This window comes from Coprococcus sp. AF102-57, assembly GCF_027686195.1.
Taxonomy (GTDB): Bacteria; Bacillota; Clostridia; order Lachnospirales; family Lachnospiraceae; genus Allocoprococcus; species Allocoprococcus comes.
This window is the reverse complement of record NZ_JAQCSY010000020.1, coordinates 1-57,671: the sequence shown is the minus strand read 5'-3', so window position 1 is coordinate 57,671 and position 57,671 is coordinate 1. Positions and strand designations below refer to the sequence as shown.

The following is a 57,671-nucleotide window of genomic DNA, read 5'->3' as shown; positions in this document are numbered from 1 at the left end:
TGTTTTCGATAAAAAACAGGATATTTCCTAACAGAACCTTAACGAACCCAGAAATCAGGTTCGTTAAGTATTGCATTTTATATGAATGCGTTCTATTTAGAATATAACTCGACGATCATCATTTCGTCAACTGGAACATCGATTGCTTCACGAGTAGGAAGTTCTTTAACTGTTCCTTTCAGGTTTTCGATATCTGATTCAAGCCATTCCGGAACAAGACGTCCACCTGTAACTTCTACGATATCTTTGTATCTCTGTGAAGATTTTTTACCTTCTTTAATCTCGATCACATCACCTGCTTTAATGAGGTAAGAAGGGATGTTAACCTGTTTTCCGTTAACAAGAACCTGTTTGTGATCAACGATCTGTCTTGCTTCACGTCTTGTTCTTGCAAATCCAAGACGGAATACTACGTTATCCAGTCTTGATTCAAGAAGAACCATCAGGTTTTCACCTGTCATTCCGCTCATCTGATCTGCTTTCTTGAAGTAATTCAGGAACGGTTTTTCTAATACACCATAGATGAATTTAGCTTTCTGTTTTTCACGCAACTGAAGACCATACTCGCTCATTTTTCTATTGGATCTCTTTAACTGTCTGTTAGACTTTTTATCAATTCCAAGATATACCGGATCCATTCCAAGGGAACGGCATCTTTTAAGAACCGGGACTCTATTTACTGCCATGTTCGTATCCTCCTATAATAATTCGACTAGACTCTTCTTCTCTTCGGCGGGCGGCATCCATTGTGTGGTACCGGTGTTACGTCTCTGATGCTTGTTACATCAATTCCGCATGCCTGAAGAGCACGGATTGCTGCTTCTCTTCCTGAACCTGGTCCTTTTACGAATACGTCTACTGATTTAAGACCATGCGGCAGAGCTGCTTTAGCTGCTGTTTCAGCTGCCATCTGAGCTGCGTATGGAGTAGATTTTCTTGAACCTCTAAAACCAAGACCACCGGCACTTGCCCATGATAAAGCATTTCCCTGTGCATCTGTCAAAGTAACGATTGTATTATTGAAAGATGACTGGATATGTGCCTGTCCGCGTTCAACGTTTTTCTTGACACGTTTTTTTGTCACTTTTTTTGTAACTTTCTTAGCCATTTAAACTAACCTACACTTTCCTTTTTATTATTTGTCGAAATTATTTCTTCTTGTTTGCTACTGTTCTCTTAGGACCTTTTCTTGTTCTTGCATTGGTCTTTGTCTTCTGACCACGAACCGGAAGTCCTTTTCTGTGACGGATTCCTCTATAGCATCCGATTTCCTGAAGTCTCTTGATGTTAAGAGCGATCTCTCTTCTAAGATCACCTTCAACTGTCTGAGTTTCATCGATCACTGCACTGATCTTTTTAACTTCGTCGTCTGTAAGATCTCTGCAGCGAGTATCAGGATTAACTCCTGCTTCTGCGAGAATACGGGTTGCACTTGTTCTTCCGATTCCATAGATATAAGTCAATCCGATTTCTACACGTTTGTCTCTTGGTAAATCTACACCTGCAATACGAGCCATTTGTGATTTCCTCCATTTTCTTTCTTTTTTTGGTTTCACATTGTCCTATAATGAGGCTGCGGGCATCCCGTTATCAAAAAGAGCCCTACCGGACTTTTCAAAATGTATCCAATGCCTCAGACACGTCCGATATCCCAGCCCAGATGCGGTTCGGTATCCGCATCCTTTCCGGCAACCGATCTCTCGGCTAATGACCGCCGGTTTTTAAGCAATATACTAGAAACCACTTGCCCGTGGTGTTCATGTATATTAAATAGTGGATAACGCTCTACACACACCCTGGCGTATCCTCTATCAGCCGCCTAATTAAGTTTACATAAATCTGTCTTTCGCTGCTCCGTGCGCCTAAGTTCCTCTGTCGCCTACGGCTCGTCGTCACTAAGGCTTGGGAGCGGTCTTCTCACTAAATTCAAGCTGCGCCTGTGGCTTGCTTTCATTAAGTGTTCAGAACCTATCCCTGACGCTGTTTATGTTTCGGATTCTCGCAGATAATTCTGACGCTTCCTTTTCTCTTGATAACTTTGCATTTTTCGCAAATCGGTTTTACTGATGATCTAACCTTCACGTCAAATCCTCCTTTCATACCTTGCCTGGTCTGCATTTTCCCCCTGTGCGCAGAAAAAGTCCTTCGCACAGTTCGCATAAAATTATATCACCTGGGTTTTATTTTTGTCAAGTAATATTTTATTTATCTCTCCAGATAATTCTTCCTTTAGATAAATCGTATGGTGACAGTTCCAGAGTAACTTTGTCACCCGGTAAAATCTTGATAAAGTTCATACGCAGCTTTCCGCTGATATGTGCAAGTACCTGATGTCCATTTTCCAGTTCTACCTGAAACATGGCATTCGGAAGTTTTTCTACTACTGTTCCTTCGATTTCAATTACATCTGCTTTAGACATTTATTTGTCCTCCTTCTTTTCTGACATCTTATATTCTTTTAATATCCGTTTCAGCTTTACATCATCCGCTTCGGAAATCTCATGCTGTTCTCTAATGAGCTGTACATGTTTCTTTTTCTTTTTCTTTGGACTCTGAAGCGTTTTCCTCTCCCCGTCTGCAAGATATGTAAACTGTTCATCCAGTCCGACGATCACATATACCTTATCTTTATCATGACCGGCCAGAGATTTCGCAAGCATTCCTGTTTCCCATCTATCCATTTTCTGTTCCTCTGTTCTGTTATACATTTCCATCTGCAATCGACAGGATCTTCGGTTCGTCTTTTGTGATCAGAATTGTATTTTCATAATGTGCTGATTCTTTTCTGTCTGCCGTCACCACCGTCCAGTTATCACTCATCCAGCGAATCCGCTCTGTTCCGAGATTGACCATCGGCTCAATTGCCAGTGTCATTCCGGCTTTCAGCTTCGGTCCTCTTCTTCGCATCTGGAAATTCGGAATCTCCGGTGATTCATGAAAACTGGTCCCGATTCCATGTCCGCACAGTTCCCTGACAACACCGTATCCAAAGCTTTCCGCATAATCACCGATTGCTCGGGATATATCATACAGATGATTGCCTTCTTTTGCGAACTTTATTCCTTCGAAAAAGCTTTCCCTCGTTACATCGATCAGTTTCTGAAGATCCGGTCTGATCTCACCGACAGCATGTGTCCTTGCAGCATCGGAATGATAACCTTTGTAGATCACTCCTGCGTCCAGGCTCACAATATCACCTTCTTTTATGAGGTGCTTTGCTGACGGAATCCCATGAACGATTTCATCATTTACAGAAACACAGATAGACGCCGGATATCCATTGTAATTCAGAAAAGAAGGTTCGCAGCCATAGCTGCGAATAACTTCTTCACCTAATGCATCGATATCCAGTGTACTCATTCCTGGTTTTAATGCCTTCTCCAGTTCCTTATGTACGATCCCCAGAATCCTTCCGGCTTCTGTCATCAGTTCAATTTCTCTTTCTGATTTAATCGTAATCGGCATCTGTTACTCTCCTAATATAGAAACAATGGCTCCGAATACATCTTCCATATCCACTGTTCCATCAACGCTTTTCAGAATTCCCGCTTTTGTATAATAATCGATCAGCGGCTGTGTCTGATCATGATATACATGCAGCCTCTTTTCAACTGTCTCCGGTTTGTCATCATCACGAAGGATCAGTTCTCCTCCGCAGACATCACAGATTCCGTCTTTCTTCGGTGCAGCATATACAAGATGGTAAGTTGCGCCACATCCTACGCATGCGCGTCTTCCACCCATACGCTTTACAATATTTTCATCCGGAACATCTACATCGATTGCATAGTCCATCTTCTGGCCCTTCGCTTCCAGTGCCTTATCAAGCGCCTCAGCCTGTGGAATTGTACGTGGAAAACCGTCCAGTACATATCCCTTCGTACAGTCATCCTGACTCACACGGTCTACAACAAGATCTACGACCAATTCATCCGGAACAAGAAGTCCCTGATCCATATAAGTCTTCGCTTTCTTTCCAAGTTCAGTTCCGTTCTTAATATTTGCGCGGAAAATATCTCCTGTTGAAATATGAGGAATTCCGTACTTAGCGGCAATTTTTTTTGCCTGTGTACCTTTTCCTGCACCAGGAGCACCTAACATAATGATTTTCATTTTACTATTCCTCCTTCAAATGTCATAATGGCAAAAGAGCCCGTTGTCTTTGATTATACTCTAAAAGACAACGGGCTACAATTGTTTTAATATCCAAGAAAACTATTTTTCATAGATTTTCCTTTGACATTCAAAAATCCTGTGTAATTACGAACGAGCATCTGAGACTCAATCTGTTTGAGTGTCTCAAGAACAACACCGATGATAATGATCAGAGAAGTTCCCCCGAATGATACATTCGCTCCAAACACACCATTGAACACAAACGGAATTACCTGTACAATTACAAGTCCGCATGCACCAATAAAGATAATATAATTCAATATCTTATTTAAGTAGTCCACAGTAGGTTTTCCAGGTCTGATACCTGGGATAAATCCACCGCTTTTTTTCATATTATTTGCAATTTCCAACGGGTTAAAAGTAATGCTCGTATAGAAATATGCAAAGAAAATCGTAAGTACGATATATACTATAAGTCCCCAGGAATAGTAAATCTTATTCGGATTACACCAGTTTCCTGAACTTAAGCCTCTGAGGATTTCACTTCCGATGCCTTTTCCGTTGCCCTTGCCCATAAATGAAGCAATTACAACCGGGAACTGCATAATAGATGAAGCGAAAATAACCGGAATTACTCCGGCGGTATTAACCTTCAGCGGAATGTTCGTTGACTGTCCACCTACTGATTTTCTCCCCTGTACTTTCTGCGAATACTGAACCGGAATTCGTCTCTCCGCATCCTGAAGTATTACCGTAAATACTACAAGTACGAGAATGATTGCAATGATGATGATTGCTGCAAGTCCTCCACTGGCAAGACCTTTGCCGCTGATGAACTTCTCATACAGTGAGGTCATATCACTTGGAATACGTGATAAAATGTTAATGAGCAGGACGATAGAAATACCATTTCCCACTCCTTTTTCTGTAATTCGTTCCCCGATCCACATAAGGAATGCAGATCCTGCAGTTAATGTAAGAACTACAATTGCAGCATTTACAAAATTGAACTTTTCCAGAAGTCCCTGACGTCCAAATCCAACAGCCATAGCTGTAGATTCAATCAGAGCAAGCACAACTGTCACATAACGAGTTAATGCGGTAAGCTTCTTTCTTCCATCTTCCCCTTCTTTCTGCATTTCCTCAAGCTTTGGAATTGCAATTGTAAGAAGCTGGATGATAATGGAAGATGTGATATACGGGGTAATACTCAATGCAAAGATGGACATCGTCTCAAACGAACCGCCGGTGAAAGCGTTAAAAAAGTTAAACGAATCACCGGTCTGGTTCGCAAAGAAATTCTGAATATAGGTCGGATCAACTCCCGGTGTCGGAAGCTGAGATCCGAGTCTTACTACAAACAGCATTGCAAGGGTATACAATATTTTTCTCCGTATGTCTTCAATCTGAAATGCTTTACGGAATGTTTGTAGCATTAGATCACCTCTGCTTTTCCACCAACAGCTTCAATCTTTTCTACAGCACCTGCGCTGAATGCATTTGCCTGAACAGTAAGCTTTTTGGTTAACTCTCCATTTCCAAGAATTTTAACACCATCTCTGGCATGTTTTACGATTCCTGCTTCAATCAGAGTTTCAACAGAAACTACTGCATCGTTGTCAAATACTTCAAGAGCACTGACATTGATTCCAACGATTTCCTTAGAGTTTCTGCAAGTGAAACCTCTCTTAGGAATACGTCTGTATAATGGCATCTGTCCACCTTCGAAACCTGGTCTCGGAGCTCCGGAACGAGCTTTCTGACCTTTGTGTCCCTTACCAGCAGTCTTACCATTTCCTGAGCCGTGTCCACGACCTCTTCTGAAATTATCGCTATGTTTTGATCCGTCAGCCGGTCTTAAATTAGATAAGTCCATTGTGACACCTCCTATCTAAGATTTATGCTTCTTCTTCTACTTTTACCAGATGTCTTACCTGCTGAACCATTCCTCTGGTTGCAGCGTTATCCGGAAGGACAACTGTCTTATTAACCTTCTTAAGGCCTAATGCTTCTACTGTTCTTCTGTGTTTCGGAACAGCACCGATTGTTGATTTTACTAATGTGATTTTTAAATTTGCCATTGTAATCTCCTCCCTAGCCTAAGATCTCTTCTACAGTTTTACCGCGAAGTTTAGCTACGTCTTCTGGAGCTTTCAGCTGACTTAAACCTTCGATAGTAGCAAGTACTACGTTCTGTTTGTTGTTAGATCCGAGAGATTTTGTACGGATGTTCTTGATACCTGCAAGTTCGATTACGGCACGAGCCGGTCCACCTGCGATAACACCAGTACCTTCCGGAGCTTTTTTCAGAAGTACAGAAGCACTTCCGAATTTTCCAATATAATCATGTGTAATACTGTCGTTTTCATCTAAAGTAACTTTGATAAGTTTCTTCATAGCATCTTCTTTTCCTTTGCGGATTGCTTCCGGAATTTCAGCTGCTTTTCCTAAACCTGCACCAACATGGCCGTTTCCGTCGCCAACAACTACTAAAGCTGTGAATCTCATGTTACGACCACCCTTAACAACTTTGGTAACACGTTTGATTGATACTACTTTTTCGGTAAGTTCTAACTGATTAGCATCAATACGTTCCTGTTTCATGTGTCCGTCCTCCTTCTAGAAATTCAAACCAGCTTCTCTTGCTGCGTCTGCTAATGCTTTGATTTTTCCGTGATAGATAAATCCTCCTCTGTCAAATACAACAGAAGTGATACCTTTCTCGATTGCTTTTTTTGCAATTACTGTTCCAAGGTATGCTGCTGCTTCAACGTTGTTGGTTTTTTCCAGTTCTGCTTTCACATCTTTCTGAAGAGTGGAAGCGGAAACCAGAGTGTTTCCAACTGTATCGTCAATAATCTGAGCATACATATGATTATTACTTCTAAACACAGCGAGACGCGGTCTTTCAGCTGTACCACTGAAACGGTTACGCAGTTTTCTATGTTTATTTACACGAACTTCGCTTCTTGATTTCTTACTAACCATTTGTTCACACTCTCCTTACTTATTTTTTACCAGTTTTACCAACTTTACGTCTGATAACTTCATCAGCATATTTGATTCCCTTGCCCTTATAAGGTTCCGGTCTTCTCTTATCTCTGATTTCAGCTGCGTACTGGCCAACTTTTTCTTTACTGATTCCCTTAACGATGATTTTGTTCTGTCCGTCAAGAACAGTTTCGATTCCTTCCGGATCTTCCATCTCAACCGGGTGAGAGTATCCCAAATTCAATGTTAATTTGTTTCCTGATTTGGAAGCTCTGTAACCTACACCGTTTACTTCAAGAACTTTTTCATATCCTTCAGTAACACCGATTACCATGTTGTTGATCAGTGTTCTTGTAAGACCATGAAGAGATTTCATCTTCTTGAGATCGTTCGGTCTTGTTACGATAACTTCTTCGCCTTCTTTTTTGATTTCCATTTCAACTGGAAGTTCTCTTACGAGAGTTCCCTTAGGACCTTTAACAGTCACTACATTCTTCTCTGCGATTTCAACAGTTACGCCTGCCGGGATCGCTACTGGATGTCTTCCGATACGTGACATACCTTTTACCTCCTACACTTACATTTTCGGAACAGCACCTTATGGCTGCTCTGTTTTCAGTTGCAATTTATTGAGTATCGAATGAAATCACAGGAAATATGATTTCATTCGTTTTCTCCATTTTATCTGGTTATTACCATACGAAGCAAAGAACTTCTCCGCCTACGCCAAGCTTTCTGGCTTCTTTGTCTGTAATCACGCCCTGGTTTGTAGAGATGATTGCAGTTCCAAGTCCTCCAAGTACTCTCGGAAGTTCGTCTTTACCAGCGTAAACACGAAGACCTGGTTTAGAAATCTTTTTGATTCCAGAAATAACTTTTTCGTTCTTATCTGCACCATATTTTAATGTGATGCGGATTGTGTTGAAGTTTCCTTCTTCTACGATGTCATATTTTGTGATGTATCCTTCGTTAACGAGAATGTCAGCGATAGCGATCTTCATCTTTGAAGCCGGAACATCTACTGTATCATGTTTTGCAGTGTTTGCGTTACGGATTCTTGTAAGCATATCTGCAATTGGATCACTCATAGTCATTGTGGATTATCCTCCTTTTCTACCAACTTGCTTTCTTTACGCCCGGAATTTCACCTTTGTATGCCAGTTCACGGAAGCATACACGGCAGATTCCATATTTTCTTAAATATGCATGTGGACGTCCACAGATTCTGCAACGATTATATTCTCTTGTAGAGAATTTCTGTTTGCGCTGCTGTTTCAGTTTCATTGCTGTCTTTGCCATGAAAATTTCCTCCTTATTTTGTGAATGGCATGTTGAACTGTGTTAACAATTCACGTGCTTCTTCGTCTGTATTAGCAGTTGTTACGAAGATAACATCCATACCTCTAACCTTATCTACTTTATCATATTCGATTTCTGGGAAGATAAGCTGCTCCTTGATACCAAGAGCGTAGTTACCTCTTCCGTCGAATGCGTTCGGATTAACTCCTCTAAAGTCACGTACACGAGGCAGTGCAAGGTTGATGAGACGATCAACGAACTCATACATCTTTTCTCCTCTTAAAGTAACTTTGCATCCGATAGCCATTCCTTCACGGATTTTGAAGTTAGCTACTGAATTTTTAGCTCTGGTCAGAACTGCTTTCTGTCCAGTGATCTTTTCCATATCAGCTACAGCTGAGTCTAATGCTTTTGCATTGTCTTTTGCTTCGCCAACGCCCATGTTGATAACAACCTTGTCGAGCTTCGGCACTTCCATAATATTCTTATAACCAAATTTTTTGATCATTGCGTCAATGATCTCGTTCTGGTACTGTTCTTTAAGTCTACTCAAAGCCTTTGACCTCCTTCCTAGAACTAATCAATTACTTCGCCTGTTGATTTTGCAACACGTACTTTTTTGTCTCCATCAAGTTTGAAGCCTACTCTTGTAGCTTTTCCCTTGTGAACATACATTACGTTAGATGCATCGATCGGTCCTTCCTGATGAAGGATTCCGCCTTCCGGATTAGAAGCGCTTGGTTTAGCATGTTTTGTTCTCATGTTAACGCCTTCTACCAGGACTGTACCGTTTTTCTGATCTACTGCGATTACTTTGCCTTCTTTGTCTTTATCTTTTCCAGCGATAACTTTAACGGTATCGCCTTTTTTGATCTTCATTGTTGACATACTCGAACCTCCTTACAGTACTTCCGGAGCCAGTGAAACAATTTTCATAAACTGTTTCTCACGAAGTTCTCTGGCTACAGGTCCAAAAATACGAGTTCCTTTTGGGTTTTTGTCATCTTTAATAATAACAGCAGCATTTTCATCGAATCTGATGTATGATCCATCTTTACGACGAGTGCTGTTTACAGTACGAACAACTACAGCTTTAACGACATCACCTTTTTTAACAACGCCGCCTGGTGTTGCATCTTTAACCGAAGCAACGATTACATCACCGATAGCTGCATATCTTCTTGTAGAACCGCCTAATACACGGATACAGAGTAATTCTTTAGCACCTGTATTATCTGCTACTTTTAATCTGCTTTCTTGCTGTATCATGCAGGTAAACCTCCTTATACTTTTATCAAAGTCAAACTATTTAACTTTTTCTACGATTTCAACAAGTCTCCATCTCTTATCTTTAGATAACGGTCTTGTCTCCATAACTTTTACTCTATCACCAATATTGCATTCATTATTTTCATCATGCGCTTTCAGTTTGTAAGTTCTTTTTACGATCTTATTGTAAAGCGGATGTTTTACATGGTCTTCTACTGCAACAACGATTGTCTTGTCCATCTTGTTGCTTACAACCTTACCAACTCTCGTTTTTCTCAGGTTTCTTTCCACGGTTATACTCCTTTCTGAATATCACCTAATTAAGCATTCTGGCTTTTTTCTGTGATCACTGTCTGGATTCTTGCGATATTCTTTCTTACTTCTTTGATTCTGCTTGTATTATCTAACTGATTTGTTGCGTTCTGGAATCTCAGATTGAAGAGTTCCTTTTTAGCAGCTACTAATTCTTCATTTAATTCTGCAACAGATTTTGCTTTTAAATCTTCTACAAATGTCTTAATTTTCACTGTTATCACCGCCTTCTAAGTCTGCACGAGAAACGATTTTACATTTACATGGTAATTTGTGCATAGCAAGACGTAATGCTTCTTTCGCAACTTCTTCAGGTACTCCTGCAAGTTCGAACATTACACGTCCTGGCTTAACTACAGCTACCCAGTATTCAAGAGTTCCTTTTCCAGAACCCATACGTGTCTCAGCCGGTTTCGTTGTTACTGGTTTATCAGGGAAGATCTTGATCCAAACTTTACCACCACGTTTGATGTAACGTGTCATAGCGATACGGGCAGCTTCAATCTGGTTAGATCTGATCCAACATGGTTCCATTGCTACAAGACCATATTCACCGTTCGTGATCTTGTTTCCTCTTAATGCTTTACCTTTCATGGAGCCACGGAACTGTTTTCTACGTTTTACTCTTTTTGGCATTAACATTATTTATCGCTCCCTTCCTTACCTGCCTTTGTTGGAAGTACTTCGCCTTTGTAAATCCATACCTTAACACCAACTTTTCCGTAAGTTGTGTCTGCTTCAGCGAAGCCATAGTCAATGTCTGCTCTCAGTGTCTGAAGCGGAATAGTTCCTTCGCTGTAGAACTCTGTACGAGCCATATCAGCTCCGCCGAGACGTCCGGATACGGATGTCTTAACACCAAGTGCTCCTGATTTCATAGTTCTTGACATGCAAGATTTCATTGCACGACGGAAGGAAATACGATTTTCCAGCTGCTGTGCGATGTTTTCAGCAACGAGCTGAGCATCTTTGTCAGGTCTTTTTACTTCTTTGATGTCAACGATAACTTTCTTATCTGTCATTTTCTGAAGTTCAGCTTTTACTTTTTCGATCTCAGAACCGCCTTTACCGATTACAACACCCGGTTTAGCAGTATAAACGATGATCTTAACACGATCAGAAGCTCTTTCGATTTCAATCTTAGAAACTCCTGCGCTGTATAATTTATTCTTCAGAAATTTTCTGATTTTATGATCTTCTACTAAATAGTCAGCAAAATCTTTTTCTGCATACCATTTAGAGTCCCAGTCTTTGATAACACCGACTCTTAAGCCATGAGGATTAACTTTCTGTCCCATTATTGCCCTCCTTATCTTTCATTAAGCACAAGTGTAATATGACTCATTCTCTTTTCGATTCTGTAAGCTCTGCCCTGTGCTCTCGGTCTGATTCTCTTCATTGTTGGTCCTTTATTTGCGTAGCATTCCTCAATATAAAGGTTTTCAACACTCATACCGTTGTTATTCTCAGCATTTGCGATAGCTGATTCCAATAATTTCTTTATAATGCTTGAAGCGTATCTTGGATTGTATGTTAAAATACCAAGCGCTGTTGTTACATCCTTACCTCTGATGGCATCTAATACGAAGCATGCTTTCTGAACAGAAACTCTGGCGTAAGATAACTTAGCTGAAGGTCTGGTGTCCTTGTTTGCATTTCTTTCTCTCTTAATTTGACTTCTATGTCCTTTTGCCATGGGATGAAACCTCCTTTCAATACGTTAAATATTATCTAACTTTCGATTTCTTTTCGTCTTTTCCATGTCCTCTGTATGTTCTGGTTGCTACGAACTCTCCGAGTTTATGTCCAACCATATCTTCTGTTACATATACCGGAACATGTTTTCTTCCATCATGAACTGCGATTGTATGTCCAACCATAATCGGGAAGATTGTAGAACGACGAGACCATGTTTTGATAACACCCTTGTCTCCTGATGCGTTCATTGCTTCCACTTTCTTAAGCAGGCTTGCGTCTGCGAATGGTCCTTTTTTAAGTGAACGAGCCATAGGTTCTAACCTCCTTGAAAATTAACTATTTGATTCCTCTACCGTCTTTTCTTCTGATGATCAGCTTGTTAGACTGTTTGTTTTTCTTACGAGTCTTAAGACCAAGTGCCGGTTTACCCCAAGGAGTGCACGGACCCGGACGACCGATTCCAGTCTTACCTTCACCACCACCATGCGGATGATCATTCGGGTTCATAACGGAACCACGAACTGTAGGTCTGATACCCATGTGACGTTTACGTCCTGCTTTACCAATGTTTACAAGGTTGTGATCGCCATTTCCAACAACACCAACTGATGCGCGGCATTCGATCGGAACCATTCTCATTTCTCCTGAAGGAAGACGAAGTGTTGCGTACTTTCCTTCTTTAGCCATGAGCTGTGCGCTGTTTCCTGCTGAACGAACCATCTGTCCGCCTTTTCCAGGATGAAGCTCAATGTTATGAACCTGTGTACCAACCGGGATAGCTGAAAGCGGCAGGCAGTTTCCTACTCTTACTTCTGCTTCTGGTCCGTTCATAACTTTCATTCCGTCTGTAAGTCCTTCCGGTGCGATGATGTAAGCTTTTTCTCCATCAGCGTAGCAGATAAGTGCGATGTTAGCACTTCTGTTCGGATCGTATTCGATTCCGATTACAGTTGCCGGAATTCCGTCTTTTTTACGTTTGAAGTCGATTACTCTATATTTTCTCTTAACTCCGCCTCCGCGGTGTCTAACAGTGATTTTACCCTGATTGTTACGTCCGGCAGTCTTGCTCAGAGAAACTACTAAAGATTTCTCCGGTGTTGTTTTTGTGATTTCTGAGAAATCAGAGCCGGTCATATGTCTTCTGGAAGGTGTATATGGGCGGTATGTTTTAATTCCCATTACTCTATCTCCTTTCGCATTTTGCTAGTTATTTTTGTCACGGATTTGCACCGTTTAGGTTCCAGTTTCTTACAGTCCCTGGAAGATTTCGATCTCTGCTGATTCTTCTGTCAGCTGAACGATTGCTTTCTTTGTCTTAGCTGTCTTTCCGAATGTCATGGTTCCGCGAACTCGTTTGTTCTTTCCGTCCATGTTGATTGTGTTAACGCCAGCAACTTTTGTTCCTGGGAACATTTTTTCTACAGCTTCTTTGATCTGAGTCTTATTAGCTTCTGTGTGTACAAGGAATGTGTATTTCTTGTCAGCCATAAGAGCCATTGTCTTTTCGGTTACTACCGGTTTAAGGATTACATCATAATACTGAATGTTTGCCATTATGCGTACACCTCCTCGATTGCCTGTACAGCAGCCTTAGTTGCGATTACTGTATTGTATTTCAGGATGTCATACACATTGATTGTGTTTGTCTTAGCAGTTTTAACATCAGCAATGTTTCTAGCTGAAAGTTCTGCATTCTTGTTTCCGTCTTCCAGAACTACGAGAGCTTTGGATACTGACAGGTTATTAAGAACATCCTGGAATTTCTTTGTCTTGATTTCATCAAAGTTAATTTCATCAACAACGATGAATTTCTTTTCTTCTACTCTTGATGTCAGAGCGGATTTGAGAGCTGCTCTTCTTTCTTTCTTGTTAAGTTTGAAAGAGTAATCTCTCGGTGTCGGAGCGAATACTACTCCACCGCCTGTCCACTGCGGAGCTCTTGTAGATCCCTGTCTTGCATGACCGGTACCTTTCTGTCTCCATGGTTTTCTTCCGCCGCCGGAAACTTCTGAACGAGTTTTCGCTTTCTGTGTTCCCTGACGTTTATTTGCAAGCTGGCTTACAACTGCCATGTGTACAAGGTGTTCGTTTACTTCTACACCGAATACAGCATCGTTTAAGTCGATTGTTCCAACTTCTTTACCTTCGATATTGTAAACAGATACGTTTGCCATCTGTATGTTCCTCCTTTCCTAGTGCCAATCTTAGATAGATTTTACAGATTCTTTAATCGTTACAAGAGATTTCTTTGGTCCCGGAACTGCGCCCTTAACCAGAAGAAGGTTGTTTTCAACGTCTACTCTTACGATTTCAAGGTTCTGAATTGTAATCTTCTTTGCTCCCATGTGTCCTGGCATCTTTTTGCCCTTGAATACTTTACTCGGGTCAGATGCAGCACCGTTGGAACCAGCATGACGATGGAACTTAGAGCCGTGAGCCATAGGTCCTCTGTGCTGGTTGTGTCTCTTGATAGCACCCTGGAATCCTTTACCTTTGGAAATTGCTGTTGCGTCTACTTTGTCGCCAGCTTCAAAGATATCTGCTTTAATTTCCTGAGCTAACTGATATTCATCAGCGTTCTCGAATTTGAATTCTCTTACAAATCTTTTTCCTGTTACTCCAGCTTTGTCAAAGTGTCCTTTTTCAGCCTTTGTAACTCCGTGTCTGTGCACGATTTCTTTCTTTCCGTTCTTGTCAACGTTAACAATTTTGTCTTTCTTGTCAACGAATCCAACCTGAACTGCGCTGTATCCGTCATTTTCAACGGTTTTGATCTGTGTTACAACACATGGTCCAGCCTGAAGAACAGTTACCGGAGTAAGTACTCCATCTTCGTTGAAGATTTGAGTCATTCCGACTTTGGTAGCTAAGATAGCTTTCTTCATTTTATTTTACCTCCTGTGATTTACAGCGGAACGCCCTTATGGGTGTTCATCCTAAATATTAGGAACTACTGTGTTTTAATTTATTAGAACTTATTTGTTCTTCATTTTGATATCGATGTATACACCTGCCGGCATTTCCAGTCTTGACAGAGCATCTACAGTCTTCTGTGTCGGTGCAATGATATCGATCAGTCTCTTATGAGTTCTCTGTTCGAACTGTTCTCTGGAATCTTTGTATTTGTGAACCGCTCTTAAGATTGTTACAACTTCCTTCTTTGTCGGAAGCGGTACCGGTCCGCTAACCTTTGCTCCATTTTTCTTTACAGTTTCGATAATTTTCTTGGCAGATGCATCTACAAGCTGATGATCATATGCCTTCAATGTGATTCTCATTACTTGACTTGCCATAAAAAAAGTCGCCTCCTTTTCGTACTTAAACCTCAGTACGACAAGCGGTGACTGTACACTTCCCCGTGTGTGTCGTGAGAAACTCACACGTTGTTACTGCATTTCAGCAGCTGTTATGATTTCGTACAGTGACTTGTCGCCAGTTTCCTAACTTGACATTCGCTCCACGGAAAACCTGCCATTCTTCTCGGCAGCAACCTCGCGCTTCTTTGCTATCATGTCACAGCTTTTTTAGTATACCCGATGTTTCTGCATTTTGCAAGCATTTTATTTTATTTTTTGTACTTTTTTTCATACAAAATTTTCTTAAAAAATCTTCTCCTTTTGTGCTATTTTTCTTATTCCCTTTTTGCGGTATAATATTCTCATATTCAGCGGGGTACCAGATCCATAGGCTTCTTCGCTAAATGCAGCCTGTCTCACATGAAGTGATCGAGAAAATCGTAGAAGCAAGTGCCTACGCTCCATCCTGGAAGAATACGCAGACAGCAAGATATATTATAATAGAAGAAACAGCTCTCAAAGACAGGATTGCCAGAGAAGCTGTTATGGGATTTGAATGGAATACAGGCATCATTCTTGGTGCACCGGTACTGGTTGTTCTCGCTTCCGTTCCGGGAAAAAGCGGTTACGAAAAGGACGGAGCTTATTCCACCTCAAAAAAGGATAAATGGGAAATGTTTGATGCCGGTATCGCTGCGCAGACCTTCCAGCTCGCTGCACACGAATGTGGAATCGGTTCTGTTGTCATGGGCATCTTCGATGAAACACAAGTAAAAGAAATTCTCAGTCTCGATGACAGCCTGAATGTATCTGCCCTGATTGCAATCGGTCATCCGGCTGTCAGCCCAACTGTTCCGGCACGTAAATCAGTCCAGGAGCTGCTCCAATACCGTTAATCTCTCACTGTCGTACAGTTGACCGTGTTGTACATATTCTAATACACAAATTATCTAGAAATTTACCAGTTTCTTGTTGACACTACTGTGATAAAGTGATATAGTGTAACCAACTTAATCAGAGAGCTAAACCAAAGGCGGTTTCCAACACGAGGATACCGCTATTTTAAAAAGACTTGATTAAGCTACAACATTGGTTGTTATTGCAGTTATATTGTTGCCGGTCGTTTCCCCCAAGAATGATCTTGCAATGATAAAACTCCAATTTATATATACATCCTCTTTGTAGGAGCATTCCCCAGCTTTGTATATAAGGCAAACTGCAATGCAACGAGGAAAAACCTCTCAATGACATACCAAAAAGAAAAGACATGACCTCGAGGGGTCATGTTTTTTCTTTCCAAAAGTAAAGGAGACGTGAAAATATGAGTAGTTCAAGACCAATAGATAACCCGAAAGATCCCCGTACAGACGAAAAACCCGTATTTTCAAAAGAGCTGGTGCAGGAAGATCTGAAAGATGAATTCAAAGCAGGCTCCAACTCCGAATGGGCCGCTGATTCCCAGGATGAACTCGAAGACTGGATTGAGGAGCAGGGGATTCAACTGAGATATTAATTCCATTCACAGGAATATTTTCAAAGAGCGGCTGGAAAATCGATTATATGATTTCCCAGCCGCTCTTTATTATACTTTATTTTTCACTCACGAAAATAAACTTCACACTTCCATCCATTCCATCTGCAATTCCAGAGAAGTTCTTATATTCTTTAGATGCATCAAGAAGTTCATTTGCTTTATTAAGAAGTTCATCAATATCGCCATCAAATACGCTTACAAGCTTTTTAATTCCTTCTTCATTAAACTGAATCATACCACTGTTTAATTCGGCTGCGCCAGAATCAAGTTTCTCAACACCGGAAATCAATGGTGCTATGTTGCTCTGAAGAGTGTTAAGACCTGTCGAAAGTGCGACAGCTCCGCTGTCAAGTTTAAGTGCACCTGCTGCAAGCTGACCAGATCCATTTGCAACAGTCTGTGCTCCGGCATTTGCTGTCTTCATATTCGTATTTAAAGTAGCACTTCCCGCACTTACTTGTGAAGCTCCGGCACTTAATGTTCCGAGTCCCGAATTCAGATCTTGTGTTCCTGCAAGTAAATTTCCACTTCCATCTAAGAGCTGTTTTGTTCCAGCTGTAAGCTGAGTCTTCATACTTCCAACACCGCCTTGAAGCTCTGTTGCTCCAGCTCCCAGAAGTTCCAGTGCCTCTTCTAACGAGCCGGCTCCTCCTTGTATATTTTGTAATCCTGCAACAACCTGACTTGCTCCGGATCCGATGCTTCCGAGGTTATCAGATAAATTTTTCGCACCTGCTGCAAGTTCATTCGCACCTGCTGATGCCTGGGTAATTCCGCTGTTCACAGCTTGCTGCTGTGTTTGAAGTCCACTTATAACATTATTCAGTACAGCCTGCTGCTCCGGTGTTGCTGACTCAAAAAGACTTGTCAGTGCTGCAATCATTGCTGAATTATCATTCCCTGCCGCAATCTGATCAAGTGAACTTTTAAGATTTGCCGCTCCGTCCGCAAGTCCGCTGGCTCCTGTCTGTGCCTGTGTAATTCCACCACTTACACTCTGCGCACCTTCTGCAGCACTTGCAGCTCCATTTTTCAGATTTTCTGCTCCGGCTTTAGCCTGTTTAATTCCACCATTCAGTTGTTCTGCACCACTGCTCAAAGAATCCACACCTGCACCAACCTGGTTTTGCATTTGTGCAATTCCATTATTCAGATCTTTTGCTCCGCTTTCAAGTTTAGCTGCTCCCGCACTGGCATTTTGTGCTCCTGCCTCAACCTGTGCTGCCCCTGTTTTCAAACTTTCTGTACCATCTGCCAGTTGACTCGTTCCTTTTGCAAGACTCTTACTTCCATCGGCCAATGTGTTTGCCCCACTGACCAGACTTCCTGTTCCACTTGCCAGTTCCTTTCCGCCGCTTGTCAGCTGATCTACTCCGCTTACCAGTGTTCCTGATGAAGAAAGCAGTGTATCCAGTCCGTCTTTTAGTTCTCCGGAGCCGCTGACAAGTTTGTTCGATGCATCTTGAAGTTCTGTCATAGAATCCTTCAGTTCATCCAGGCTGTCAAATTTATCGGTACCTACTTCATTGAACACTTCGTTTGTTGCAACTGTAACGGCTTCTACTTTTTCGTAATCTGTCACATCTGCTTCTACTGTAAAGGAATCCGGGATATCCAGATCATCCACCTTGCTACTAACTGATGTAAGCTGTTCTTTCAACTGTGGAAGTCCCATTCCGATCACGATATCTCTGTCACCATCTGAGATTACTTTTCCATTATCAACGGTTACATTTGAAAACTTCTCTCCATCCATCAGAAGTCCGGTTGCCATCAAAAATGGTGTGTATTTCCCGCTGTCAGCACTTGTATTCTGATATTCATAATGAATCTTTAAGTGTCCACTCTTTCCTTCCAGATCATCTGCGCTGACTTTCTTTCCGTCAAGTTCATAAGTAACCTTCATTCCTACAGGAATCTTCTTTGTGGTTGTTCCCTGATAACAGATATCTTTCTTATCTCCCTGCCATACCAGTTTACCGTTATTTTCAGAAAAGGTTTCATCACCTTTTACATTCTTGATATCTTTCAGATCTGATACATCATCGATTGTTCCAAGACTCGAAATATTTTTCAGCTGATCCGATACCGTAACATCTTTCTGGTTTCCTGCGTCATCTACTTTTACATATACAGTCTCATCTTTTACAGGTGTTGCGCTGCTGCTTGTTTTTGTTTCGCTTGTTTTCTTTGTCTCTGTACTTTTATCTTTATTATCTGCCGCCTGTACATTTACAGATGTTCCTGCAATATTTCCAACTACAAGTGATGCCATAAGTGCAAGTGTAACTAATACTCTGTATTCCCTGTTCTTCATGTTTAAAAACCTCCTGTAAGCCTCTACTGACTTTCCTGTCGGTATGCCTTCTTCTTTTTTGACTACTGGTCATTTTCTAGCTCGCACTTACTATAACTCAAAAATGACCACAAGTCAATATTTTTCTACAAAAAAGTTGACGCTGAGTCATTTTGATTTTATAATAAAGATAATTCAAAGGAAAAGAGGAATGAATCATGGGAAAAGTAGATGAAAACAAGCATCAGAAAATGGATGCTCTCTTTCAAAGCGCATACGATTTATTTCTGAATCAGGGAATCGAGAAAACATCAATCAGCGATATAGCAAAAAAGGCCGGAGTTGCGAAAGGAACGTTCTATTTATATTTTGCAGACAAATACGAGATACGCGACCGGCTGATCGCACGGACAGCCAGCCGACTTTTCCATAGAGCACACAAAGCTCTGGAGACAGCCGACATCCCCGAATTCGAAGATAAGATTATTTTTATTGTAGATTACGTTTTAAATGCCATGCAGAAAAATAAACTGATTCTGAGATTTATCTCTAAGAATCTCAGCTGGGGCATTTTCAGACAGGCTATCACCAATAATACGCAGGATGATGAGGGTGAAATTCTTGCATATTTTAGTAATATCCTTCTGGATCATCCGACAATCAAACTTCGTGCGCCGGAAACTATGCTGTTTCTGATCATAGAACTTGCAAGTTCTACTTCATACAGCACGATCCTGGACAACGATCCGATGTCGTTTGAAGAATTGAAGCCATATCTTAACGAAAGTATCCGCGCGATCATCCGTAACCATATTATCGAAGATACCGCAGAAAATTAAACAACAAAAGTCCTGTCAGAATCCGAATATCGAATCCGGATTCTCAGCAGGACTTTTCTATATCTTCTTTCCCTGCCAGCTTTACTTTTGACAGTTTTCTTCAAATTTCAAAACCTTAACGCTTCTCATTTTTCCGCATTTTCAGCTTCAGCATTGCAGTAACCTTTTTCGCATCCAGCTCCGTCACATTATTTTCTCCGAGTACATCTGTCTCAATGCCCTCTTCACTTTTATTGATATCCAGAATTTCTCCCAGATGATCATTTTCTACCACAAACTGGCCAACTGTACCACTGAATTTCAGACCGGTTACCGGAATTCCTCTGATTTCCATCTGTTCAGCCGTATTTGCGAAATCTACGTCACTGTTTCCCCATCCATCGGACGACAGGATAACTCCGTCTGCCCGCATAGCTTCCGCCCATACTGCCGCACGGGTTCCAACAAGCAATTTATCTGTATTATCATCCGGCGTTCCAACAATTATGATTCCCATCAGATCCAGATCTTCATCCGATGATACCACATCAAGAAGAGGATCCCTGAAATGGTGTAGTGATGTTTCCTTTGTCGATGGTCCAATTCCCATAATCGCACCTCCTACTGCATAGAACGGATAATTCCGTCACGATATTCGTTTGGTGTAACGATCACCGGCATATTTCCCATATCAATGATCGAGCGACCGTTTTCAGTTCCCGAAGGCTCTTTTGCAAATAACGAAGTATCGTACATCGCACCCTGTCCGGCAACCTGTTTTACGATCAAAACACGTTTTTTCCCCGGGCGAACCACATCATGGTACTCATGTCTCTCTGTGCAGAGATCGCCCCTGAACTTCTTCATCTGTTCCCGAAAAATCTGGATAAACTCGTCACAGGCATGGTGGGCTGCAAGTACACCTTCTCTTTCCTGTCCCATTCCAGGTTTCAGAACAACATCAAATGACACAATATAATCATCATCCCCCGGAGTACCCGCACGGTTCAGATACAGCTTCTCTTTCAGATTGCCTTCACTGGACCCAAATTCGTGTGCCTGTTTTCCGTTTTCATCTACACCGGTAAGGATTACATAAACGCCGGTGAGCGTATGCGTAATCCCGTCCCCAATCTTTCCAAGTACTTTGGTCGATATCGGAATGATATCCATCATCGTATTGGTATAACGGTCATGTTCTCCCGGTCTTATAATCTGTACATCTAATTTGGAAAGCTGTGGATATTTCGGTAAAATTTCATCCAGTATTTTCTTCTCGATCGTCATTTTTCCAGATGCTGTCACTTTATTTTCTCCGCCTTCTTCCACCTCAGTAATATGGAAAGCTTTGATCACAAGCCGACGCAGATCTATTTCTTTCTCCATATAATCATCCTCAATTCTAAATTGAACCCAAATGCGCCCTGGCACATTTGAGGCACGTAGCACCTTTTATCTAACAGGAAATTTTATCAAAATATCCAGTTAAATAAAAAGGACATCTCCGGCAAATCAGAGCTTTCGCCCCAATCCTGCCGGGGATGTCCCCTTTTTACTATTTGATTATACTTTCGCTACATATTCAAACGGCAGCGGAACAACTTTTCCTGGAGTATCCAGCTTCACGAGCTGTTCCAGAGTTGCTTTTACGATGCCTGTCTGCATCTCAACGTTGTGTGGTTCACCAGCGTTAGCTCCCATAGGAACACGCGGAGCAACCGCACGTGGGGTACCGGTCTGACGAACAACCGGCGGAAGCGCAGCAATAATAATTGTAGGAATTCCTGCGGCTTCAATCGCTCTCTGCACCAGAACTGCAGAGCGGTGGCAGGTACCTCAACCAGCGGTGAGGATAACTGCGTCTACGCCTTCCTCTACAAACATCTTTGCAATGGCAGGACCAGTTTCATGTTTGAATTTTTCCTGGTTTCCGCCACCACCCATGAATCCGGCATGTACCGGTGCACATGCTTTGATAAATCCTTCTTTAGCAAGCTCATGGATACGGTCAATCGGGAACATACAGTTGATGTCTTTGTTTACATCACTGTTGTCATATCCACCGTGAGATACCATTAATTCATCTGACGGCATTTTATCTGTTATTTTTCTCCAGGTAAAGTCACCGGCAAGGTTGAATCTCTTCTGATCCTTGTGGTGCACACCTGCTGCTGTGGCGAGGGCAATCGTCATATCCTTCAGTTCTTTTTTCACCGGAGCCCATACTGGCGGCGGAGTTACCGGAACAAAGATTTCTGACTGAAGTCCTTTAACAACGGTCAAACTCATGTCTATTTCCTCCTGATATAATTACACTTCATCATTCTTCTTATGAGACTTCATTTCTTCCTGACGTCTCTGATACGTCTGCAGGTTACTAACATATTTTTCATTGGCGTCCGGTCCAAGCTGTTCAACAAAACTCATATTCCATCCAACTTCCTGTCCTACCACTAATGGATAATCCGTAATCAGCATTCTCATCGGGATTTTCAGATAACCTAATCGTCCCTTCAAATCGATTCCAACACATCCATCATGGATCTCTACGATTACGCCTTCCATATAGATGATCTTATCGCCATATTTCATAGTCATTCACCTTAATCGTATTTTTCTTTTCTCTTCTGGCTCATCGGCAGTGACTGCTCGTTCTTAACCAATTCAATTGTTCTGTCCATAGTCTTTGAAATCAGTTCGATGTTATTTGCTTTTACATTCGGATTCCATTTTCTTTCTGCCTTCTTCACTTCTTCTCCAGCCATTCCAGCTTTCAGCATAGCAAGTGCACGGATTGCTTCTTCCTGGCAAAGCGTGTTGCAGGCAAGAACTTCGTTCTCGATTCCTGATTCAGATTTGTTGTTATCTACCATGTACTGCATGTATTTGTTTCCAACTACAAGTGCTCCCTGTACTGCGCAGAATGAAAGTCCAACAACCGGAATTCCTCTCATACCGATCTGTTCAATATGGCTTGCGAAATCGATGTGGTTATTACCAAATCCTTCTGTTGTAACAAATGCACCATCAACATCAAGAGCTTCTACCATCATACCAACACGTTTTGATACATAGAATTTCTCTGTATTGATCTGTGGACTACCTACAAAGATAACACCGCAAAGGTCAACTTCTTCATCATGGAGAGTTTCAAGAACCAGTGGTTCTCTCCAGTAATGTCTTGACATTTCTTTTGATGCAGGTCCGATACAGGTAAGTGCATGGATACATCCGTCAAGTACTTCCAGTGGAGATGCCATGATCGGTACGTTTCCAAGGTCAACGTTTGGTCTTGCGCCAAGTACTCCGACTGGTTCCATAGGAAGAATCAGGTTGTCATGCATAGCACCCTGTCCCATGATTTCTTTTACGATAACGACTTTCTTCTTACCAGGTCTTCTTACCTGATTGAATGTCTCTGTACCTACTACAAGGCTTTCGTCTTCTACTTTCTTCAGAGCTTCACGGATTTCCTGTGTGATCACGTCTGTTGCAGAATGTGCAGCAAGCGGGCCAGGTCTTTCCATGTTGGTTCCTTCTTTGATGATAACTTCTGTCTTGATGAAGATTTCACCTTTATCAGGAGCTCCCGGACGTCCCCACATGATATTTTCATCCAGGTATCCTTCGGAAGAACCGAATTCGCCAATCTGAACACCATTGTCGTCTGTTCCGGTAACCATCATGATAACACCATCAAGTACTCTTGTTGTACCTGTACCGATTTCGTCTTCGCCCTCTTTTGTAGCGATCGGCTGTACGTCCATGATTGTATTAGAATAAGTATGGTACTGATCCGGTGTAATGATATCAATCTTTAACTGATGAACCAGTTCCTGTGAAGCAACTGCTTCTTCTTCAATTCCTTCTCGGATGTAAAGAGTTGTTCCTTCGATCTTTGTCTCCGGTCCACGCTTTACTTCTGTAATTTTATAATGCTTTCTGGTAACGCTTCTTACGACTTTCGGTTCCAGCTCTTTTGTCGGTGTTGCGCCTGAAACCACGCCTGCCGGTAATTCTACCTCTGCCGGTACTTCCGCTACTGCAACACCGTTATTAAAACCCATCGGCATTTCGATATCGATATCTTTGCCTTCTCCAATGTGGATTTTTAACACGCCGCCAACTTTCTGTACACTTGCTGTAGAATTTGCAGTAACTGCTGGTGCTTCTTCTTTCACTTCTTCTTTTGCTTCTTCAGCCGGTGCTTCCTCTGCTGCAGGTGCTTTTGCGCCTTCGACAAGATCAGCTGTAAGTGGTGTAAGAGAATCGCAGGTCTTAACAAGCTTTGCTCCAAGTACCTGTTCGATTGTAAGTGTTCCATCAAGTTTCAGAAGTCCTGAATCTACCAGATCATCAAAGATAGCCGGATCTTCAAGGTTTGCAGCCTGGATTGTAATGCCGCCTTCTGCTCTACAGCATAATACTGCAGGATCTTTTGCATGTTCTTTTGCGGTTTCCGCTGTAATTGACATAATAATTTCCTCCTTGTTAATTTAACAATAACTCAATTAACTATTTATACACTCACCGAAGTGAGGTATCAACTTATCTATTTACCTTCCGGTAACTGTTCTACCTGTTTTGAAACACGCAGATATCTGTAAAGTGGATGTCCGATTGTACGCATTACATGGTCTGTCTGGTGGAATACCTTAAGTCCCATCTTCGGTGCTGATCCCATTACTGTATTTGAACAGTCTGAGCAGTTACCAATAATAATATACTCGCATCCATCCTTCTTGAACTGGATATTATTCTTAGCCTGTCCAGGACAGTTTCCAGGTCTTTCGCATTTAAGCGGAGCTCCCGGTTTGTTTTCAATTGCCTGTTTACATCTGGCTACTGATTTCACTACACCATTCATCTTCTGACAAATATCTCTCATACGTTCTTCGCTACCACCGCAGGCACATACCAAAAGACCTACACTTGCACCATGAAGATCCGGGAAATCAATTGTAACAATGATTCCACCAGTTGTCTTTGTGATCGGTGCATCCTCTGTAGTAGCATGTCCGGTAAATGGACCACCCATGATGATTTCCCCATATACACCATCAATACCGCCGGCACGTTCGATCATTTCCCCAACGCTTGTGCCGACCGGTACATCCATAAATACATGTGGCTCATTACCGCCATTGATCTTACCGATAACAGTAAGGTTCTTAGAAAAGCATGGCTTTCTCTCTTCAATTGCTTCCGCAACTCTTGCAAGAGTTTCTACATTACAGACAATTGCATTCGCTGCTGACGGAAGCTGTGTTGTATTCAGTTCGATTCCAAGACATTCTCTTACAACCGCACGTTCTTCTCCCATCGGATAAATATCCGGAAGTAAGTGGATTGTGATCGCTTCTTCATCTTTTAATGCCTCGCGCAGTGCCTTTACTGCTTTTTCATTTTTCTTCTTAATTGCAAAAATAGCTTTTGATGCATTGGAAATCTCCATGCAGTGTTTTACTCCGCGGATAACTTTCGCACAGTCATCTTCCAGCTGCTGAATGTTATGACGAAGTCCAGGCTCACACTCCGCTGCATTTACAAGGATATATCCTCCCTGCAGATCTGTTCCGAGTTTTACACCTGTCGGGAATCCGGCGCCACCCATTCCGACAACACCTGCCGCTTTTACCATATCAAGCTTGCTGCCTTCCGGAATCTTTACATATTCATCCTTCTGTTCTTCATCCGGCTTGATGATGATACGGTCTTCCAGTACGTCTTCTACCACACCATATGCACTTGAAAAAATATTAGCTCCAAGGCCTGTCGGTGTTGCAATCAGAGTCCCTTTTTCTACTCTGTCTCCGGCTTTTACAACCGGTGCACAAGGAGCTCCTACATGCTGACGCAGCAAAATCTGTAAGTTTGCCATGTCTCTTCTCTTCCTTTCTCCTCTACGTCGAAATCTATATCTTATCTTGTCCTACGCGTATTTGACTATAGTTTAACAAATAGATATATTTTTTTCAATAGCATTTATAGATTTTCACTTTTCATGTTGGACTCAATACTAGAATCTAGTCTAGTGATTGATCTGTACTATAGTCTATATGATTTTACTTGAAAATTCAATATCTTTTTTATATATAATCTATTTATTTTTTTCATCGGTTCTGTCTGATTTTTACAGATTGTCTATTTTTTCTCATTTTACTTATCCGCATTATCTATAAGTATTCTGGTCAAGAGGATTTACGTCAAAAAAGAAAAGCCACCGTACTGTTTCCCCTAAAACAATACAGCAGCTTTTCTCTTTATCTTTTTAAGGCTTTTCGCCCAAAAACCTCTCTTTTTGGCGAGGGCATGTGGGAATCGAACCCACCCAGGACGCTCCTAACGCCCCACACTGGTTTTGAAGACCAGGAGACACACCAGTTATCCATCTACCCCCATATATTGATTATTCCAATCAAGCTTATTCATTATAGCAAATTACCATTGACTTTTCAAGTATTTTCGTACATAATATTTTTAAAGAAAACTGAACTGCATACTAGACTCTGGTCTGGTCTTTCAACTAAGGAGGAATATTAAAAATGGAAATCAATCCAAAACTGAATCTTGACGCATTTGAGGCATCTTTCCATGCGATTGACACACATACAGTTGGGGAATTTACAAGAATCATTACATCAGGTTTCCCGAAGCTTGAAGGGGATACCATGATCGAACGTAAGAACTTTCTTGCAAAGCATTACGACAAATACCGTCAGGCTCTTATGTTTGAGCCACGTGGACATCATGATATGTTTGGTGCTCTTCTGACAGATCCGATCCACCCGGAAGCTGATTTTGGTGTGATCTTCATGGACACTGGAGAATATCTGAATATGTGTGGTCATGGAACAATCGGTTCGGTTACAGCAATCATCGAAACAGGACTTGTTCCTGCCGTAGAACCTTATACAGAAGTTGTTCTGGATGCTCCTGCAGGAATTATCCGTACCAAAGCAGAAGTCAAAAATGGAAAGGTACTTAATGTAACACTTACTAATGTACCGGCTTTCCTTTACAAAGAAAACCTCACAACAGAAGTTGATGGCAGAGAAGTTCACTATGATATTTCTTTCGGCGGAAGCTTCTTCGCACTTGTTGATATCGAACAGTTCGGATGGCACGTAGATCCACAGTCAATCCCACAGCTTACCGATTTCGGTATGAAGCTGATCGAAAAGGTCAATGCCGAAGTAGAGATCCGGCATCCGGAACTTGATATCACAACTGTCGACCTCGCAGAGCTTTACTGCTCTACCGATACTCCTGGATGCGACAAACGTAATGTCGTTATCTTCGGAGATCATATGGCTGACCGTTCTCCTTGCGGAACCGGAACCAGCGCAAAGCTCGCCACCCTTTACAAAAAAGGTGAGATCAAAGTTGGACAGCCTTTTGTATATGAAAGCTTTATCGGCTCTCAGTTCAAAGGCGTAATCTTAGACACTACAAAGGTTGCCGACTATGATGCCGTTATTCCGCAGATTACCGGAAGTGCTTATCTGACAGGGGAATCTACTTATGTGATCGATCCAGATGATCCGTTAAAATATGGCTTCAAAGTAGGCCGTTAAGTCAAAATCTTTCAGGAGACAGAGCTATGTATATGGCTTTGTCTCCTTTTTTTGTAAACAAATTACTTTCTTGTTATTTCATGTCCATTCTGCTATAATAAAAAAAGATTACTATTTTCAAAGGAGGGGAATTTTCATGCCAAAGAAAAGAAGTTCCACCAAAAGCCGTATCATAAAAGCCGCGTGGAATCTATTCTACAAGCATGGTTATGAACAGACCACTGTTGATGAGATCATCTCGGCTTCTAAGACCTCAAAAGGAACCTTTTACCACTATTTTAAGGGAAAAGAAGCTCTTCTCAACACACTTTCTTATCTGTTTGACGAAAAGTATGAAGAGCTTGCAGGAATCGTAGATCCGGATCTTTCCGCTTATGACAAGCTGTTATTTTTTAACCATGAACTATTTCATATGATTGAGACCAGTGTCGATGTCGGGCTTTTAGCCTCCCTCTACTCGTCCCAGCTGATCACCAAAGATAAGCGCTCCCTTCTTGAAAACGATCGTTACTATTTCGTGTGGCTCACTGAGACAATCAGCACTGCACTGAAAAATGGAGAATTCAACGGCACCAGTACTGCTGATGAACTTCTGAAGATTTATGCAATGTACGAACGTGCTGTTCTTTATGACTGGGCATTATGCAAAGGCAAGTATTCTCTCACCGCATACAGCGACAAGCTTCTTCCACATGTACTTGATCAGTTTGTAGAAGGATTTTAATTCTGTCATTTTTTCATTGACAGTATAGACACCCTTCTGCACATGGATCATCGCACTACAATCGAGTAGGCTGACTCCTACTCGATTCTTATACTTTGTACATCATCTCGCTTAACAGCTCGATGATGTACATTCGTCAAATGCAGATCCTTGTGCAAGCACAAATCTGCACTTAGCTCATCGTATACACAAAAAGACCAGAACCCGCCCCACTACCAGGGCATTCTGGTCTTTTTCTTTTCACTGCCGCACTTTTCCCTTAAGCACTGCACTCTATTCTTCAATCAGGAAGCTTTCCTGTTCGATTCCCTTTCCGGTTTCAAGAAGCTTTTCTTTTAACTCCTCTAAAAGTGGAATATTTACCTTTTCCAGCTTTTCCATCGTCTCTTTCGAGATTGTTTTCGCATATTCTTCATATTTCTCGTAGGTCTCCACATCCATCTGCAATGGCTTTATTCCCGGGAAAATATGCTTCTGGATATATTCAAAAATCCGGATTCCACCGTAATCCATATCTCCGCTGTGGAATACTTCCACGTCTTTCCCTTCGATCACTCTCTGCAGCTTCTTCAGAAATTCTCTTTCAAGTGGTGAAAAATATCCATGACTGTAGATATAAAGGATCTCCGGATCATATTCCATCGCAAGGTAATTCGTCTTATTCTCGATCGTCACGATTTTTTTCAGTGCCGGCTGCTCTACCTCAACCATTGCATGCTTGACTGTCTGGCTGTTCAGCACAACTCCATATGTAAAATCGGAAAGATCCACTCTTTTTGCTTCTGATCCTTTCCAGATCTTCAGTTTAAGCGGTCCTTTAACTGCCAGTTCCTGGGAATTTTCTTCGATCAGCAGCTGCTCCAGAACCGTCTGGATATCCATATCTGCCGTAATCTCCGGGCAATATCTCCTTGCAGCCGTCACCACATTTCGTTCCATCTCCCGCTCGAAGATCTTGCTGTCCTTCAGATAGCGTTTACTGAAAATCCGCTTCATCATCGGTTCTTCCAGAGAGTCCAGTCCCCGGTAACAGTCCAGATATTTTTCCAGCTTCTCTATATTTTTCGGCAGATCACCTTCTGCGATCCGCTCTTTCAGCTTTTCCAGATAATTCTCGATCCATTCTTTCTGAAAGCCTTCCGAAAGCTCCTGGTCAATCATACGTATATAATAATTTACCTTCGCCTGCTTCGGCCAGTATTCTTCTCCACTTTCGCTGTCTGCAAGACGGTAAAAATCCGGAAGATGCTCTACCTGATATGCCACAAGCTCTACATCGCTGTCTGGGACAACCCATTTTTTCACAGTCAGAAGTCCTGCTCTTTCTAGGCGCTGCACCTCTTCGATCAGCTCTTCTTTCCCACAGGCATCATAATCCTCCTGTGTGATCCGAAGGGTCCTCCCTCCAGTCGCTCCTTCCCGCCAGTCACGGCTGCTGTTCTCACATCTTTCTATAATCCTGTCTACCAGATACATTTTCTATCACCCCTGTTCTTCCTCATCCGCAAGCTGTGCGAACTCGTTTTTTTCAAATTCCTGAATTGATATATGCCGTTTATTCGGGTTGGCATATACAAAGGTTTTATCAACATTTTCCAGATAATTCTGGATCTTATCATTTGTGGCACTGATGATCGCCTGGAAACCAAGTCCACGGATCAGCGCAATACAGCTTGCCACCTTCTCGGCATCCATTTTTGAAAATGCCTCATCCAGAACGACCAGTCTGAGTGTCGGATTCCTGTGGATTTTCGGGGAAAGATTGATCCTGTAAATCTGTGCAAAGCTTGCAAGAAGTGCAACATAAAGAGGATTTTGCCCTTCTCCTCCGGAATTCTTACGGATCATCTTGCCAAGACCGATTTTCATGTCTTCCTCACCCTGGACAATCTGCTGCATGTCGAAGGAAAGATAAGTACGGTAATCCGCGTACTTGTCCATATTTTTCTTCGCCTCTTCCAGTTCCTCATGGGTAGCATTTTCCGGTGGGATAAATATGCCGATCAGTTCATTCATCATATCACCGTAGTTTTCTTCATGCTCCATCGTGAACAGATTCATCTGGTTCTCAATAGAACCTGAAAGCTGTGCCGGATTGATCTGCAGGGTATCATCCATAAACATCTTATAGTACTTTCCGTCTGCACCCTTATTCTTCGTGATCACAAACTGGTACTTATCTTTTCCGAAATCCAGCCGGCTGATGATCCGGTTCAGCTCATCTCTTCTCTGGTAGGCCTCGCGGATCGCACTGCGGATCTTGAAAACAAAGTCATCCTTGAAGTGCTCAACCGCTGCCTTTGCCTGTTCATTCGCTGCCTGCCGGTAGGTTTCCAGATTATCACACGACAGGCTTTCCAGAAGCTCCTGATAAACCTTATTATCTTCTTCTACCACTGAAAAATTACGCTGCGTATATTTTTTGGTATAAGCACTGCGGGCTACCACCAACTCCTGATAGATCTCTTCTTTTTTCTTTCCAAGCTGCTGCAGCTGCCTTGCACTTGCCTCTTTTAAATAAATATAGTTTCTGCTTTTCTGTGCTTCCAGATACTCTTCAAACTGCTTCTCAAACCTTTCGTTTTCCTGAAATTCTTTCTGGATTCCAGAAAGTGCAAATTCCGACTCTGTAATACTGTTTCTGAATTTTTCGATTTCTTCCCCGTTTTTCCAAATTTCTTTCTCTGTCTTCGTGATCTCTTTCTGCTTTGCATCCCGTCTTTCCTGCACTTCTTTCATCTGTGCTTCCAGAGTATCGACTGATTCTGCACGCAGTTTCTGTAGCTTTTCAAGTAAATCTTTCTTACGGGTTTCTTTTCCCTTTATCGCCTTTGCATCCAGGATCTGGCTGATATAATCCTCTGTCGGAAGTGACATTGCTTCCAGTTCCAGAAGTTTCTTTGCCTCTTCCACAAGTGCCGCAAGTGGAAGCCTCTTCTCCTGAAGCTCATCACAGTGCTTCTGAAGCTGCCGGATCCTCTGGCGGAGACTAATCTCTCCGATATAAGCACGTCTCGTATAATTTTCCGGATTAATATGCTGCAGACGATAGCTGTGGTACAGCATACAGTCCGGTGTCACACCAATCCTGCACTCCCTGAGTTCCTCAATGTTCTCACATTTCATGACATTACCAAGAAAGAAATTGATGTAAGACTGCACGTATTTTTCTTTTGCTTTTACTTCTTCTGCAAGAGCGCCCTGCCGGACAATGTGCTCTTCTTCCATAACCTTTTCCGTATCCAGAATTGCAGCACGGAAGAATTTCTTCTTATCCATCTCCTGATAAATATCCATTGCCGCTTTTGCGTACTTCGGCTCTACGATCAGCAGAAGTTTATTATTTCCCATATAGCCTTCCACTGCATTGTGCCATCTTTCATCCCGGATTTCCAGAAGATCTGCGAGAATCTGCACGGAAACAAATTTTCCACAATTCTCCTGCAACCGGTTCTGTAGTTCCAGCCTTGCTTCTTCCAGCTCTTTTGGATATGCTTTTCTTCCCTGTTTCAGCTCTTTTAGCTCTTCTTTAGCTTCCCGTTCTTCTTTCTTGATCTGACGAAGTGTACTGTCCGTATCCCGACGTTCTTCTTCGATCTCCGCACGCATCTGTGCGATATTTTCTTTCAGCCTTGTAAGTTCGCCCTCCGAAATCGTACCGGCTTCAAACTTATCAATATCCCAGATTGTCTGGTTGGACGTAATCTCCTGTTCTTTCCATGCTGCAAGTCTCTGTGCTGTCTTTGTGAGACTCGCCTTGCTTTTTCCCAGATGTTCCAGAGTCTCGTTAAGTCCTGCAAGTTCTGCTTCCAGTGCTTTATAACCACTGTTATTCAGACGAAGTAACAGCTCCTCATGCTCCTTTTGCAGTTCTCCACTCTGGCGCATCAGCTCGGCTTTCGTATGCTCCTGTACCTTGATACCTTCTTCTCTGGTTTTAATCTTATCATGGAGTCCCTGGATGTCCGTCTGCAGACGGAGCATTTCCAAACGGGTAAGACGGTAGTCACATTCCCTGCTTTTTTCTCGTTTCTCATCAAAATCCTGATAGATTCCATCGATCTTCTTTAGTTCCTCAATCTCTTCCATCGTTGACTCAATCTTGCTGCGCATTCTGCCATACTGCATGATACTTTCTTTCAGATCCTCAATCTGGATATCCTGTTCCATACAGATATATTCTTTTACAAATTCTTCCAGCTTGATATTCATCCGAAACGGGATTGCCCGCTTAAAAAGACGTGGGAACTTTTCTTTATCCAATCCGCCCAGATACACATCATAAAGCTGACGGCGAAAACGCTCATTGCTCGGTCCGCAGTAGAATGCCTCTTCACCAAAGGTACGCTGCAGATATTCTCTTATTTCCACAGTAGAAAGACATCTCTTTTCTCCCCGGTAAGCATTTTCAAGCAAACCACTCCTGTGCCAGAAGAACAGGCGACTGATCTCATTCGTCGCCGTCTCCACGTCAAATACAACTCCCACACACTGTTTTTCATGGGTTCTTGTCTGCTCCAGCTCGATCACGATCGTACTGGAAAAATTCTTGTTCCGCAAATACTGGGACTCATTATTTTCACTGATGTTCACCATTCCGCGCAGATACTCGATCAGAGTACGATCCGAATCATCTGCTGCTGCCTTGTTGAAAAATCCACGCCCGTCCGTGTTGGCATAGAGCACAATCTGAATTGCATCGATAACCGTTGATTTTCCACTTCCGGAATGCCCGGTGAAAAAGTTGATTCCTTCGCTCAAAGTCAGTATTTTTCTGTCTATATAATGCCAGTTGTTCAGGCAGATTTTTGAAATCGCCCAGAACGGCTGCCTGTTATCCAATGTCTCCAAGAGTCTCCTCCTCTTCTTCCCGGCTGCTTCCAAATGATTCCAGAACTTCTCTCACCGCATCTCCCTGCAATACTGCATGGATACACGGATAGATCAGAAGTCTTGTACTTTCATTTAACTCTTCCAGTACATCCAATGGCTCGATCAGCTGGTATTTTTTCAGCATGGCAATAGTTCTTTTCATCTCAGTCGGTGACGGGATACTGCGAAGCACGCGAAAATCTCCTGCTTTTCCGTTGAGTGCCCCCAAGGTTGTCACAATCTGGCTACTCGACGAAACCGATGCCATCTGCTCATCATAGATCAGTTTCAGCAATAATATATAAATAGTCGCAAGACGCGGAAGCTTTTCTCCCCAGACCATCTCATCCTGAATATAGATCAGACCCAGATGTACATTCTCGCATAACGTAATGCCGGCAATCTGGAAATACATTTTCAGAAAATCAATGTGCTTTTCGCAGATACGGTACTCTCTCTGATACTGGAGTCTGCCCGCACGCTTGTCAAACTTCCTCTCCAGAAGAAATGTCTGTCTATAGAGAAGCCTGATCACATCTGTCAGATCTTCCTGTTCTTCCTGCGTAAGCTGCTCAAAATATTCTATCATTCATTCTCTCCAATTTTGTCTTCTTTTTCTATAAATGTCTTCTTACAAACTTCAGTGCAGGATAACGGTATCCGTTCTTTTCAATCGTCTCCGCATCCTCTTCCAGCGTTTTATATTTGCTGTTCTTACGGGTACTTAAGTCATATGCCAGAATCAGCTTTTCAAAATCCTCCTCTGATGTAAGGGAAAGTTTTTCTGTATCCAGTACATCTTTCTCTATATGCTCTTCGATAAATTCTTCAATCTGCTTTTTGCTGAATCTGCGCTTGATCCGGTTCAATCTGAGCACATCTTCCTTGTCCAGATCATCCACTTCTTCTTCCGGTGCCATCTGACTTACAAAATCCTTCCGGCTTCTTCTTCGCTTATAAAGAGATTTTTCTGACAGGATTTCGACCAAAGACAGATTCATCTTCTCCCCCGTCTTTTGAATGACCTCTTCATAATCATCCTCTGACATCCGGTTCAGGAGCTGAATCACCAGTCCCTTCGTGTCACTCTCTCCGCTCAAAAGATAATTCAGCCTCGTCACCGTCGCACGCACATATTTGCTGTGCTCCTTATCCATATTGGAAATGCGGTGCTCGATATCGTCAAAGCCTCTCTCAATCATATCCAGAAGCTCCAGAACGTCTTCACCGGTATCTCCGGTTGCCCTGGCACGCTCACGGATCTTCTCGATCCATTCCTCATCATCCCGCATCTGACGCAGGCATTCTTTGATATCTGTCTTATAGATATAGAAATTATCCGAAGTCTTGAGGATGTGATATTTTTTTCGGACGATCTCTTCTACATAGCCGTCCAGATGCTCCTTCAGAAGATCTCCGTAAAACTGCTGTTCCAGAAGCCTTGCAAAAAACTTGTCCATATTGTGTAGCATATCCTGCAATGCTTTGTTGAGCCGTCTGGTATTGATAAGTGCTGTCCGGAGCATATTCATATTCACCCTTGGATCATTCCTGAATGAAAACAGCGTTGCATACACATTCTGGATATAGATCTCTGTCTCCTCCAGATCCTCCGAGGAAAGCCGCTCAAACGCATCGACAAAGACTGCCGCATAATCCGGAATCACGATGTTCGTCACCAGTGTATTATAATCTTCAATTTTCTTCAGCCATCCTTTTCGGATCAGCCAGTTCAGAATCCTTGCTGACGGCGTTTCCAGCATATCGAACTCGGTCTCATCTTCTTCCCGCTTAAGTTCGATCTGTTTCTTCATATACAGACCACGAAGCACCTGAATACATACTTCCCTGGTCAGGAAATAATTGCTGTACTGGTATTCTTCATTGATCGCCATCAAAGCATCAATGTATGTCTCTCTGTTCACAGAACGGAACAGACTCCAGAAACCCTCCGGAATTTCAAAACGTAACTGCATGCCTTGCCTTTCTGTAAATTCATAAATTTTTCCATTATCTATAAGTATACCATATTCTAGTCTCTAAATGGAAAAAATTATTTTTCTTGTTCCACGAATATTCTCAGTAAACGGAAAAAGGAAACCGCAAAAATGATTCCTCATCTTGCGGTTTCCTCGTTTTACCTCTTCTTATACCATACACTCGTGGATCTCTTCTTCTTCAAGACCAATTCCCTGCATGACATTTTTCAGTTCTTCCCTGCATTCCAGTGGTGCGCACCAGGAAAGCCCGCATCCTGCTGAAATACTTCTCGGCACCGGAATCATACGTCCCTGTGCACCAACTTTTTTACATTCTTTTTCCATCGCCATCGCATCCGCTGTTGTGTGGAATGTGATGACCAGCTTTAACTCTTTTTTTCTCATTATTCAATCACAATTTCAAATTCAGAGCCCTTCTCGGTAGAAGTTGCCTTCTTTCCTTTGTCCTTCGCAAACTTCTCAATATTCGTCTTCTGGTGAGGTTCGCTCACAAGAACCTTGATCGGTCCGTTTGCATTCTTCAGTGCCTCTGCGGTAAGCATCAGCGGTTCCGGACACGAAAGTCCTCTTGCATCTACTTCCTTCATATTTTTTACCTGCCTTCCTAGCATATCATATTCCTTATGGATTATCTATCCAAATTTTGTAACTTCTGATTATTTTGCCTGTTCTCTCTTGTTCGTAAATGCAATGATAAAGCATGCAATAATACAGATGATACAAGCAACCTTTCCGTTCGGAGTAACTGCTCCCGCAACAACCTTTCCAGTCTCTGCATTCATTGCGGTTCCGCTTGATGCAAGTCCGAAGTTATGGCAAAGTGCTGCTGCCAAGAACATGCCAAGTACTGTCACTGCTGAATCAGAAGAACCCTGTCCTGCAAGGATCAGCTGGCGAAGCGGGCATCCGCCGGCAAGAACTGCCGCGAATCCTACTGCATACATGCCAAGGATATTCCACAGATGGTTGGAATGTGCAATGATTCCAGGTGTGTTAAATCCAAGTACGAATCTTCCTGTTGCCAGGTTGAAGATCAGCATTACTACAAAAAGACCTGCAATAATTGTAAGAAGATCAAAGTTCTTCATTAAGATCGCATCACGGATTCCGCCGGCGAAGCACATTCTTGATTTCTGAGCAAGTGCTCCGAAAATAAGTCCGCCGATCAGTGACATGATAATTGGTGCATGAAGACTTCCAGGACCTGCTTCACTTGCTTTGAGAAGTGTTGAGCAAGTTGCAAGGATCAGAATACCAAGCATCAATACCGGAAGCACTGCTCCACTTTCTTTATTCGTCTCATGCGCACGTCCAAGGCTGAATCCTTTTTTCAGGGCAAATGCTCCTGTTCCTACTCCAAGTACAAATCCAATCAGTGCTACCCATGCATTCAGGTCACCTGCTGACATACGGATTACCATACGGAGCGGGCATCCAAGGAAAATCAGGGAACCAATCATAATTACCATACCAAGGATAAAGCGGATCATCGGTGAAGATCCTGCTGTTGAACGGTACTCTTTTGTTGCCACTGAAATAATAAATGCTCCGATTACAAGACCGATGATCTCCGGTCTTGCATACTGTACAACTTCGGCCTGGTGAAATCCCAGTGCTCCTGCCGTATCACGGATAAAGCAGGCAATACAGAATGCCATGTTTGCCGGATTACCAAAGTAAGCCAGACATGCAGCTACAAGCCCACACAGAACCCCCGCAAGTGCAAGCTTCTTCTTTGAATCTGATAAATTCATTTCTCTTCCTCCTTCGTCTTTCTCTCATTCGTCATTTTGACTATTAAAGGCTTTTTTGTTACCTTATAATTATACCTTTTGCACAACTTTTTGTCCAATTCATAATTAAAATAGACCGATATATATATTGATACTATCAATACTATACCGGTCTTCTATCAATCTCTGATCTTATAAAATTTTACTCTTCTTCTGCAAGCTCGCAGACTGCCCGGATTGCAGTATCCACTTCTTCCTCTGTGTTATAGTGGGAAAAACTGAATCTGACAGCCCCCTGCTCTACGGTTCCAAGCGCCTCATGCATCCGTGGTGCACAGTGTCCTCCTGAACGGGTAGAAATCCCATAATCTGTCAGAAGTGCATCGCTGACTTCTCCCGAATCATAATCTCTGATATTCAGGCTCACTACCGCACAGCGGTCCATGCTGCTGAAATCCCCATAAATTTTGACTCCCGGGATTTCTTTTACCCCTTCATAAAACCGTTTCATCAATGCCTGTTCCTTTGCACGGATCGTATCAATTCCTGTTTCTTCCAGATATCCGATCGCAGCATCCAGTCCGGCAATTCCGTGTCCGTTAAGTGTTCCTGCTTCCAGTGCTGTCGGCATCTCTTCCGGCTGTGTCTTACTATAGGTCTGCACACCGGTACCGCCTGAAAGAAGCGGCCGGACATGAACGCCTTTTCTCACGTACATTCCACCGGTCCCCTGCGGTCCTAAAAGTCCCTTATGGCCGGTAAAACACAGAATATCAATATGCATCTTCTGCACATCGATCGGAAATACACCGGCAGTCTGTGATGCATCTACCACAAACAACAGACCATGCTTCTGGGCAATCTCCCCGATCCGCTCCACATCCACTTTGTTTCCCGTCAGATTAGAACCATGGGTACAGACAATTGCTTTTGTATTCTCTTTGATTGCTTTTTCAAAATCTGCATAATCCAGAGTTCCTTTTTCATCACATCCAAGGAATGTCACTTCAACTCCCTTTTTCTCCATCTCATAAAGTGGTCGGAGAACAGAGTTATGTTCCAAAACCGTAGAGATCACATGGTCTCCCGGATTTAAGATCCCCTTGATCACAATATTCAGACTCTCCGTTGAGTTCATGGTAAATACGATCTGTCTTGCATCTTCCGCCCCGAAAAAACCTGCAAGCTTCTCTCTTGTGTCATATACGGTTCTTGCTGCTCCGAGAGATGCCTCATTGACACCTCTTCCTGCATTCCCCATTGAGCACATTGCTGCGGTAATCGCATCAATTACTTCCTGTGGTTTGCGCATTGTGGTTGCTGCATTATCTAAATATATCATATTGATCCTCTTTTCATTTCCCCATATGTGCATCCGGATAGAAATCCTTTACAATCCGGATCAGATGCTCTGCTGCTGCAGGCAGCTGATAGTTTTTATTGTATACAAGGTTCAGATAACGACTGCTTTCATCCTTCTGTAACGGGAATTCCAGAACCTGTCCGGTCCGGATCTCCTCTTCTGCTGCAAGTCTTGATATGATCGTGATTCCAAGCCCACTCTTTACTGACCTTTTTATCGCTTCCGGATTCTCAATGCATGCTACTATATTGAGGGTATCAGGCATAATTCCTGCTTTTCTCAATATTTTTTCTGTTTCCTTGCGGGTTCCCGATCCTTCTTCCCGCATAATAACCGGTTCATTCTTTATCCATGTTGCTGTCTTATAGCGCTTCTGTATTTCCTGATAAAACTCGGTATTCGGCATGATAACAACCAGTTCATCCTGATAAAAAGGCATATATCTGCAATACTTTTTTTCAAGTACCGTACCTGTGAATCCAATATCTACCATATGCCCTGCTACCTGTTCAACAACACCGCAGCTGTCATTTTCTGAAATCCGGAACTGCTCATCCGGATAAGTCTCTCTGAATTTCGCCAGAATCGCCGGAAGAACATACTGTGCCGGAATCGTAGAGGTCGCAATTGTAATACATTTTTCCTCACAATGCGCATCCTTGGAAAATACCTGCTCGATTTCTTTTTCGAGTTCCACCATCTGGCGCGCATACTGATATAATTGCTTTCCTTCTTCCGACAATTTTACTTCCTTTGTATTTCTGACAAAAAGCCGTGAGTCCAGTTCTTTCTCCAGAGAAGAGATATGTGCACTGACCGTTGGCTGCGTCAGGAACAAAAGCTTTGCCGCTTTTGAAAAACTTCCCGACTCAGTTACCTTAACAAATGCCTCCAGCTGCTTTAAATTCATAAGTATGCCACCCTCTCACTTTCTCCGCCTGTCTTCTTTGTCACCTTAATGCTGTCCATATATTCTAAAATCGGTTTCGCACTCTTTCTGCTTGTTGAGAACATATCTCTCACCTGTGCGATCGTGATCAGATTTTCTTCCTTCAGATGATTCTGAATTTTTTCCTTCGCTTCATCCATCAGATGTTTCATCGTAAACATCTCTTCATTGATACGGAGTACTTTTCCTTCATCAATCATCATAAGAACCACATCTTCCGCTGTCTGGCGCGGAATTTTTCCAAAATCAATCTCTGAAAATCTCACAAAATCATATCCTGCTTTTTCAAATGTATCTTCGATCAGCTTCTCTGTCTGGAGATACATCGCGTCCCTCGGAACTTCATATCCCGGAAGCGAAAGATATTCTTCCCTTCTTCCATAGACGTTTTCTCCCGTCATTCTTTCGATATACGCATCAAATATGTTTGGTTTGATCTTTTTCAGGAATGTGTTGTGAATTTCGGCTTTCTTCATTCCATATCGGTATGGATGCTCACTGTGATATTTCTGCAATGTCTCCTCTATCTTCTGACGTACTGCAAATTCGCTGTCTCTGTGCCACAAATATGTGTCCTTCTTCATTGGGAATACAAAGATTGTGCCCGATTCTTCCAGTTCTTCAAGATACTCCTTCAGTTCATCTACGGAATGTGCCATCACCTTTGCAAGCTCAGCAAGTGTGATCATCGTGTCGCCGTGTTCTTTGATCTGAAGCTCCATAACATCGCCAAGTGAACCGGATTCTTTTTTCTTCAGTTCTTCGATTGCCTGTGCATCAAAACGTTTCTTACGCACCGGATTCGGTTCCAGAACGATCCCGCCTCCGATAGTCTCCATCGGCGAATAGAAACGTACTACAAAACGGTCGCCTCGTTTGACCGCAATCTCTTCTTCCAGTCTGAGCTGTACCAGTCCCTCTTCTCCCGGTCCGATCTGCTCCTTATCCAGCAGAACAGCACGGCAGAGGATCTCACTCGTACCCGTGTATAAATGCAATCTCTCATGATTTGTAAGGATACGCATGGAGTCTTCCAGAACTTTCAGCTTCACATCCAGAAGATCTGTATTTTTCATACTGTTCTTCGGCGCAAGCACACACCCTCTGCGAATCTCCTTTTTCTTCACATTTGACAGATTGATCGCCACTCTCTGTCCGGCATAGCATTTGTCCTGATTCTGCCCATGTACCTGAATATTACGAATCTTGCACTCTTTTCCGATCGGATACATTTCCAGAACGTCTTCCCTGGTGATCGTACCGGAGATAAGTGTCCCTGTGATAATTGTCCCAAAGCCTGACAGGGTAAATGCCCGGTCAATCGGAAGTCTTGGAATAGTCTGTATATCCTTTGCAACCACCTCATCCGACATCAGTTGCTGGATCGTATCCGTCAGTTCATCAAGCCCCTGCCCGGTTGCAGCCGATACTTTAACAACCGGTGCACCTTCCAAAAAAGTACCTTCCAGTTCTTCCTGGATTTCTTCCTCAACGAGTTCCAGCCATTCTTCATCGACCAGATCACACTTGTTGATCACCAGAATGCTCTTCTTGATCCCAAGGAGTCCCAGAATGTCCATGTGTTCTCTTGTCTGCGGCATGATACCTTCATCCGCTGCCACAACCAAAAGTACCAGATCCATTCCGACAACTCCCGCAACCATGTTGTTGATAAATTTTTCATGTCCCGGAACATCAATGATCCCTACACGGTCTCCATTTTTCAGATCAAAATAAGTAAACCCGAGGTCAATGGTGATCCCTCTTCTCTGTTCTTCTTCCCACCGGTCCGTGTTACGTCCGGTAAGTGCTTTTATCAGTGTCGTTTTCCCATGGTCAATGTGACCTGCGGTTCCTACGATAATGTTTTTCATAATAATTCTCCCAGCATCTCTGCTATCTTCTTAAAGTAGCAGGATTCAATTGTCCGCACATCCAGATAAATCGTGTCGTTGGCTGTACGCGGAATGATTGGCATAGAAAGATGCCGCATCTCTTCTTCCAGCTTCGGTACACTGATATTCTCCGGCTTAATCGTAACTGCCATACTCGGAATGCGTTCAAGTGGAAGAGAGCCTCCACCGATCTGTGATTCACACGGTTCCATCCCGATCGTTGCAGCAAGCTGTGCATTCTGCAGAATCCGCTTCAGAGATCTTGCACGCTTTTCCACATCCACTTTGGACTCTGTGATCATACGCAGTACCGGAAGATTCTGGATTGCCTTTTCTTCTGATAAATATTCCTGTAATACCAGTTCCAGTGCTGCTGCTGTAAATTTATCAATTCGCAGTGCACGTGTCAGCTGATTCTTCTTCATCTGGTCAATATATTTCTTCTTACCGATGATGATTCCAGCCTGCGGACCACCGAGCAGCTTGTCTCCGCTGAAGCATACAACGTCCGCTCCCTTGCGGATGGAATCCTGAACCGTCGGTTCATAGGTCAGTCCGTATTTACTCAGGTCGATCAGCACGCCACTTCCAAGATCTTCGATAATCGGGATATCGTGTTCCTGCGCAATCGGAATCAGTTCATCGATCGTAACCGTCTCTGTAAATCCAACAATACGGTAATTGCTTGTATGAACTTTAAGAAGTGCCTTTGTCTCCTCTGTGATCGCTTCTTCATAATCAGAATAATGTGTCTTATTCGTCGTTCCGACTTCCACAAGTGAAGCTCCGCTCTGCTCCATTACATCCGGAATCCGGAATTTGCCACCGATCTCAACCAGCTCTCCGCGAGATACTACAACTTCCCCTCCTTTTGCCATTGAACTTAAGATCAGCATAACAGCCGCAGCATTGTTGTTAACCGCCATCGCAGCCTCTGCCCCGGTCAGTTTGCAAAGCAGTTTTTCAAAATGAGAATATCTCTCTCCACGTGCCCCTGCTTCCAGATTATATTCCAGATTGGAGTAACCACTCACAATTCCTGCCAGTCTCTCAACATGCTCCTTACTGATCGGTGCACGGCCGAGATTGGTGTGGAGAACTGTTCCTGTTCCGTTGATCACCATTTTCATATTCGGCTCATGCAGCTTTCCGGCATGTCGTTTTATATTCTGCGTAAGCATCCCGATCTGCGCTTTTGCTTCCTCTTCTTCCTCGCACTTTCCGATAAATGTTCTGAGCGCATCCATCTCTTCACGAATCACATCCATCACAAATTCACGTCCATATGCATCAATCAGATTCTGTATCTCCTGTTCTTCAAGCAGAATATCTACTTTCGGAATACTGCGAAATAATAAATTTTTATTCATTTTCTCCTCTACCTCTTTGAATTCCTAGTGCAGACGAATCAGTTTATCGCTCTTTTCTGTTACGGTTCCGATCAGGGATACCTTGGTATCCAGTCTCTTCTTCTCGAATGCTTCCATCACGGCTTCCGCATACTGCGCTTCCACGCTGATGAGCAGTCCACCTGATGTCTGCGGATCATATAACAGATCGATAAAATGATCTTCTACATTTCTGAAATCTACTTTCTGATAAGAATATCCCTTGTTCTTGTAAGCCCCCGCCGGAACAAGGCCCATTTTTGCATAGCTGATTGCTTCATCAAGATATGCAATATCGTGAACATTCAGTTCAAATGTCACATTGCTTGCCTCTGCCATTTCAACGCAGTGACCTAAAAGACCAAATCCTGTAATATCTGTACATGCATTTACAGGGAAATGCTCCACAACTTCTTTTGCTTTTTTATTTAAAGAAGACATGACAATCTCAGCTTCCCTGATTGCGGCTGCAGATGCCATTTCTCCTTTGATTGCTGTATTAACAATTCCTGTTCCGACCTGTTTGGTAAGGATCAGCACATCCCCCGGTTTACATCCGTAATTCTTAAATATCTTCTTCGGATGTACAAATCCGGACACACAAAGTCCGTACTTCGGCTCATCATCCTGTACTGTGTGTCCACCAACCAGAACAGCTCCCGCCTCTTTTACCTTATCGGCTCCACCGGCAAGAATATCTCCTAAGATCTGTGGATCAAGACAGTTCGGAAATCCTACGATATTAAGTGCTACCTTCGGCTCTCCTCCCATTGCGTAAACATCACTGAGCGAGTTTGCTGCTGCAATCTGTCCAAACATATACGGATCATCCACGATCGGTGTAAAGAAATCTACCGTCTGAATCATCGCAATATCATCTGTAACCTTATAAATCGCAGCATCATCTGATGTCTCGATTCCGACGATCAAATTTTCATCTTCAAATTTTGGTAACTTACCCAGAACCTGGGCAAGGGTCTCCGGACCTACTTTAGCGGCTCACCCGGAAGTTTTTGCATACTGTGTCAGTCTTACTTTTTCTTTATTCATTGTTTATCCCCAACTTATACTTTGTATTTAACATGTTACCTACCGCAAAAAATGCGCACATAGACACATTCTATCATTGGTATTTTCTATTGTAAAGACTGCTTTTGCAATTCATACTTTTCTATGATCAATTCTCTCACATGTTCAGCCGCCGCCGGAAGTTTGTAGTTCTTATTGTATACAAGATTCAGGTTTCGACCGCTGCCAGCCTGTGAAAACGGGAATTCCAGAACTTCTCCTGACTGGATCTCATCTGCAGCCGCAAGTCTCGAAATGATCGTAATGCCAAGACCGCTTTTGACAGATCTCTTGACCGCTTCCGGATTCTCAATTGTCGCAACAATGTTCAAATCATCCAAAGAGATTCCCATCTTTTTTAATTGCTTTTCTGCTTCTTTTCTGGTACCGGATCCCTCCTCACGCATAATCAGAGGTTCTCCTTCCAGCCATTTTAAATCCTTCTGCTCTTTTACGATTTTCTGATATTCTTTCGTATTCGGCATAATAACAACCAGATCATCCTGGTAAAACGGTATGTATTTACAATTTGCTTTTTCGATTACTGTACCGGAAAATCCAATGTCAACCAGATGCGATGCTACCTGTTCAATGACAGTACTGCTGTCACTTTCTACGATTCTGAACTGTTCTTCCGGAAATCTCTCCCGGAATTTCACCAGAATATCCGGCAAAATATACTGCGCCGGTATCGTAGATGTTGCGATTGTAATACATCTTTCTTTCTGCTCTGCTGCTTTTGAAAACATTGACTGGATTTCCTGTTCCAGTTCGATCATCTGACGTGCATACTGATAAAGTGTCTTTCCATCCTCAGATAATTTGACAGTCTTGGTATTACGCACAAACAATCTCACTTTCAGTTCTTTTTCAAGTGTCTGTATATGTGCACTTACTGTTGGCTGTGTCAGATACAGTTCCTGTGCTGCTTTTGAAAAGCTCTTTGAATCGGATACTTTAATAAATGCTTCCAGCTGCTTTAAGTTCATAATTATTCCCTCTCTCTATTCGATCAAATTCGTATAAATACAACCTCTCTGGATTCCTTTATTTCCTTTGATCAAATCGCGCAGCCACATCCATCTTCTACTATCCGATATCAAATACCAGAGAGCAAAGTGCATCTGCCCGAACAGACAAATTCTTTCTGTCCAGGAGGTTACCATCTTCAGTTTTTAACAACTTGTCCAGAACCTGAACAAGGGTCCTTCGACCTGCTTTGACGCCTCAACATGATGTCCTTGTACACTGTGTCTCTCTGATATCTTTATTCATACTTAATTTCTCAACTTTTCTTAAATATTCTCTGTCCGTTATACGGACTTCTTTGTTATATAGTTCTCAAACTATGGTCTGATGATCTTTCCTGCTTCAGCCATAGATTCAACAATACTGTACATATTGGTTACACCACCAACAACAAGCTTGTCTTTTAAGTGATAGTAGTCAAGACATGTACCACATGTAAGAATCTCTACGCCCTGTGCCTCCAGAGACTTCAGATCTTCAATAGAATCTGATCCTTCTGTTGTAAGAGTAGCTCCTCCATTGTAGAAAAGCATCTTCTTCGGAAGTGTATCAAGCTGTGTAACTGCATAAATAAATCCCTTGATCAGGACTTTACCAAGTTCATCATTACCTGTTCCCATACGGTCAGAAGATACAACTACAATGAGGTCTCCCTTCTGATCCGGTGTACATACAACTTCTGCATCTGCTGCCGGTGCTCCCTGCATCTTGATCGTTACTTTGTATTCTTTTTCTCCAAGCTTTTCAGAGCTTACTTCTCCGCCCTGTTCTTTTGCCAGCTTTGTAACATTCTGTACAGCAATCTCATTATCTACTAGTACTTCAATTGTCTCCGGTCCTGTAAGAGCCTGCATTGCTTTTTTTGTTTTGATTACCGGAATCGGGCAGTTATCTCCCATTGCATTAACTGTTACCATAATATTCATTTCCACCTTTCTTTTACGTGAATCTTTTCACTTATAGATACATTCTATCACCCTTCTTCCCTTATGTAAACAGATAGTCCCGTTATTTTTACCAAAAACCAATTGTTATCGCGATAGCTTTTTGTATATTATTGCGATATTTTACATTCGCTTCTTGCAGTATCCTTTCTTCTATAATAAAATAGAAAAGTAAGGCAGTATGTCTATAAATATGCATTGAACAAAACTATAGAAAACTGAGAATCTATCGAAAAGCACTTCAGAAAGGATTTAATAATATATGTGGTTAGCAGATGGTTGGAAAGATTATGAAGTAATTGACTCCTCAGACGGAGAAAAGTTGGAACGCTGGGGGCAGTACATCCTGGTTCGTCCGGATCCGCAGGTGATCTGGGATACACCTCGCACAGACAAACGCTGGAAGCATCCGAACGCACACTATCACCGCAGTAAAAAAGGCGGCGGTGAATGGGAATTCTTCGATCTCCCGGAACAGTGGCAAATCAGTTATAAGAATCTTACCTTTAACTTAAAACCGTTTAATTTTAAACATACCGGACTTTTCCCGGAACAGGCAACCAACTGGGACTGGTTCTCTGAAAAGATTCGCAATGCCGGACGCCCGGTAAAAGTACTGAACTTATTCGCCTATACCGGTGGTGCAACACTTGCAGCAGCTGCTGCCGGCGCACACGTAACTCATGTAGACGCTTCCAAGGGAATGGTTACATGGGCAAAAGAAAATGCTGTTTCTTCCGGACTCGGCGATGCACCGATCCGCTGGCTGGTTGATGACTGTGTCAAATTCGTAGAACGCGAAATCCGCCGCGGTAATCATTACGATGCAATCATCATGGATCCACCTTCCTACGGTCGTGGACCAAAGGGCGAGATCTGGAAGATTGAAGACGCAATTCATCCACTGGTAAAACTCTGTACGAAGATTTTATCCGATGATCCGCTGTTCTTCCTGATCAATTCTTATACGACAGGACTTGCCCCGGCAGTACTGACTTATATGATCGCGACTGAGCTTAAGAAATATGGTGGACATGTGGATTCACAGGAGATTGGGCTTCCGGTATCTTCAAATGGGCTGGTACTTCCTTGTGGAGCCAGCGGAAGATGGGAGAGATAAGATTGCGGATTTGTGATTGATACGTTTGTGGCTTCTCAATAATACAACGTTTTTCCGAATAGCAGAATCTCAATTTGTGCAATCATAAAAGATCTAAAATAAAAGAGAAGTGATCCGGTATGAAATGGATTTCTCCTGCTACAAAGCTTGTGCTTTAAAGAAAATCCTTTTCTAAACTCAGATTACTTCTCTTTTTTATTTTCCATTCTCCTTTGGGTTTCCCATCTGAAAATTTATTGCAGATCCTCCATCAAATAGCTAAGAAACGCCTGGCAACCTTCCATCACATCATCAAATGTCTCATCAAAATTTCCTGTATACCATGGATCTGCAATGTCTCTCGGACGATTTGTGTAATCCAGAAGTCTCTGTACCTTGTGCTCCGGGTCATTTCCGATGATTCTCATAATGTTCTGTATATTGTATCGCTCCATGCAGATGATGTAGTCGAATGCGGCATATTCTTCTCTACACATCTTGCGTGCACGGTGATTGCCACACGGGATTCCTTCCTTGCGGAGCTTCTTTTGTGTGCCGCGGTGAACTGGGTTTCCATGTTCTTCATTGCTTGTACCGGCAGAATCGATGAAGAAATCGGATTCTATGCCGGATTGTTTAACTAAATGTTTCATAACGTATTCTGCCATGGTGGAGCGGCAGATATTGCCGTGGCATAAAAATAAAATTTTTATCATATGATTTTCTCCTTGTGTTATTGAAAGATTGTGTAATTTGAACCCTCTATGTTCTCAATCACTTAATGATATATTTTGTTCCTCTGCCTTTTCCTTCAACTGCAATCACACCCTTTTTCTCCATAGCTTTCAGTAATTGTGTTGTTTTTGATTTGCCAAATGGGACATATGGTGCAATTTCACTTATTGGTTTCAGTATCGTCTTACTTAAAAATTTGTAAATCACTTTTTCGTCTTCGGTTAAATTGACATACGTTTCAAATATCGGTAGTACAATTTTTATAGCATTTTCTGACACTTCAAATTCTGGTTTTATCAAACTCTCTGCATACAGTTGTTTGATTCGTGTAATTCCTGTTCCAAATATCTCTACTAATCCCAGTCTGTAAAATACATTTGCAAGATTTCTATTTCTTAAAATAGATAGTTTACCTGATAAATATTCTTCTGCCGTTATTCCCGCCGGCAATCCACCAGGAGACACTACTTCTATTCTATCATCAAACATAGAAACTCTGATGTGTGAATTAATATCCCATACCCTATGAATCAAAGCATTTGCAATTGCTTCTCTGAAAGCTGCTTCCGGTATTTTCTCTACCATCTTTCTGTCAGCTCCCTGTATTACTTCATATTGGTAATAATCTCTAAATACAGCAAGTGCTTTTTCATATATTTCTAAAACCGATATATGTTCAAACATTACTCTTTTTTGAATAATACTGATATTCTCACCGAACTTAACAATATCAATTCCTGAAAAATGATTTTTATCTGCCAAAAGTCCCGCTGCATTATTATAACCATTTATATTGTCATACAGGTTCAATGTCTTTAAAGTATCTTGATTGAAAGTTTCAATATAAATATTTTCTTTCAGTTTACACTGTAAAATTTTAAAAGATAGCTCCTGATCTTTACAAGGTAATTCTTCGAAGCTAATATTTTTTCCATCTAATACAAGCCTTGAAAATTCCAATGTATCTACCTCTATCGTTGCTGTATCATTTCGTTTGTATGCTTTTGATTTATATAAATACGGTTTTTGAAGACCACTTTTTACAGTAAGTTTTATCGTCTGGTCATTGTTCTGTATTTCAAGTGTATAGTTTGGTTGAGGTGATATACTGTCATTGATTTTATTTTCGATATCCAGACAGGCCTGTTTTACATCTGGCAATCCTTTCACATTTCCATTATCATCAACCCCAAAAAGAATTGTTCCACCATTGTAATTCGAAAAGGCACTAACTGTTTTCAAAAAAGTATTCGTAATTGTTTCCTTGAATTCTAATATTCTTGTTTCACGCATAGTAATCGTTCCCTTTCCAACCATAATGATTATATTATATGCAAAAATGCGCAAAAAATCAATCGTATTTTTTTACGATTGATTTTTTAATTGATTTTGAGTGTAGTATTATTTTTTGACCAACTGAATTATGACAACTTTTTTAATTATTCCGATTCGGTCTTCCAAAGGTATAAATAAGGTGTAAATTATTTGTTTCTATTTAGAAAATCCTACAAAATCAAGTCTTTCTCGCCATACTTTAAATGTTGCCGTGGCAGATGAAAAGTACTTTAATCATTGCTTTGTTTCTCCTTAATTTGCCCGGAAACGCCCTGTTTTGCAAGGGTTTCTGGGTTTATAGTAAAATGCTCTGAAATTACAGATTGTGGCAAATCAGAGCAGAATTAAGCAAGTTGTTACTACCTGTTAGTAGTAAAATTGGTAGTAAAAGGGAAATGGTTACTACTAAAGGTTTTGCCGTTCCTTCTGCATCTGCTCAAATACTTCATCCCATTCTTTCTCGTCACGCCACTCATCATTTTCTGATATTACTGCTTTTCCGTCATCATTATACTTGGTGTTATCTGACGCCATTTTATAAGATTTTTCACTGTATTGAGTCATTATCTGTTTCTCCTTTTTGTCCTAGTATGTCTTAGTTCCTAATATTTCGTGGTAATCTTGGTTTTGCTCTAAAGTTACAAATTTCGGCAAATAAGAGCAGAATTGAGCAAGTTTTTACTACTTGTTAGTGTTAGTTGTAAAGTTTGTAGTAAAAAAAGAGGGGGCTACTAACACAGTTAGAAAATGAAATCGCTTATGTAATTTCCTACAATACCTAAAACAGTTCCAATAACAACTGTTCCCACTATAAAATTTCTTTTAGAAGCATTTTTCTCCTCAATAAGTGCATTCTGCCCTATTTTAAATTCGATACACGGAAATAAATTTCTTTTAATTCGTGTAAATACTGGAAATACTACAATGTTGAAACTTCCCACTATCCATATACCAATTATCATCCATTGTATAGTCCTAGGAAAAATTATGTTTTTTATACCCGTGTACACACAAATACATATAAACACAATTGTTAGTAGCATAGGCATGATTGGCAATCTAGATAAAATTCGATAACTCAATTTAAAATTATTTAAACATAGTTCTATCTTGTTTTTAAGTAATAAATAGTCATCTCCGTTGTCAAACTGGAATCTCAATTCTGTTAACGGCCTATCTCCATTATCAAAAGATAATTTTATCTGGTTACTATCATATTCCGTTCCAAACATCACTGAAATTTCCATTTTTATTATCCGATAAGGTTTCTTATCAAAAAACTCAAAACACTCATCAACATTATCGAATACATAACTTGCATTGTTATTACACCCTACACGAATTTCCAAAACCGATTTTTCACTATATTGTTCAAATATATCTTTTAAACTTAACAGTAGTTGTTTATCAATCTTGTAGCCAACAGAATATCTATGTATTTGAAATATTTCTTCTTTCATAAGGCAACATCTCCCATTTAATACTTTTTTATATATTTTACCATTAAAATTGCTATTTTTCCACAAAAAACGCCCCAGCCTAAGCCGGAGCGTCATCTCTTTTCCATATTAAACTACCTTAAACATCTTCTGCGACATAGGTTTCTCTTTCTTCTGCTCAACCTCCGCCTGTGCCTTCCTAAACTCTTCCATCCGCTTCAATTCTTCCTCAGCATCATCGAATCCGATATGCGTGTACACATTCATTGTGACCGATATATCCGAATGCCCCATGAGGTATTGTAATGTCTTTGGATTCATTCCCGATTTTGCCATATTCGAACAATAGGTGTGTCGGCATACATGAGGTGTAATATTTGGCATCTGTACTCGGTAAATGTCATTGTATCTGCCGACCATACGATTAAAGCGGTGTTGCCAATGCATTGCAACAAGTGGCATTCCATTATCATCGTAAAATAAAAATCCACTATATCCATCTATGGTTTTCTCCACTTTCGGTGCATTTCTGTCCTCGATGATTACCTGAAACATCTGTGTCACATCCTCTGTAATCGGCAATACTCTTGTTCCGGCCTCTGTCTTTGTGGTTTCTATGATGTATCGCATATCCGATGTTCTCTGCAACTGGTGGTCGATATTCACGGTTCTGTTCTCCAAATCAATATCCTTTAGCGTCAGTCCACAAAATTCTGATATTCGCATTCCTGTATGAAATAATATGTACACCACTTCATAATATTTACAGTACACCACATCGTCATGCACAAACTTCAGAAACTTTCGCATCTGATCTTTTGTGATTGCCTCTCTTGTGACTGCGTCATTTACCAATACTCCGGCAAGCTGAAATCCGAATGGATTCTTTACCAAAATGTCATCATCCACAGCCATCTGAAAAGCTGGTCGCAGCACTCCCCGGATGGTATGAATGGAACTGTAGCTTTTTCCATCTTCCTGTTGCAGCTTGATGAGAAATAACTTGGCATCCGATGTTTTCACACTTCGGATTGTCTTTTTCCCGAAAGATTCCTTTGCAAGTAATCTCTGCACTGTAACATATCCCTGCTTGGTGCTCTGCCTTACTCCTGTTTTGGTTTTCAGATAACGGTCTACCAGTTCACATACTGTCATCTGTCCGTCCACGATATTTACAAGCAAATCTAAATCTGTGTTTACCTGTTTTTCCAACTCTCGAAGGGAAAGGCATGGTTGCTTGTTCATTGAGAACGGGATGAATTTATCAAGGTACAAATCCGTTACATCATTTTGTGTAACTTTTTATTGTTTTCAAGAATATTTTAAGCTATAATGTAACCGAAGTCCAAAAACTGACGGTAACGCTAACGGTTACGAATTAACGATTGGAATGAGGTATGATATGCCATTAAACTGGAATGATGAAACGATTCCATCAGAAGCAGATAAAACAACAGATATACTAGGATTTAAAGAAATAGGTGGTATCGGACAACTGATTTACCATCCTTTCCGATTCAAGAAATATGAACTTGATATTGATAACAGCAATGATTATTGTGCAACACCATTTTGCTGTCCCGGATATGAACCAATCTTCCCTAAAGACGATTTTCTTTCCGGGCAGGGACTGCTTGCCAGCCTTTGCAATCTGGCAATGCAGATAAACAGCTTTGATAACAAAATTCCATATACACAACTCATCATGGAATGGTGTACAAATAACATGCATCCATATAATATTGATTTCATCTATTCTGAATTGAATGAATCGTTTGATATAAATAGCTTCGATGCAGAAATGGTAGCAAAAGACGGAACTTTCGAGATTAACAACTTCTTAGATGACCTCGGAAAATTATATAATGCAGTCATGTTTTATGTTGCTCTCGAAGGTATCTGTATTGCCGATGACGAAGCTGCATATGATTTATCCAAAGAAGGAAAATACTTTGAGGGCTACTCTTTCTTTGATAAATATAAGCATCCTATCGTTGCAATACCGGATGACTTAGATTATGGGGATGCAAAAGGAAACCTCATAGAAGAAATGCGAATTGATAATGAGTACATTAAAAATCATCCGGCAGAAAAACCTCCAACCGGAGAATTTGCTATTACACCATATGACGATTACGATGAATTGCGAAATGCTCTTATTGACATCATTCCAGAATTTACCATGAAATTAAAGATAGATCCCCGCACTAACCGATTAGAATTTTCTACCGATATTAATTCTGTATTTGATATTGCATGGCTGACACTTGCAAGAATGCTTTCCGAAGACCCTGCACCAGAAGATAAAGGGAAATCAGATAATCGTCCAGAAGGCATTATGATTCGTTGTCGAAACTGTGGTAAATTCATAATACGAAAGAGCAACCGACAGGAGTTTTGTGATGCCGAAGAATGCCAGAAAGTTCGAAATGCCCGAAAGCAAAAAGCCTATCGTGAGAGAAAAGCCATTGAAAAGGCTCAAAAAATCAAGAAAAAAGCACATTAATTTATATGATTTGGCGGAAAGGCAAATAGATTATTGTATCTAATGTCAGCCAGATACATGCAATTATGTGCTATGATATTATATAAAATATGTTAAAAGACACCAGAATCCCCCCTATGCAATTTCGCGAAAAAACGTGTGTAAGGGGGCATCGGTCTTTAGGACAAAAAGACGCAGAGATAATACTCCCCCATGGGGGCTAAAGGAGGACATATGGCAAAAGCAAATATCGAATTACCTATGTTTTCAACAGATATAAATGAAATAAAGATTTATGAGCTTGATCACGTGATTTTAGATTTATTATTAGCAGACAAAAGTTCCAAAAGAAACATTCTGTGGGCCACAAAAGACTATCTCTCGTATGGTAACTTATACGATGAACACTGTCAAATAATGCCGGAGCAAATCACTTATGATAATCTAAATATTATTCAACCACGTGTTTTGAAAGAGAAAGACAAACAAACATCACGTACAAAAGGAAAAGCAGAAGTTTTTACACCAGCTTATGTTTGCAATAAGCAATTAAATCTTGTCGATGATGCATGGTTTGGTCATAACAACATTTTTAATAAAACAACACGTTTTGGTTGGAAAACAATAAAAAGAAAAATCGTATTTTCAGATAAAAAGCCTTACAGATGGCAAGATTATATTGACCTAAAACGTCTTGAAATCACTTGCGGAGAAGCTCCATATATAACAAGTAGATATGATATGCAGACAGGTACTTTTATTCCTGTACAAGACAGAATAGGCATACTTGACCGAAAACTACGCATTGTATCCGAAAATACTTCTTGTTTAGAGGATTGGATAAAATGGGCAACACGTAGTATCGAAAGCGTTTATGGATTTGAATTTCAAGGAGATAGTTTAATTATTGCTAGAGAAAATGTACTATTTACATTTATTGAAAATATGTACATGAAATTTGAATGTGTTCCAGATGCTAAATTGCTCAAGAAAATAGCCAATATTATTGCATGGAATATATGGCAAATGGATGCATTTACATATTCTATTCCCTACGAAAAAAAATTACCTCAATATCAACAAACCAGTCTATTTGCTGATGAAGTGAAAAATAATCTTTGCAAGATAAAAGATTGGCGTTCAAAGGAAACCCTCACATACTCAGAATTATTTAAGGAAGGTGACTGATTTGGAAAATATAGAACTTATTTCAGAACTAATAACAGGCCGAGTTAAACCTCATATTTATGCATTTACAACTAATACAATCCCAAACTATTTAAAAGTTGGTGATACTTATAGAGCTCTCACTGTAAGACTGAACGAATGGAGAAAACACTTTCCAAATTTACAACAAGTGTACAGTAATCCTGCATCTATTGATGACGAGATATTTTTTAGAGATTATGCTGTGCATGATTTTCTCATTCACGAAAAAGGGAAATATCGTTTATTGATTGAGGATATGGTTGGTTTTCCTCCCGGCACTTATTATTCTAAAGAATTTTTTAAGGATACTACCAAAGCCGATGTTGAAGAAGCTATTATTGATATCCAAACAAGCTACAAGAATAATGACAATAAATATCAATTCTATAATGCCAATACTGCTCTACCGGAAACATATACATATGCTTCAACCGGATATTGGACTCCTAGGCCCAATCAGCAGGAAGCAATTAATAATTTTATAAATGCTGTAGATAATGGCAGAACTAATTTACTGATGTATGCAGTAATGAGATTTGGAAAATCTTTTACTGCAATGTGCTGCGCTAAAGCCAAAAATTTTAAAAAAGTTTTAGTCGTATCTGCGAAAGCAGATGTTCGAGAAGAATGGAAAAAAACTGTGCAAAGCGCAGATAATTTTAATCAAGATTATGTTTTTCTATCATCAGAAGAGTTATTAAGAGATGAAAATATCGTATCAGATACATTAACTTCAGAAAAAGGAATTGTACTTTTCTTGACTCTTCAAGATTTGCAAGGCACCGAAATTAAAACTAAACATAAAAGCGTGTTCGAAAATGAACTTGATTTACTAATAATCGACGAAACTCACTATGGAGCCAGAGCCGAGAATTACGGGCGAATAATAAAAACAGCTAATACGGTCAAAGATATTACTTTAAATCTATCTGATGATGGCGATGATTCTGTAGATGCAAACATTGTTGATGAGCAAATAAAAGAATTAAATGTACGAATAAAGCTTCATCTTTCAGGAACACCATATAGAATACTAATGGGAAGTGAATTTTCTCAAGAAGATATTATTTCATTTTGTCAGTTTTCAGATATCGTAGCGGAACAAGAATTATGGGATAAGCAGCATATCTCCTATGAAGATGATAAATATATTGAAGAAGACGAAGACAAATATCAAGAATGGGATAATCCTTATTTTGGATTTCCGCAAATGATTCGATTTGCATTTACACCAAATGAGTCTGCACTAAGAATTTTGGATAGTTTAAAACAAAATGGTTCTACATATGCACTTTCTGAATTATTAAAACCTATGTCAATAAAAAAAACATCAGATGGAGACCATAAAAAATTTATACACGAAAAAGAAGTATTAGACTTGTTTGAAGCAATTGATGGTTCCAAAGACGATGAAAGTATTTTTGCTTTTTTAGACTACGATAAAATTCATGAAGGAAAAATGTGTCGACACATGGTTATAGTTTTGCCTTACTGTGCTTCATGCGATGCATTAGAAGAATTGATTATTACTAATAAGACTTCATTTAAAAATCTTTGTAATTATGAAATTATAAATATATCTGGTGTTGACGGTGCTCGAACATACAAAACTATACAAGCTATAAAAGATAAAATCAGAAATTGTGAAAAGTCTGACAAAAAAACTATAACTCTTACAGTTAACAGAATGCTTACTGGAAGTACAGTTGAACAATGGGATACAATGATTTTTCTCAAAGACACTTCCTCTCCTCAAGAATATGATCAAGCCGTATTTAGATTACAAAATCAATATGTTCAATCTTATGTAGATGAAGAAGGAAAAGTCATTAAGTTTAATATGAAGCCACAAACATTATTAGTAGACTTCGATCCTCATAGAATGTTCATAATGCAAGAACAAAAATCTTTAATTTACAATGTGAATACTGATAGTTCAGGAAATAATCATCTTAGAGACAGAATGGCATCTGAACTTAAAATATCACCTATCATTACTATCAATAAGGGAAAAATCCAGCAAGTATCCGCAACGGATATTATGGCTGTTGTTAGCGAATATTCAAGCAGTCGTGGAGTAAAAGATGAAGCAAACGACATTCCTGTAGATGATAATCTATTTGATATTGATGAGATAAAATCAGAGATAGAACGTCAAGCTGAGCTTGGTTCAAAAGGTGGATTAAAGACTGAAGCACACGAAGGTGATGGTACAGGATTTGACAATACTGATAAAAACGATGGCAATAGTAATGCAAATACTACAGGAACAGATTCAAATGGTGGAAATGATGATACTGCTGCTTCATCTACAACAGATATTGAAAACCAGATTCAGATTTTAAGAAACAAATTTAAAACATACTATTCCAGAATACTCTTTTTTGCATATTTGACAGAAAAAAAAGTTACTTCATTATCCGACATTATAGACATTTCTACAGAATCGGATAGCAAAAGAATTATGAAAAATCTGGATATAGATATAAATATCTTAAAGCTAATGGTTTCTCATATGTATCCATTTATACTGACCGCTTTAGATTATAAAATACAAAACATAAATGCTCTTTCCCATGACGAAAGCATTCCTGCTATGGAAAGAGCAATTACTGCTATGGGTAAATTCGGTAAATTATCTGAATCTGAGATAACTACTCCTATTTCTGTAGCAACTAAAATGATTGAACTAATTCCAGATGAAGCATTTTCATCATTAGCAAGAGACAATCATCACATATTGGATATCGCAAGCAAGATGGGTGAATTTGCAATTGTAATATTTAACAGATGCACTTCTCTTGGAATAGACATAAATCTCTACAAAGATAAGATTTTGTCCGTTCCAACTTCATCCGTAGCATATGAATTTACACGAAAGATTTATTCAATTCTAGGAATGGATATTTCATGTATTGCAGAACAGTTTACATCATACGATTTATTAAGTATTGTTGATAATACCCAAAATGTAGATTATGCTCATATACAAAAAATATTGTCACAAAATAAATGTTTTGCAGATATTTCATTAGAATGCGATGCAGAGGAGGTTGAAACATTGAAATTTAACGCAATTGTTGGTAATCCACCATATCAAGAAGATGACGGCGGCGCCGGTGCAAGCGCAAGACCATTATATCCATATTTCGTTAATATGGCGAAAAACTTTTCATCAGAATATTCAACCCTAATAATTCCAAGCAAGTGGTATGCTGGTGGAAAAGGATTAGATGAATTTAGAGATAGCATGCTACACGACATCAAAATTAGAGAATTGCATGATTGTATCCATCCTGAAGACATTTTTCCAGATACAAACAACAGAGGTGGTATCTGCTATTTATTATGGGATGATAAGTATAACAACACCGAAAACACAAATAAAATAAAAATTGTCACACATGAAGAAGCCGGAAAAGAATATGTAGATTCAAGATTACTTATAACAAGAGATTTAGATATTTTTATCCGCAATGGCAAAGCAATTAGTATTCTTGATAAAGTAATGCCTGAAGATGGCACTATCAAACCATTATCCGATATTATCTCTCCAAGAAAACCTTTTGGATTGGAAGGAAATTTTGTTAAAGATCCTGGTTTTCACAATTCAGAAGATGGATTAAGCACCCCAATTATTTGTTATGGGAAGGCAAAAGCTAGAGGATTTATCGAGCGTTCTTCTGTCCTCTCACATGCTGAGTGGATTGATACTTGGAAAGTATACATGCCATATGCAAACAACATCGGAACTGAGTTGAATGATGATAACCAAAATACTTTTATCGGAGAGCCAGGTTCATGTTGTACTGAAACATTTCTCTCTGTAGGTCATACACTCGGCTTATCCGAAACAACGGCCAAGAATTTATCCAATTATATGAGAACGAAATTTGCTCGTTTCTTACTTAGCTTAGCCAAAATCAGTCAACACGGAACAAGTAAGACATATCGTTTTGTACCTATTGTTGATTTCAATGAAGAATGGACCGATGAAAAGCTATATAAGAAATTTGGATTATCTCAAGAAGAAATAAACTGTATCGAAACAAGCATAAAACCAATGTAATTCTAACTACAAACAGCTATGTAATGGTGAGAACTATTACATAGCTGTTTATTATTTGAATATATATCATTTATGCTAACCGATGGATTAAAGATAGCGCCCCCTCCTTTCCAGTTCTCTGACTTTTTT

General features: G+C 40.9%; 65 protein-coding genes and 1 tRNA gene. 9 read left to right on the top strand and 57 right to left on the bottom strand.

The window, feature by feature from the left end:
• Positions 1-92 precede the first annotated feature (92 nt).
• The 30 genes from rpsD to rpsJ form a co-directional block, all read right to left on the bottom strand.
• On the bottom strand, positions 93-686 hold the full coding sequence (gene rpsD, locus PGZ10_RS12650) for a 30S ribosomal protein S4 (RefSeq protein WP_022220185.1): 594 nt from the start codon (positions 684-686) through the stop codon (positions 93-95).
• A 26-nt stretch (positions 687-712) separates the two neighbouring features.
• Positions 713-1,108, bottom strand: coding sequence for a 30S ribosomal protein S11 (gene rpsK / locus PGZ10_RS12645; protein WP_008372572.1), 396 nt, complete (start codon positions 1,106-1,108; stop codon positions 713-715).
• A gap of 40 nt (positions 1,109-1,148) precedes the next feature.
• Positions 1,149-1,517, bottom strand: coding sequence for a 30S ribosomal protein S13 (gene rpsM, locus PGZ10_RS12640; protein ID WP_022220186.1), 369 nt, complete (start codon positions 1,515-1,517; stop codon positions 1,149-1,151).
• Positions 1,518-1,968: 451 nt separating this feature from the next.
• Complete coding sequence (gene rpmJ, locus PGZ10_RS12635; RefSeq protein ID WP_005339020.1) at positions 1,969-2,082, bottom strand: 50S ribosomal protein L36; 114 nt, start codon at positions 2,080-2,082, stop codon at positions 1,969-1,971.
• 119 nt (positions 2,083-2,201) lie between these two features.
• Positions 2,202-2,420: a translation initiation factor IF-1 gene (infA, locus tag PGZ10_RS12630; RefSeq protein ID WP_004607275.1), complete on the bottom strand. Its 219-nt coding sequence runs from the start codon at positions 2,418-2,420 to the stop codon at positions 2,202-2,204.
• Positions 2,421-2,681, bottom strand: a complete 261-nt coding sequence (locus tag PGZ10_RS12625) for a KOW domain-containing RNA-binding protein (RefSeq protein ID WP_055157816.1) — start codon at positions 2,679-2,681, stop codon at positions 2,421-2,423.
• Between the two features lie 19 nt (positions 2,682-2,700).
• On the bottom strand, positions 2,701-3,465 hold the full coding sequence (map, locus tag PGZ10_RS12620; protein ID WP_270541558.1) for a type I methionyl aminopeptidase: 765 nt from the start codon (positions 3,463-3,465) through the stop codon (positions 2,701-2,703).
• Between the two features lie 3 nt (positions 3,466-3,468).
• The gene (locus PGZ10_RS12615; protein WP_022220188.1) at positions 3,469-4,113 is read right to left on the bottom strand and encodes an adenylate kinase; all 645 of its coding nucleotides are present in this window, start codon (positions 4,111-4,113) and stop codon (positions 3,469-3,471) included.
• Between the two features lie 86 nt (positions 4,114-4,199).
• Positions 4,200-5,552: a preprotein translocase subunit SecY gene (secY, locus tag PGZ10_RS12610; protein ID WP_055157798.1), complete on the bottom strand. Its 1,353-nt coding sequence runs from the start codon at positions 5,550-5,552 to the stop codon at positions 4,200-4,202.
• A complete protein-coding gene (rplO, locus tag PGZ10_RS12605; protein WP_008372558.1) occupies positions 5,552-5,992 on the bottom strand; it encodes a 50S ribosomal protein L15 in 441 nt (146 codons plus the stop codon). The genes secY and rplO overlap by 1 nt, the downstream gene beginning before the upstream one ends.
• 22 nt (positions 5,993-6,014) lie before the next feature.
• Positions 6,015-6,197 (bottom strand): 50S ribosomal protein L30, encoded by a 183-nt coding sequence (gene rpmD, locus PGZ10_RS12600; RefSeq protein WP_008372557.1) that lies wholly within the window; start codon positions 6,195-6,197, stop codon positions 6,015-6,017.
• Between the two features lie 13 nt (positions 6,198-6,210).
• A complete protein-coding gene (gene rpsE / locus PGZ10_RS12595) occupies positions 6,211-6,720 on the bottom strand; it encodes a 30S ribosomal protein S5 (RefSeq protein WP_008372554.1) in 510 nt (169 codons plus the stop codon).
• A gap of 15 nt (positions 6,721-6,735) precedes the next feature.
• Entirely contained in the window at positions 6,736-7,104 is a 369-nt protein-coding gene (gene rplR / locus PGZ10_RS12590; RefSeq protein ID WP_008372552.1) for a 50S ribosomal protein L18, read from the bottom strand.
• Positions 7,105-7,123: 19 nt separating this feature from the next.
• Positions 7,124-7,666, bottom strand: coding sequence for a 50S ribosomal protein L6 (rplF, locus tag PGZ10_RS12585; protein WP_008372550.1), 543 nt, complete (start codon positions 7,664-7,666; stop codon positions 7,124-7,126).
• 133 nt (positions 7,667-7,799) lie between these two features.
• A complete protein-coding gene (gene rpsH / locus PGZ10_RS12580) occupies positions 7,800-8,201 on the bottom strand; it encodes a 30S ribosomal protein S8 (protein WP_008372548.1) in 402 nt (133 codons plus the stop codon).
• A gap of 19 nt (positions 8,202-8,220) precedes the next feature.
• A complete protein-coding gene (locus PGZ10_RS12575; protein WP_008372546.1) occupies positions 8,221-8,406 on the bottom strand; it encodes a type Z 30S ribosomal protein S14 in 186 nt (61 codons plus the stop codon).
• Positions 8,407-8,419: 13 nt separating this feature from the next.
• Entirely contained in the window at positions 8,420-8,959 is a 540-nt protein-coding gene (rplE, locus tag PGZ10_RS12570; protein ID WP_008372545.1) for a 50S ribosomal protein L5, read from the bottom strand.
• A gap of 23 nt (positions 8,960-8,982) precedes the next feature.
• Positions 8,983-9,294 (bottom strand): 50S ribosomal protein L24, encoded by a 312-nt coding sequence (gene rplX, locus PGZ10_RS12565; RefSeq protein WP_022220190.1) that lies wholly within the window; start codon positions 9,292-9,294, stop codon positions 8,983-8,985.
• 12 nt (positions 9,295-9,306) lie between these two features.
• Positions 9,307-9,675, bottom strand: a complete 369-nt coding sequence (rplN, locus tag PGZ10_RS12560; protein WP_008372541.1) for a 50S ribosomal protein L14 — start codon at positions 9,673-9,675, stop codon at positions 9,307-9,309.
• A gap of 36 nt (positions 9,676-9,711) precedes the next feature.
• Entirely contained in the window at positions 9,712-9,966 is a 255-nt protein-coding gene (gene rpsQ / locus PGZ10_RS12555) for a 30S ribosomal protein S17 (protein WP_022220191.1), read from the bottom strand.
• A gap of 29 nt (positions 9,967-9,995) precedes the next feature.
• Positions 9,996-10,202, bottom strand: coding sequence for a 50S ribosomal protein L29 (gene rpmC, locus PGZ10_RS12550; protein ID WP_008372537.1), 207 nt, complete (start codon positions 10,200-10,202; stop codon positions 9,996-9,998).
• Positions 10,192-10,629, bottom strand: a complete 438-nt coding sequence (gene rplP, locus PGZ10_RS12545; protein ID WP_008372535.1) for a 50S ribosomal protein L16 — start codon at positions 10,627-10,629, stop codon at positions 10,192-10,194. The genes rpmC and rplP overlap by 11 nt, the downstream gene beginning before the upstream one ends.
• Positions 10,629-11,285 carry a 30S ribosomal protein S3 gene (rpsC, locus tag PGZ10_RS12540; RefSeq protein WP_008372532.1) on the bottom strand — a complete coding sequence of 219 codons (657 nt, stop codon included), beginning with the start codon at positions 11,283-11,285 and terminating at the stop codon, positions 10,629-10,631. Before rpsC ends, rplP begins: the two co-directional genes overlap by 1 nt.
• A gap of 11 nt (positions 11,286-11,296) precedes the next feature.
• Complete coding sequence (rplV, locus tag PGZ10_RS12535; protein WP_008372530.1) at positions 11,297-11,683, bottom strand: 50S ribosomal protein L22; 387 nt, start codon at positions 11,681-11,683, stop codon at positions 11,297-11,299.
• Positions 11,684-11,714: 31 nt separating this feature from the next.
• Positions 11,715-11,996 carry a 30S ribosomal protein S19 gene (gene rpsS, locus PGZ10_RS12530; protein WP_008372528.1) on the bottom strand — a complete coding sequence of 94 codons (282 nt, stop codon included), beginning with the start codon at positions 11,994-11,996 and terminating at the stop codon, positions 11,715-11,717.
• A gap of 25 nt (positions 11,997-12,021) precedes the next feature.
• A complete protein-coding gene (gene rplB, locus PGZ10_RS12525) occupies positions 12,022-12,864 on the bottom strand; it encodes a 50S ribosomal protein L2 (protein ID WP_055261675.1) in 843 nt (280 codons plus the stop codon).
• A gap of 69 nt (positions 12,865-12,933) precedes the next feature.
• Positions 12,934-13,239: a 50S ribosomal protein L23 gene (gene rplW, locus PGZ10_RS12520; RefSeq protein WP_008372525.1), complete on the bottom strand. Its 306-nt coding sequence runs from the start codon at positions 13,237-13,239 to the stop codon at positions 12,934-12,936.
• Positions 13,239-13,859, bottom strand: coding sequence for a 50S ribosomal protein L4 (gene rplD / locus PGZ10_RS12515; protein WP_008372524.1), 621 nt, complete (start codon positions 13,857-13,859; stop codon positions 13,239-13,241). The genes rplW and rplD overlap by 1 nt, the downstream gene beginning before the upstream one ends.
• A 30-nt stretch (positions 13,860-13,889) precedes the next feature.
• Positions 13,890-14,570, bottom strand: coding sequence for a 50S ribosomal protein L3 (rplC, locus tag PGZ10_RS12510; protein ID WP_055297549.1), 681 nt, complete (start codon positions 14,568-14,570; stop codon positions 13,890-13,892).
• 90 nt (positions 14,571-14,660) lie between these two features.
• Complete coding sequence (gene rpsJ, locus PGZ10_RS12505) at positions 14,661-14,978, bottom strand: 30S ribosomal protein S10 (RefSeq protein WP_008372521.1); 318 nt, start codon at positions 14,976-14,978, stop codon at positions 14,661-14,663.
• A 407-nt stretch (positions 14,979-15,385) separates the two neighbouring features.
• Here rpsJ and PGZ10_RS12500 point away from each other — a divergent pair, with 407 nt between their 5' ends.
• Positions 15,386-15,877 (top strand): nitroreductase family protein, encoded by a 492-nt coding sequence (locus PGZ10_RS12500; RefSeq protein WP_118198919.1) that lies wholly within the window; start codon positions 15,386-15,388, stop codon positions 15,875-15,877.
• Positions 15,878-16,302: 425 nt separating this feature from the next.
• Positions 16,303-16,494, top strand: a complete 192-nt coding sequence (locus tag PGZ10_RS12495; RefSeq protein WP_008372514.1) for a hypothetical protein — start codon at positions 16,303-16,305, stop codon at positions 16,492-16,494.
• Positions 16,495-16,570: 76 nt separating this feature from the next.
• On the opposite strand, the gene PGZ10_RS12490 is transcribed toward PGZ10_RS12495, so the two are convergent.
• Positions 16,571-18,832 carry a hypothetical protein gene (locus PGZ10_RS12490; protein WP_270541555.1) on the bottom strand — a complete coding sequence of 754 codons (2,262 nt, stop codon included), beginning with the start codon at positions 18,830-18,832 and terminating at the stop codon, positions 16,571-16,573.
• Between the two features lie 197 nt (positions 18,833-19,029).
• On the opposite strand from PGZ10_RS12490, the gene PGZ10_RS12485 reads away from it, so the two are divergent.
• Entirely contained in the window at positions 19,030-19,650 is a 621-nt protein-coding gene (locus PGZ10_RS12485; protein ID WP_118198916.1) for a TetR/AcrR family transcriptional regulator, read from the top strand.
• Between the two features lie 115 nt (positions 19,651-19,765).
• On the opposite strand, the gene PGZ10_RS12480 is transcribed toward PGZ10_RS12485, so the two are convergent.
• The 7 genes from PGZ10_RS12480 to PGZ10_RS12450 form a co-directional block, all read right to left on the bottom strand.
• Entirely contained in the window at positions 19,766-20,239 is a 474-nt protein-coding gene (locus PGZ10_RS12480; RefSeq protein ID WP_055158009.1) for a glycine/sarcosine/betaine reductase component B subunit, read from the bottom strand.
• 11 nt (positions 20,240-20,250) lie between these two features.
• Positions 20,251-21,015, bottom strand: a complete 765-nt coding sequence (gene prdD, locus PGZ10_RS12475; RefSeq protein ID WP_118198963.1) for a proline reductase cluster protein PrdD — start codon at positions 21,013-21,015, stop codon at positions 20,251-20,253.
• Positions 21,016-21,192: 177 nt separating this feature from the next.
• Positions 21,193-21,918 (bottom strand): D-proline reductase (dithiol) protein PrdB, encoded by a 726-nt coding sequence (prdB, locus tag PGZ10_RS12470; protein WP_082421153.1) that lies wholly within the window; start codon positions 21,916-21,918, stop codon positions 21,193-21,195.
• Between the two features lie 21 nt (positions 21,919-21,939).
• Positions 21,940-22,221, bottom strand: coding sequence for a CBO2463/CBO2479 domain-containing protein (locus tag PGZ10_RS12465; protein ID WP_022220196.1), 282 nt, complete (start codon positions 22,219-22,221; stop codon positions 21,940-21,942).
• A gap of 11 nt (positions 22,222-22,232) precedes the next feature.
• Positions 22,233-24,104, bottom strand: a complete 1,872-nt coding sequence (prdA, locus tag PGZ10_RS12460; RefSeq protein ID WP_270541553.1) for a D-proline reductase (dithiol) proprotein PrdA — start codon at positions 24,102-24,104, stop codon at positions 22,233-22,235.
• A 77-nt stretch (positions 24,105-24,181) separates the two neighbouring features.
• A complete protein-coding gene (gene prdC, locus PGZ10_RS12455; protein ID WP_008372495.1) occupies positions 24,182-25,510 on the bottom strand; it encodes a proline reductase-associated electron transfer protein PrdC in 1,329 nt (442 codons plus the stop codon).
• Positions 25,511-25,931: 421 nt separating this feature from the next.
• Positions 25,932-26,029, bottom strand: a tRNA-Sec gene (locus PGZ10_RS12450).
• A 145-nt stretch (positions 26,030-26,174) separates the two neighbouring features.
• Between PGZ10_RS12450 and PGZ10_RS12445 the strand changes: the two genes are divergently transcribed.
• Both PGZ10_RS12445 and PGZ10_RS12440 read left to right on the top strand, forming a co-directional pair.
• A complete protein-coding gene (locus PGZ10_RS12445; protein ID WP_117823717.1) occupies positions 26,175-27,206 on the top strand; it encodes a proline racemase family protein in 1,032 nt (343 codons plus the stop codon).
• 136 nt (positions 27,207-27,342) lie between these two features.
• Positions 27,343-27,930 carry a TetR/AcrR family transcriptional regulator gene (locus PGZ10_RS12440; protein ID WP_008372489.1) on the top strand — a complete coding sequence of 196 codons (588 nt, stop codon included), beginning with the start codon at positions 27,343-27,345 and terminating at the stop codon, positions 27,928-27,930.
• Positions 27,931-28,203: 273 nt separating this feature from the next.
• On the opposite strand, the gene PGZ10_RS12435 is transcribed toward PGZ10_RS12440, so the two are convergent.
• The 14 genes from PGZ10_RS12435 to yedF all read right to left on the bottom strand — a co-directional run bounded on the left by PGZ10_RS12435 (position 28,204) and on the right by yedF (position 45,144).
• Positions 28,204-29,406 (bottom strand): Wadjet anti-phage system protein JetD domain-containing protein, encoded by a 1,203-nt coding sequence (locus PGZ10_RS12435; RefSeq protein WP_270541552.1) that lies wholly within the window; start codon positions 29,404-29,406, stop codon positions 28,204-28,206.
• Positions 29,407-29,412: 6 nt separating this feature from the next.
• Positions 29,413-32,781, bottom strand: a complete 3,369-nt coding sequence (locus PGZ10_RS12430; protein ID WP_330674286.1) for an SbcC/MukB-like Walker B domain-containing protein — start codon at positions 32,779-32,781, stop codon at positions 29,413-29,415.
• On the bottom strand, positions 32,765-33,391 hold the full coding sequence (locus tag PGZ10_RS12425) for a DUF4194 domain-containing protein (RefSeq protein ID WP_173690096.1): 627 nt from the start codon (positions 33,389-33,391) through the stop codon (positions 32,765-32,767). The genes PGZ10_RS12430 and PGZ10_RS12425 overlap by 17 nt, the downstream gene beginning before the upstream one ends.
• 28 nt (positions 33,392-33,419) lie before the next feature.
• Positions 33,420-34,778, bottom strand: a complete 1,359-nt coding sequence (locus PGZ10_RS12420) for a Wadjet anti-phage system protein JetA family protein (protein ID WP_270541550.1) — start codon at positions 34,776-34,778, stop codon at positions 33,420-33,422.
• A gap of 171 nt (positions 34,779-34,949) precedes the next feature.
• Positions 34,950-35,186 carry a DUF3343 domain-containing protein gene (locus PGZ10_RS12415; RefSeq protein ID WP_008372464.1) on the bottom strand — a complete coding sequence of 79 codons (237 nt, stop codon included), beginning with the start codon at positions 35,184-35,186 and terminating at the stop codon, positions 34,950-34,952.
• Positions 35,186-35,389, bottom strand: coding sequence for a sulfurtransferase TusA family protein (locus PGZ10_RS12410; protein WP_022220208.1), 204 nt, complete (start codon positions 35,387-35,389; stop codon positions 35,186-35,188). Before PGZ10_RS12410 ends, PGZ10_RS12415 begins: the two co-directional genes overlap by 1 nt.
• Positions 35,390-35,458: 69 nt before the next feature.
• Positions 35,459-36,556, bottom strand: coding sequence for a YedE family putative selenium transporter (gene yedE / locus PGZ10_RS12405; RefSeq protein ID WP_270541549.1), 1,098 nt, complete (start codon positions 36,554-36,556; stop codon positions 35,459-35,461).
• Positions 36,557-36,737: 181 nt separating this feature from the next.
• Positions 36,738-37,877, bottom strand: a complete 1,140-nt coding sequence (locus PGZ10_RS12400) for an aminotransferase class V-fold PLP-dependent enzyme (RefSeq protein ID WP_270541548.1) — start codon at positions 37,875-37,877, stop codon at positions 36,738-36,740.
• A gap of 13 nt (positions 37,878-37,890) precedes the next feature.
• On the bottom strand, positions 37,891-38,808 hold the full coding sequence (locus tag PGZ10_RS12395) for a selenium metabolism-associated LysR family transcriptional regulator (protein ID WP_117823712.1): 918 nt from the start codon (positions 38,806-38,808) through the stop codon (positions 37,891-37,893).
• Entirely contained in the window at positions 38,805-40,721 is a 1,917-nt protein-coding gene (gene selB / locus PGZ10_RS12390) for a selenocysteine-specific translation elongation factor (protein WP_270541546.1), read from the bottom strand. The genes PGZ10_RS12395 and selB overlap by 4 nt, the downstream gene beginning before the upstream one ends.
• Complete coding sequence (selA, locus tag PGZ10_RS12385; protein ID WP_270541544.1) at positions 40,718-42,112, bottom strand: L-seryl-tRNA(Sec) selenium transferase; 1,395 nt, start codon at positions 42,110-42,112, stop codon at positions 40,718-40,720. The genes selB and selA overlap by 4 nt, the downstream gene beginning before the upstream one ends.
• A gap of 24 nt (positions 42,113-42,136) precedes the next feature.
• Positions 42,137-43,180 (bottom strand): selenide, water dikinase SelD, encoded by a 1,044-nt coding sequence (gene selD, locus PGZ10_RS12380; RefSeq protein WP_082421154.1) that lies wholly within the window; start codon positions 43,178-43,180, stop codon positions 42,137-42,139.
• A gap of 86 nt (positions 43,181-43,266) precedes the next feature.
• The gene (locus tag PGZ10_RS12375) at positions 43,267-44,187 is read right to left on the bottom strand and encodes a selenium metabolism-associated LysR family transcriptional regulator (protein ID WP_117558476.1); all 921 of its coding nucleotides are present in this window, start codon (positions 44,185-44,187) and stop codon (positions 43,267-43,269) included.
• A 357-nt stretch (positions 44,188-44,544) separates the two neighbouring features.
• Complete coding sequence (gene yedF, locus PGZ10_RS12370) at positions 44,545-45,144, bottom strand: sulfurtransferase-like selenium metabolism protein YedF (protein ID WP_117823709.1); 600 nt, start codon at positions 45,142-45,144, stop codon at positions 44,545-44,547.
• A 289-nt stretch (positions 45,145-45,433) separates the two neighbouring features.
• On the opposite strand from yedF, the gene PGZ10_RS12365 reads away from it, so the two are divergent.
• A complete protein-coding gene (locus PGZ10_RS12365) occupies positions 45,434-46,291 on the top strand; it encodes a class I SAM-dependent methyltransferase (protein ID WP_008372439.1) in 858 nt (285 codons plus the stop codon).
• A 233-nt stretch (positions 46,292-46,524) separates the two neighbouring features.
• On the opposite strand, the gene PGZ10_RS12360 is transcribed toward PGZ10_RS12365, so the two are convergent.
• The 5 genes from PGZ10_RS12360 to PGZ10_RS12340 all read right to left on the bottom strand — a co-directional run bounded on the left by PGZ10_RS12360 (position 46,525) and on the right by PGZ10_RS12340 (position 51,024).
• Complete coding sequence (locus tag PGZ10_RS12360; protein WP_270541543.1) at positions 46,525-46,986, bottom strand: low molecular weight protein-tyrosine-phosphatase; 462 nt, start codon at positions 46,984-46,986, stop codon at positions 46,525-46,527.
• Positions 46,987-47,044: 58 nt separating this feature from the next.
• Positions 47,045-48,298 (bottom strand): ATP-binding protein, encoded by a 1,254-nt coding sequence (locus tag PGZ10_RS12355; RefSeq protein WP_270541541.1) that lies wholly within the window; start codon positions 48,296-48,298, stop codon positions 47,045-47,047.
• Positions 48,299-48,745: 447 nt separating this feature from the next.
• Positions 48,746-48,904 (bottom strand): hypothetical protein, encoded by a 159-nt coding sequence (locus PGZ10_RS12350; protein ID WP_182397037.1) that lies wholly within the window; start codon positions 48,902-48,904, stop codon positions 48,746-48,748.
• A gap of 176 nt (positions 48,905-49,080) precedes the next feature.
• Positions 49,081-49,800 carry a hypothetical protein gene (locus PGZ10_RS12345; RefSeq protein ID WP_270541539.1) on the bottom strand — a complete coding sequence of 240 codons (720 nt, stop codon included), beginning with the start codon at positions 49,798-49,800 and terminating at the stop codon, positions 49,081-49,083.
• A 108-nt stretch (positions 49,801-49,908) separates the two neighbouring features.
• Complete coding sequence (locus PGZ10_RS12340) at positions 49,909-51,024, bottom strand: site-specific integrase (RefSeq protein WP_270541568.1); 1,116 nt, start codon at positions 51,022-51,024, stop codon at positions 49,909-49,911.
• Between the two features lie 157 nt (positions 51,025-51,181).
• Here PGZ10_RS12340 and PGZ10_RS12335 point away from each other — a divergent pair, with 157 nt between their 5' ends.
• From PGZ10_RS12335 to PGZ10_RS12325, 3 genes are all read left to right on the top strand, one after another.
• Positions 51,182-52,285, top strand: coding sequence for a hypothetical protein (locus PGZ10_RS12335; RefSeq protein WP_270541538.1), 1,104 nt, complete (start codon positions 51,182-51,184; stop codon positions 52,283-52,285).
• Positions 52,286-52,498: 213 nt separating this feature from the next.
• Entirely contained in the window at positions 52,499-53,452 is a 954-nt protein-coding gene (locus PGZ10_RS12330; RefSeq protein WP_252198837.1) for a restriction endonuclease subunit M, read from the top strand.
• 1 nt (position 53,453) lies between these two features.
• Entirely contained in the window at positions 53,454-57,542 is a 4,089-nt protein-coding gene (locus tag PGZ10_RS12325) for an Eco57I restriction-modification methylase domain-containing protein (RefSeq protein WP_270541535.1), read from the top strand.
• The last annotated feature ends 129 nt before the right edge of the window (positions 57,543-57,671 follow it).

Coding starts and splice junctions, on each gene's coding strand:
- rpsD (WP_022220185.1), bottom strand. CDS start 686: ATGGCAGTAAATAGAGTCCCGGTTCTTAAAAGATGCCGTTCCCTTGGA.
- rpsK (WP_008372572.1), bottom strand. CDS start 1,108: ATGGCTAAGAAAGTTACAAAAAAAGTGACAAAAAAACGTGTCAAGAAA.
- rpsM (WP_022220186.1), bottom strand. CDS start 1,517: ATGGCTCGTATTGCAGGTGTAGATTTACCAAGAGACAAACGTGTAGAA.
- infA (WP_004607275.1), bottom strand. CDS start 2,420: ATGTCTAAAGCAGATGTAATTGAAATCGAAGGAACAGTAGTAGAAAAA.
- PGZ10_RS12625 (WP_055157816.1), bottom strand. CDS start 2,681: ATGGATAGATGGGAAACAGGAATGCTTGCGAAATCTCTGGCCGGTCAT.
- map (WP_270541558.1), bottom strand. CDS start 3,465: ATGCCGATTACGATTAAATCAGAAAGAGAAATTGAACTGATGACAGAA.
- PGZ10_RS12615 (WP_022220188.1), bottom strand. CDS start 4,113: ATGAAAATCATTATGTTAGGTGCTCCTGGTGCAGGAAAAGGTACACAG.
- secY (WP_055157798.1), bottom strand. CDS start 5,552: ATGCTACAAACATTCCGTAAAGCATTTCAGATTGAAGACATACGGAGA.
- rplO (WP_008372558.1), bottom strand. CDS start 5,992: ATGGACTTATCTAATTTAAGACCGGCTGACGGATCAAAACATAGCGAT.
- rpmD (WP_008372557.1), bottom strand. CDS start 6,197: ATGGCAAATTTAAAAATCACATTAGTAAAATCAACAATCGGTGCTGTT.
- rpsE (WP_008372554.1), bottom strand. CDS start 6,720: ATGAAACAGGAACGTATTGATGCTAATCAGTTAGAACTTACCGAAAAA.
- rplR (WP_008372552.1), bottom strand. CDS start 7,104: ATGGTTAGTAAGAAATCAAGAAGCGAAGTTCGTGTAAATAAACATAGA.
- rplF (WP_008372550.1), bottom strand. CDS start 7,666: ATGTCACGTATCGGAAGACATCCAGTAGCGATCCCGGCAGGCGTAACT.
- rpsH (WP_008372548.1), bottom strand. CDS start 8,201: ATGACTATGAGTGATCCAATTGCAGATATGCTTACAAGAATCCGTAAC.
- PGZ10_RS12575 (WP_008372546.1), bottom strand. CDS start 8,406: ATGGCAAAGACAGCAATGAAACTGAAACAGCAGCGCAAACAGAAATTC.
- rplX (WP_022220190.1), bottom strand. CDS start 9,294: ATGTCAACAATGAAGATCAAAAAAGGCGATACCGTTAAAGTTATCGCT.
- rplN (WP_008372541.1), bottom strand. CDS start 9,675: ATGATACAGCAAGAAAGCAGATTAAAAGTAGCAGATAATACAGGTGCT.
- rplP (WP_008372535.1), bottom strand. CDS start 10,629: ATGTTAATGCCAAAAAGAGTAAAACGTAGAAAACAGTTCCGTGGCTCC.
- rpsC (WP_008372532.1), bottom strand. CDS start 11,285: ATGGGACAGAAAGTTAATCCTCATGGCTTAAGAGTCGGTGTTATCAAA.
- rplV (WP_008372530.1), bottom strand. CDS start 11,683: ATGGCAAAAGGACATAGAAGTCAAATTAAGAGAGAAAGAAATGCAAAC.
- rpsS (WP_008372528.1), bottom strand. CDS start 11,996: ATGGCTCGTTCACTTAAAAAAGGACCATTCGCAGACGCAAGCCTGCTT.
- rplB (WP_055261675.1), bottom strand. CDS start 12,864: ATGGGAATTAAAACATACCGCCCATATACACCTTCCAGAAGACATATG.
- rplW (WP_008372525.1), bottom strand. CDS start 13,239: ATGGCAAACATTCAGTATTATGATGTAATCCTTAAACCGGTAGTAACC.
- rplD (WP_008372524.1), bottom strand. CDS start 13,859: ATGGCAAACGTATCTGTTTACAATATCGAAGGTAAAGAAGTTGGAACA.
- rplC (WP_055297549.1), bottom strand. CDS start 14,570: ATGAAGAAAGCTATCTTAGCTACCAAAGTCGGAATGACTCAAATCTTC.
- rpsJ (WP_008372521.1), bottom strand. CDS start 14,978: ATGGCAAGTCAAGTAATGAGAATCACATTGAAGGCATATGATCATCAG.
- PGZ10_RS12500 (WP_118198919.1), top strand. CDS start 15,386: ATGCAGCCTGTCTCACATGAAGTGATCGAGAAAATCGTAGAAGCAAGT.
- PGZ10_RS12495 (WP_008372514.1), top strand. CDS start 16,303: ATGAGTAGTTCAAGACCAATAGATAACCCGAAAGATCCCCGTACAGAC.
- PGZ10_RS12490 (WP_270541555.1), bottom strand. CDS start 18,832: ATGAAGAACAGGGAATACAGAGTATTAGTTACACTTGCACTTATGGCA.
- PGZ10_RS12485 (WP_118198916.1), top strand. CDS start 19,030: ATGGGAAAAGTAGATGAAAACAAGCATCAGAAAATGGATGCTCTCTTT.
- PGZ10_RS12480 (WP_055158009.1), bottom strand. CDS start 20,239: ATGGGAATTGGACCATCGACAAAGGAAACATCACTACACCATTTCAGG.
- prdD (WP_118198963.1), bottom strand. CDS start 21,015: ATGGAGAAAGAAATAGATCTGCGTCGGCTTGTGATCAAAGCTTTCCAT.
- PGZ10_RS12465 (WP_022220196.1), bottom strand. CDS start 22,221: ATGAAATATGGCGATAAGATCATCTATATGGAAGGCGTAATCGTAGAG.
- prdA (WP_270541553.1), bottom strand. CDS start 24,104: ATGTCAATTACAGCGGAAACCGCAAAAGAACATGCAAAAGATCCTGCA.
- prdC (WP_008372495.1), bottom strand. CDS start 25,510: ATGGCAAACTTACAGATTTTGCTGCGTCAGCATGTAGGAGCTCCTTGT.
- PGZ10_RS12445 (WP_117823717.1), top strand. CDS start 26,175: ATGGAAATCAATCCAAAACTGAATCTTGACGCATTTGAGGCATCTTTC.
- PGZ10_RS12440 (WP_008372489.1), top strand. CDS start 27,343: ATGCCAAAGAAAAGAAGTTCCACCAAAAGCCGTATCATAAAAGCCGCG.
- PGZ10_RS12435 (WP_270541552.1), bottom strand. CDS start 29,406: ATGTATCTGGTAGACAGGATTATAGAAAGATGTGAGAACAGCAGCCGT.
- PGZ10_RS12425 (WP_173690096.1), bottom strand. CDS start 33,391: ATGATAGAATATTTTGAGCAGCTTACGCAGGAAGAACAGGAAGATCTG.
- PGZ10_RS12420 (WP_270541550.1), bottom strand. CDS start 34,778: ATGCAGTTACGTTTTGAAATTCCGGAGGGTTTCTGGAGTCTGTTCCGT.
- PGZ10_RS12415 (WP_008372464.1), bottom strand. CDS start 35,186: ATGAGAAAAAAAGAGTTAAAGCTGGTCATCACATTCCACACAACAGCG.
- PGZ10_RS12410 (WP_022220208.1), bottom strand. CDS start 35,389: ATGAAGGAAGTAGATGCAAGAGGACTTTCGTGTCCGGAACCGCTGATG.
- yedE (WP_270541549.1), bottom strand. CDS start 36,556: ATGAATTTATCAGATTCAAAGAAGAAGCTTGCACTTGCGGGGGTTCTG.
- PGZ10_RS12400 (WP_270541548.1), bottom strand. CDS start 37,877: ATGATATATTTAGATAATGCAGCAACCACAATGCGCAAACCACAGGAA.
- PGZ10_RS12395 (WP_117823712.1), bottom strand. CDS start 38,808: ATGAATTTAAAGCAGCTGGAGGCATTTGTTAAGGTAACTGAGTCGGGA.
- selB (WP_270541546.1), bottom strand. CDS start 40,721: ATGAAAAACATTATCGTAGGAACCGCAGGTCACATTGACCATGGGAAA.
- selA (WP_270541544.1), bottom strand. CDS start 42,112: ATGAATAAAAATTTATTATTTCGCAGTATTCCGAAAGTAGATATTCTG.
- PGZ10_RS12375 (WP_117558476.1), bottom strand. CDS start 44,187: ATGAACTTAAAGCAGCTGGAAGCATTTATTAAAGTATCCGATTCAAAG.
- yedF (WP_117823709.1), bottom strand. CDS start 45,144: ATGGTAACAGTTAATGCAATGGGAGATAACTGCCCGATTCCGGTAATC.
- PGZ10_RS12365 (WP_008372439.1), top strand. CDS start 45,434: ATGTGGTTAGCAGATGGTTGGAAAGATTATGAAGTAATTGACTCCTCA.
- PGZ10_RS12360 (WP_270541543.1), bottom strand. CDS start 46,986: ATGATAAAAATTTTATTTTTATGCCACGGCAATATCTGCCGCTCCACC.
- PGZ10_RS12355 (WP_270541541.1), bottom strand. CDS start 48,298: ATGCGTGAAACAAGAATATTAGAATTCAAGGAAACAATTACGAATACT.
- PGZ10_RS12350 (WP_182397037.1), bottom strand. CDS start 48,904: ATGACTCAATACAGTGAAAAATCTTATAAAATGGCGTCAGATAACACC.
- PGZ10_RS12345 (WP_270541539.1), bottom strand. CDS start 49,800: ATGAAAGAAGAAATATTTCAAATACATAGATATTCTGTTGGCTACAAG.
- PGZ10_RS12340 (WP_270541568.1), bottom strand. CDS start 51,024: ATGAACAAGCAACCATGCCTTTCCCTTCGAGAGTTGGAAAAACAGGTA.
- PGZ10_RS12335 (WP_270541538.1), top strand. CDS start 51,182: ATGCCATTAAACTGGAATGATGAAACGATTCCATCAGAAGCAGATAAA.
- PGZ10_RS12330 (WP_252198837.1), top strand. CDS start 52,499: ATGGCAAAAGCAAATATCGAATTACCTATGTTTTCAACAGATATAAAT.